The 57,671-nt window shown below is 65.1% G+C and carries 56 protein-coding genes (1 of these 56 running past the window's edge); 40 read left to right on the plus strand and 16 right to left on the minus strand.

The window, feature by feature from the left end; translation table 11 throughout:
- Positions 1 to 58: 58 nt before the first annotated feature.
- Together rsmG and mnmG are read right to left on the minus strand one after the other, a co-directional pair.
- Positions 59 to 739 (minus strand): 16S rRNA (guanine(527)-N(7))-methyltransferase RsmG, encoded by a 681-nt coding sequence (gene rsmG, locus VIG32_00005; protein HEY8296392.1) that lies wholly within the window; start codon positions 737 to 739, stop codon positions 59 to 61.
- 3 nt (positions 740 to 742) lie between these two features.
- The gene (gene mnmG, locus VIG32_00010; protein ID HEY8296393.1) at positions 743 to 2,614 is read right to left on the minus strand and encodes a tRNA uridine-5-carboxymethylaminomethyl(34) synthesis enzyme MnmG; all 1,872 of its coding nucleotides are present in this window, start codon (positions 2,612 to 2,614) and stop codon (positions 743 to 745) included.
- A 60-nt stretch (positions 2,615 to 2,674) separates the two neighbouring features.
- Between mnmG and VIG32_00015 the strand changes: the two genes are divergently transcribed.
- Complete coding sequence (locus tag VIG32_00015; GenBank protein ID HEY8296394.1) at positions 2,675 to 3,016, plus strand: carboxypeptidase regulatory-like domain-containing protein; 342 nt, start codon at positions 2,675 to 2,677, stop codon at positions 3,014 to 3,016.
- On the opposite strand, the gene VIG32_00020 is transcribed toward VIG32_00015, so the two are convergent.
- From VIG32_00020 to rpmH, 7 genes are read right to left on the minus strand one after another with little or no spacing between them, the layout of a single operon-like run.
- Positions 3,013 to 3,252, minus strand: a complete 240-nt coding sequence (locus VIG32_00020) for a hypothetical protein (protein ID HEY8296395.1) — start codon at positions 3,250 to 3,252, stop codon at positions 3,013 to 3,015. The two genes, VIG32_00015 and VIG32_00020, sit on opposite strands and share 4 nt — an antisense overlap.
- 7 nt (positions 3,253 to 3,259) lie before the next feature.
- The gene (gene mnmE / locus VIG32_00025; protein ID HEY8296396.1) at positions 3,260 to 4,606 is read right to left on the minus strand and encodes a tRNA uridine-5-carboxymethylaminomethyl(34) synthesis GTPase MnmE; all 1,347 of its coding nucleotides are present in this window, start codon (positions 4,604 to 4,606) and stop codon (positions 3,260 to 3,262) included.
- 7 nt (positions 4,607 to 4,613) lie between these two features.
- Complete coding sequence (locus tag VIG32_00030; GenBank protein HEY8296397.1) at positions 4,614 to 5,216, minus strand: R3H domain-containing nucleic acid-binding protein; 603 nt, start codon at positions 5,214 to 5,216, stop codon at positions 4,614 to 4,616.
- Between the two features lie 3 nt (positions 5,217 to 5,219).
- Positions 5,220 to 6,107 (minus strand): membrane protein insertase YidC, encoded by an 888-nt coding sequence (locus tag VIG32_00035; GenBank protein ID HEY8296398.1) that lies wholly within the window; start codon positions 6,105 to 6,107, stop codon positions 5,220 to 5,222.
- 18 nt (positions 6,108 to 6,125) lie between these two features.
- A complete protein-coding gene (gene yidD / locus VIG32_00040) occupies positions 6,126 to 6,395 on the minus strand; it encodes a membrane protein insertion efficiency factor YidD (GenBank protein ID HEY8296399.1) in 270 nt (89 codons plus the stop codon).
- Positions 6,358 to 6,678: a ribonuclease P protein component gene (gene rnpA / locus VIG32_00045; GenBank protein HEY8296400.1), complete on the minus strand. Its 321-nt coding sequence runs from the start codon at positions 6,676 to 6,678 to the stop codon at positions 6,358 to 6,360. The genes yidD and rnpA overlap by 38 nt, the downstream gene beginning before the upstream one ends.
- Complete coding sequence (gene rpmH / locus VIG32_00050; protein HEY8296401.1) at positions 6,678 to 6,812, minus strand: 50S ribosomal protein L34; 135 nt, start codon at positions 6,810 to 6,812, stop codon at positions 6,678 to 6,680. Before rpmH ends, rnpA begins: the two co-directional genes overlap by 1 nt.
- 453 nt (positions 6,813 to 7,265) lie before the next feature.
- On the opposite strand from rpmH, the gene dnaA reads away from it, so the two are divergent.
- The 27 genes from dnaA (at position 7,266) to VIG32_00185 (ending at position 39,294) form a co-directional block, all read left to right on the plus strand.
- Positions 7,266 to 8,645: a chromosomal replication initiator protein DnaA gene (gene dnaA / locus VIG32_00055; GenBank protein HEY8296402.1), complete on the plus strand. Its 1,380-nt coding sequence runs from the start codon at positions 7,266 to 7,268 to the stop codon at positions 8,643 to 8,645.
- Between the two features lie 491 nt (positions 8,646 to 9,136).
- On the plus strand, positions 9,137 to 10,252 hold the full coding sequence (gene dnaN, locus VIG32_00060) for a DNA polymerase III subunit beta (protein HEY8296403.1): 1,116 nt from the start codon (positions 9,137 to 9,139) through the stop codon (positions 10,250 to 10,252).
- 12 nt (positions 10,253 to 10,264) lie between these two features.
- Complete coding sequence (gene recF, locus VIG32_00065) at positions 10,265 to 11,380, plus strand: DNA replication/repair protein RecF (protein ID HEY8296404.1); 1,116 nt, start codon at positions 10,265 to 10,267, stop codon at positions 11,378 to 11,380.
- A complete protein-coding gene (locus VIG32_00070) occupies positions 11,377 to 12,219 on the plus strand; it encodes a DUF721 domain-containing protein (protein ID HEY8296405.1) in 843 nt (280 codons plus the stop codon). Before recF ends, VIG32_00070 begins: the two co-directional genes overlap by 4 nt.
- Positions 12,220 to 12,226: 7 nt before the next feature.
- Positions 12,227 to 14,125, plus strand: coding sequence for a DNA topoisomerase (ATP-hydrolyzing) subunit B (gyrB, locus tag VIG32_00075; protein ID HEY8296406.1), 1,899 nt, complete (start codon positions 12,227 to 12,229; stop codon positions 14,123 to 14,125).
- 105 nt (positions 14,126 to 14,230) lie between these two features.
- Positions 14,231 to 19,462, plus strand: a complete 5,232-nt coding sequence (locus VIG32_00080; protein ID HEY8296407.1) for a translocation/assembly module TamB domain-containing protein — start codon at positions 14,231 to 14,233, stop codon at positions 19,460 to 19,462.
- Positions 19,463 to 19,675: 213 nt separating this feature from the next.
- Positions 19,676 to 21,889, plus strand: coding sequence for a POTRA domain-containing protein (locus VIG32_00085; GenBank protein ID HEY8296408.1), 2,214 nt, complete (start codon positions 19,676 to 19,678; stop codon positions 21,887 to 21,889).
- A gap of 20 nt (positions 21,890 to 21,909) precedes the next feature.
- Positions 21,910 to 22,716, plus strand: a complete 807-nt coding sequence (locus tag VIG32_00090; protein ID HEY8296409.1) for an OmpH family outer membrane protein — start codon at positions 21,910 to 21,912, stop codon at positions 22,714 to 22,716.
- Positions 22,703 to 24,007 carry a hypothetical protein gene (locus tag VIG32_00095; GenBank protein HEY8296410.1) on the plus strand — a complete coding sequence of 435 codons (1,305 nt, stop codon included), beginning with the start codon at positions 22,703 to 22,705 and terminating at the stop codon, positions 24,005 to 24,007. The genes VIG32_00090 and VIG32_00095 overlap by 14 nt, the downstream gene beginning before the upstream one ends.
- Positions 24,004 to 24,408, plus strand: coding sequence for a hypothetical protein (locus tag VIG32_00100; GenBank protein ID HEY8296411.1), 405 nt, complete (start codon positions 24,004 to 24,006; stop codon positions 24,406 to 24,408). The genes VIG32_00095 and VIG32_00100 overlap by 4 nt, the downstream gene beginning before the upstream one ends.
- Positions 24,409 to 24,413: 5 nt before the next feature.
- Positions 24,414 to 25,439 carry a UDP-3-O-(3-hydroxymyristoyl)glucosamine N-acyltransferase gene (gene lpxD / locus VIG32_00105; protein HEY8296412.1) on the plus strand — a complete coding sequence of 342 codons (1,026 nt, stop codon included), beginning with the start codon at positions 24,414 to 24,416 and terminating at the stop codon, positions 25,437 to 25,439.
- 24 nt (positions 25,440 to 25,463) lie between these two features.
- The gene (gene lpxC, locus VIG32_00110) at positions 25,464 to 26,306 is read left to right on the plus strand and encodes a UDP-3-O-acyl-N-acetylglucosamine deacetylase (protein HEY8296413.1); all 843 of its coding nucleotides are present in this window, start codon (positions 25,464 to 25,466) and stop codon (positions 26,304 to 26,306) included.
- 1 nt (position 26,307) lies between these two features.
- Positions 26,308 to 26,781 (plus strand): 3-hydroxyacyl-ACP dehydratase FabZ, encoded by a 474-nt coding sequence (fabZ, locus tag VIG32_00115; protein HEY8296414.1) that lies wholly within the window; start codon positions 26,308 to 26,310, stop codon positions 26,779 to 26,781.
- Positions 26,782 to 27,003: 222 nt separating this feature from the next.
- Complete coding sequence (gene lpxA / locus VIG32_00120) at positions 27,004 to 27,771, plus strand: acyl-ACP--UDP-N-acetylglucosamine O-acyltransferase (protein HEY8296415.1); 768 nt, start codon at positions 27,004 to 27,006, stop codon at positions 27,769 to 27,771.
- A 19-nt stretch (positions 27,772 to 27,790) separates the two neighbouring features.
- On the plus strand, positions 27,791 to 28,906 hold the full coding sequence (locus tag VIG32_00125; GenBank protein ID HEY8296416.1) for a hypothetical protein: 1,116 nt from the start codon (positions 27,791 to 27,793) through the stop codon (positions 28,904 to 28,906).
- Complete coding sequence (locus VIG32_00130) at positions 28,906 to 29,631, plus strand: metallophosphoesterase (protein HEY8296417.1); 726 nt, start codon at positions 28,906 to 28,908, stop codon at positions 29,629 to 29,631. Before VIG32_00125 ends, VIG32_00130 begins: the two co-directional genes overlap by 1 nt.
- Positions 29,628 to 30,791, plus strand: coding sequence for a lipid-A-disaccharide synthase-related protein (locus VIG32_00135; GenBank protein ID HEY8296418.1), 1,164 nt, complete (start codon positions 29,628 to 29,630; stop codon positions 30,789 to 30,791). Before VIG32_00130 ends, VIG32_00135 begins: the two co-directional genes overlap by 4 nt.
- Complete coding sequence (locus VIG32_00140) at positions 30,781 to 31,992, plus strand: O-antigen ligase family protein (GenBank protein HEY8296419.1); 1,212 nt, start codon at positions 30,781 to 30,783, stop codon at positions 31,990 to 31,992. Before VIG32_00135 ends, VIG32_00140 begins: the two co-directional genes overlap by 11 nt.
- Positions 31,989 to 32,534 carry an LPS export ABC transporter periplasmic protein LptC gene (gene lptC, locus VIG32_00145; GenBank protein HEY8296420.1) on the plus strand — a complete coding sequence of 182 codons (546 nt, stop codon included), beginning with the start codon at positions 31,989 to 31,991 and terminating at the stop codon, positions 32,532 to 32,534. Before VIG32_00140 ends, lptC begins: the two co-directional genes overlap by 4 nt.
- A 3-nt stretch (positions 32,535 to 32,537) precedes the next feature.
- On the plus strand, positions 32,538 to 33,287 hold the full coding sequence (lptB, locus tag VIG32_00150; GenBank protein HEY8296421.1) for an LPS export ABC transporter ATP-binding protein: 750 nt from the start codon (positions 32,538 to 32,540) through the stop codon (positions 33,285 to 33,287).
- A 27-nt stretch (positions 33,288 to 33,314) separates the two neighbouring features.
- Positions 33,315 to 34,445 carry an LptF/LptG family permease gene (locus VIG32_00155; GenBank protein ID HEY8296422.1) on the plus strand — a complete coding sequence of 377 codons (1,131 nt, stop codon included), beginning with the start codon at positions 33,315 to 33,317 and terminating at the stop codon, positions 34,443 to 34,445.
- Complete coding sequence (locus VIG32_00160; protein HEY8296423.1) at positions 34,445 to 35,386, plus strand: DUF3084 domain-containing protein; 942 nt, start codon at positions 34,445 to 34,447, stop codon at positions 35,384 to 35,386. Before VIG32_00155 ends, VIG32_00160 begins: the two co-directional genes overlap by 1 nt.
- Positions 35,383 to 35,805 (plus strand): hypothetical protein, encoded by a 423-nt coding sequence (locus VIG32_00165; GenBank protein ID HEY8296424.1) that lies wholly within the window; start codon positions 35,383 to 35,385, stop codon positions 35,803 to 35,805. Before VIG32_00160 ends, VIG32_00165 begins: the two co-directional genes overlap by 4 nt.
- 67 nt (positions 35,806 to 35,872) lie before the next feature.
- On the plus strand, positions 35,873 to 37,141 hold the full coding sequence (locus tag VIG32_00170; GenBank protein HEY8296425.1) for a hypothetical protein: 1,269 nt from the start codon (positions 35,873 to 35,875) through the stop codon (positions 37,139 to 37,141).
- A 77-nt stretch (positions 37,142 to 37,218) separates the two neighbouring features.
- Positions 37,219 to 38,013, plus strand: coding sequence for a tetratricopeptide repeat protein (locus VIG32_00175; protein ID HEY8296426.1), 795 nt, complete (start codon positions 37,219 to 37,221; stop codon positions 38,011 to 38,013).
- Positions 38,010 to 39,053 carry a glycosyltransferase family 1 protein gene (locus VIG32_00180; protein HEY8296427.1) on the plus strand — a complete coding sequence of 348 codons (1,044 nt, stop codon included), beginning with the start codon at positions 38,010 to 38,012 and terminating at the stop codon, positions 39,051 to 39,053. The genes VIG32_00175 and VIG32_00180 overlap by 4 nt, the downstream gene beginning before the upstream one ends.
- Positions 39,046 to 39,294, plus strand: coding sequence for a SemiSWEET transporter (locus VIG32_00185; protein HEY8296428.1), 249 nt, complete (start codon positions 39,046 to 39,048; stop codon positions 39,292 to 39,294). The genes VIG32_00180 and VIG32_00185 overlap by 8 nt, the downstream gene beginning before the upstream one ends.
- Position 39,295: 1 nt before the next feature.
- Here the strand turns inward: VIG32_00185 and VIG32_00190 are convergent, their stop codons facing one another.
- Positions 39,296 to 40,897, minus strand: a complete 1,602-nt coding sequence (locus tag VIG32_00190; GenBank protein HEY8296429.1) for a pilus assembly protein N-terminal domain-containing protein — start codon at positions 40,895 to 40,897, stop codon at positions 39,296 to 39,298.
- A 57-nt stretch (positions 40,898 to 40,954) separates the two neighbouring features.
- On the minus strand, positions 40,955 to 42,613 hold the full coding sequence (locus tag VIG32_00195) for an ATP-dependent DNA helicase RecQ (protein ID HEY8296430.1): 1,659 nt from the start codon (positions 42,611 to 42,613) through the stop codon (positions 40,955 to 40,957).
- Between the two features lie 134 nt (positions 42,614 to 42,747).
- On the opposite strand from VIG32_00195, the gene dnaX reads away from it, so the two are divergent.
- Genes dnaX through recR form a run of 3 tightly spaced genes read left to right on the plus strand, consistent with a single transcriptional unit; the run spans position 42,748 to position 45,311 of the window.
- Positions 42,748 to 44,379, plus strand: a complete 1,632-nt coding sequence (gene dnaX / locus VIG32_00200) for a DNA polymerase III subunit gamma/tau (GenBank protein HEY8296431.1) — start codon at positions 42,748 to 42,750, stop codon at positions 44,377 to 44,379.
- On the plus strand, positions 44,376 to 44,693 hold the full coding sequence (locus VIG32_00205; protein HEY8296432.1) for a YbaB/EbfC family nucleoid-associated protein: 318 nt from the start codon (positions 44,376 to 44,378) through the stop codon (positions 44,691 to 44,693). Before dnaX ends, VIG32_00205 begins: the two co-directional genes overlap by 4 nt.
- 9 nt (positions 44,694 to 44,702) lie before the next feature.
- Positions 44,703 to 45,311 carry a recombination mediator RecR gene (gene recR, locus VIG32_00210; GenBank protein HEY8296433.1) on the plus strand — a complete coding sequence of 203 codons (609 nt, stop codon included), beginning with the start codon at positions 44,703 to 44,705 and terminating at the stop codon, positions 45,309 to 45,311.
- 10 nt (positions 45,312 to 45,321) lie between these two features.
- On the opposite strand, the gene VIG32_00215 is transcribed toward recR, so the two are convergent.
- Positions 45,322 to 45,951, minus strand: coding sequence for a class I SAM-dependent methyltransferase (locus VIG32_00215; protein HEY8296434.1), 630 nt, complete (start codon positions 45,949 to 45,951; stop codon positions 45,322 to 45,324).
- 77 nt (positions 45,952 to 46,028) lie between these two features.
- On the opposite strand from VIG32_00215, the gene VIG32_00220 reads away from it, so the two are divergent.
- Positions 46,029 to 46,631 (plus strand): hypothetical protein, encoded by a 603-nt coding sequence (locus tag VIG32_00220; protein HEY8296435.1) that lies wholly within the window; start codon positions 46,029 to 46,031, stop codon positions 46,629 to 46,631.
- Positions 46,624 to 46,995 carry a transcriptional regulator gene (locus tag VIG32_00225; GenBank protein HEY8296436.1) on the plus strand — a complete coding sequence of 124 codons (372 nt, stop codon included), beginning with the start codon at positions 46,624 to 46,626 and terminating at the stop codon, positions 46,993 to 46,995. The genes VIG32_00220 and VIG32_00225 overlap by 8 nt, the downstream gene beginning before the upstream one ends.
- On the opposite strand, the gene VIG32_00230 is transcribed toward VIG32_00225, so the two are convergent.
- A complete protein-coding gene (locus VIG32_00230; GenBank protein ID HEY8296437.1) occupies positions 46,893 to 47,570 on the minus strand; it encodes an MOSC domain-containing protein in 678 nt (225 codons plus the stop codon). The two genes, VIG32_00225 and VIG32_00230, sit on opposite strands and share 103 nt — an antisense overlap.
- A gap of 55 nt (positions 47,571 to 47,625) precedes the next feature.
- Between VIG32_00230 and VIG32_00235 the strand changes: the two genes are divergently transcribed.
- The 5 genes from VIG32_00235 to VIG32_00255 are packed head-to-tail and all read left to right on the plus strand — an operon-like array spanning position 47,626 to position 52,551.
- On the plus strand, positions 47,626 to 48,561 hold the full coding sequence (locus VIG32_00235) for a hypothetical protein (GenBank protein HEY8296438.1): 936 nt from the start codon (positions 47,626 to 47,628) through the stop codon (positions 48,559 to 48,561).
- Positions 48,558 to 49,199: a DUF4129 domain-containing protein gene (locus tag VIG32_00240; protein ID HEY8296439.1), complete on the plus strand. Its 642-nt coding sequence runs from the start codon at positions 48,558 to 48,560 to the stop codon at positions 49,197 to 49,199. Before VIG32_00235 ends, VIG32_00240 begins: the two co-directional genes overlap by 4 nt.
- On the plus strand, positions 49,189 to 50,268 hold the full coding sequence (locus VIG32_00245) for a DUF4350 domain-containing protein (GenBank protein HEY8296440.1): 1,080 nt from the start codon (positions 49,189 to 49,191) through the stop codon (positions 50,266 to 50,268). Before VIG32_00240 ends, VIG32_00245 begins: the two co-directional genes overlap by 11 nt.
- The gene (locus VIG32_00250; protein HEY8296441.1) at positions 50,265 to 51,227 is read left to right on the plus strand and encodes a MoxR family ATPase; all 963 of its coding nucleotides are present in this window, start codon (positions 50,265 to 50,267) and stop codon (positions 51,225 to 51,227) included. The genes VIG32_00245 and VIG32_00250 overlap by 4 nt, the downstream gene beginning before the upstream one ends.
- Positions 51,214 to 52,551, plus strand: coding sequence for a DUF58 domain-containing protein (locus tag VIG32_00255; GenBank protein HEY8296442.1), 1,338 nt, complete (start codon positions 51,214 to 51,216; stop codon positions 52,549 to 52,551). The genes VIG32_00250 and VIG32_00255 overlap by 14 nt, the downstream gene beginning before the upstream one ends.
- On the opposite strand, the gene VIG32_00260 is transcribed toward VIG32_00255, so the two are convergent.
- Positions 52,543 to 53,520, minus strand: coding sequence for a stage II sporulation protein M (locus VIG32_00260; GenBank protein HEY8296443.1), 978 nt, complete (start codon positions 53,518 to 53,520; stop codon positions 52,543 to 52,545). The genes VIG32_00255 and VIG32_00260 overlap by 9 nt on opposite strands.
- Before the next feature lie 53 nt (positions 53,521 to 53,573).
- Here VIG32_00260 and VIG32_00265 point away from each other — a divergent pair, with 53 nt between their 5' ends.
- Entirely contained in the window at positions 53,574 to 54,311 is a 738-nt protein-coding gene (locus tag VIG32_00265) for an RDD family protein (GenBank protein HEY8296444.1), read from the plus strand.
- Here VIG32_00265 and VIG32_00270 read toward each other — a convergent pair.
- Complete coding sequence (locus VIG32_00270; protein ID HEY8296445.1) at positions 54,298 to 55,281, minus strand: hypothetical protein; 984 nt, start codon at positions 55,279 to 55,281, stop codon at positions 54,298 to 54,300. The two genes, VIG32_00265 and VIG32_00270, sit on opposite strands and share 14 nt — an antisense overlap.
- 20 nt (positions 55,282 to 55,301) lie before the next feature.
- Positions 55,302 to 57,356 (minus strand): M48 family metalloprotease, encoded by a 2,055-nt coding sequence (locus VIG32_00275; protein HEY8296446.1) that lies wholly within the window; start codon positions 57,354 to 57,356, stop codon positions 55,302 to 55,304.
- A 184-nt stretch (positions 57,357 to 57,540) separates the two neighbouring features.
- Here VIG32_00275 and VIG32_00280 point away from each other — a divergent pair, with 184 nt between their 5' ends.
- Positions 57,541 to 57,671: the beginning of a septum site-determining protein MinC gene (locus tag VIG32_00280; protein HEY8296447.1), read on the plus strand. The gene runs 709 nt beyond the window's last position; only the first 131 of its 840 coding nucleotides appear in the window; the start codon lies at positions 57,541 to 57,543; its stop codon lies beyond the right edge, outside the window.

Here is a 57,671-nt window from a genome sequence, read left to right on the forward strand (position 1 = left end):
GCTCAGCATGACAGAACAGCGGGCTGGTTTTTTCGAGGGTGGTGTTTCCCGTGAAACGTTAGAGGCAGAGGGGGCGTTTTTCGGGGACGCCGATGCGGCGTGGGAAGCGATCTGGGGTCGCTTGGAGTTTTCGGACGAGGATGATTCGGCGTTCGCCGTCGAGCGGGATCTCTTGCGCGACCTCGCCGCCTAACATGGGGGCGGCATCGGCCAGCGCGTTTCGTTCGCGGTCGTTCACGGTGCCGCGCTGCAGGATCGCGACGCCGCCGGGCGCGAGAAACGGGAGCAGCAACTCGACAACGGCCGGGGCCGACGAAACGGCGCGGGCGGTGCCGGTCGTGAAGCGGCCGCGCAGTTCGTGATCGTGCCCGGCCGTTTCGGCCCGGTGCGCGACGACCCGCCCCGGCAGTCCCAGGGCCGCCAGCATCTCCGTGAGGAACGCGGCCTTCTTGGCGGTCGACTCGATCATCGTCACGGGCACGCCGGTAGCAATCGCGAGCGGGATAGCCGGTAACCCTCCGCCCGAGCCGACGTCGACGAGGCTATCGCGGACGTACGAAGCGATACTCAGGCTATCGAGCAGGTGGGGCAGGAGCTCCTCGGCACTCTCGGCGCCGGTCAGGTTCATTCGGCGGTTGGTTTCCAAGAGTGCCTGGCCATAGGCGGCCAGGGGATCGCAGAGGATCGCCGCGACCCCCGCGCCGGTAAGCCGCTGCCGAAGCTCTGAAGCGATGGACATAGGCTAGAGGGCGGTCGAGGCCGGCGCGGCCGCGCGCCGCACGAAGAGGCCGAGAATCGCCAAGTCCGCCGGCGTCACGCCCGGGATTCGGCCGGCCGCCCCGAGGGTCCGAGGCTGCTGAGCCGCCAGTTTCTCGCGCGCCTCGCGCGAGAGTGCGACGATCTCCGCGTAGGCGAATCCGCCCGGAATGGGCACGGCGTCGGTTTTGAACGCCTTTGCTATCGCCATTTCTTGCCGCCGCACGTAGCCTTCGATCTTGATTTCAATCGCCACGCGCTCGCCGATCGGCGGCTCGAGCGGCGGTTCGAACGATCCCGCTATATCCTCAAACTCTATCGCCGGACGCCGTAGGGCCTCCGCGATCGTCGTGCCCGGCGGCAATTCGGTCGCGCCGATGGTTCGTACGCCGGCGCGCGTGGACTTGGCGGCGGCGAGCCCGGCGGCAAGCGCCTCCCGGCGCTCGCGATAGGCGTCCCAGTCCGCATCCGGAACGAGCCCCAGCTCCCGGCCGCACGGGGTGAGACGCGTATCGGCGTTATCGTGGCGCAGGATCACGCGATGCTCCGCACGCGAGGTCAACATGCGGTACGGTTCGTCGACGCCCTTGCTGACCAGATCGTCGATCAGCACGCCGATATACGCGACGTCGCGTCCGAAACGGGCGGGTTCGCGGCCCTGCGCGGCGCGCGCGGCGTTGATGCCCGCAACTAATCCTTGCGCGGCCGCCTCCTCGTAGCCCGACGTACCGTTGAGTTGTCCGCAATGAAAGAGGCCCGCGATGCGCCGGGTCTCGAGCGTGTCGTGTAGTTCGGTCGGTGGCACCATGTCGTATTCCACCGCGTAACCGGCGCGCAGCATCGCGACGCCTTCCAACCCCGGCAGCGTCTGCAGCATCCGCAGCTGCACTTCCGCGGGCAGCGACGTTGAAAAGCCGCCGACGTACCACGTCGGTTCGTCCCATCCCTCGGGCTCGATGAAGAGCTGATGCGCCGGATTGTGCGCGAACTTGATAACCTTGTCTTCGATCGACGGGCAATATCGCGGGCCGATTCCCCGAATTAAATCGAGTCCGTAGAGCGGCGAGCGATGCAGGTTTTCGCGCACGAGCGCGTGCGTCGTTTCGTTCGTCTGCGTGATATAGCACGGCAATTGCGGGCCGGCAAAGCGCGGCGCGCTGCGATACGAAAACGGCAGCGGCACGGCGCTGGGAGCCTGCACTCCCATCGCGGCGAGATCGACCGTACTACGATCGATGCGCGGCGGCGTTCCCGTCTTGAGACGGCGCGTTGGAAAACCCAACTCGCGCAGCCCGTGCGCCAAACCGATCGACGGCGCTTCGCCGAAACGCCCGGCGTCTTCAACGTGATCGCCGCGAAACGTCTTGCCGCCCAGAAACGTCCCGGTTGCGAGCACGACGCGCCGCGCGTAGTAGCGCGCGCCGTCGGTGCAGCGCACGCCGCGCACGGCGCCGCCGCGCACGACGAGCGACTCCACCATTCCTCGCACGATCTGCAAGTTCGGCTGCGCGCGCAAAACGGCGAGCGCCAATCGCGCGTATGCCGGCTTATCGGCTTGCGCGCGCAGCGCGCGCACGGCCGGGCCTTTGGATTCGTTCAAAAAGCGCGCGTGCAGCGAACAGCCGTCGATCAGGCGGCCCATCTCGCCGCCCAGCGCATCGATCTCGCGAACGAGCTGGCCCTTCGCGCTTCCGCCGATCGAAGGATTGCACGGAAGCGTGCAGATGCGCTCCGGATCGCCGGTTACGAGCATCGACGGCACGCCCATGCGGGCCGCAGCCAGGGCCGCCTCGACCCCGGCGTGACCGCCGCCAACGATAATGACGCCCGCGTCGTCCGGGCGAAGAGCGCTCTCCATGACGTTCTATTCTACCAGAGCCGACAAAGCGCGCGGGCGGCGAACGTCGAAGAGCACGCCATGCACCGTGCATCCACACTCTTGGCCGTCGGCGCGATCGCGCTGTTGGCCGGACACATTACCGACAAAACGACCGGTCAACCGCTCGTCGGCGTTACCGTCGCGACGCACGCCGCCGGCAAAACGATCTCGGCCGTCACCGATCGCAACGGCCGGTTCGCCTTCACCCGCATCGCTCCGGGACGGTACACGCTCACGATGACGTCGAACGACGTCCCTCCGCAGAGCACGCACGTTACGGTGGTCCGCGGCGCGCAGTCCGTCACCGTCAAAGCGTGCAGTTCCACGCTCGACTATTTGTGCGGCGGCGACAACGCCTCGCCCGACAACGGAAGCGGCTAAGACTTTCGTTTCGAGAGCGCGATTCCCAACGCCGCAACGCCCGTTAGCGCCACGCCCGCGAGCATCAACAATCGGGACGCGAGCACGAACGGGAAGAGCATCACGCCGAGCGCGATGAGCGTCGGACCCAGAATCAGCCGATAAGCGGCCTTGCTGCCGGTCGTGCGCGCGTGCGTTCGTACGCCGCTGAGCAAGAAGAAGACGCCGGCCACCACGACGAGCAGAATCAGCGTCACGTTCCGTTCACTTTCCGATGCAGAAGCGCGCGAAGATCGCGTCGAGGAGTTCCTCGTTCGCCTCGTCGCCGGTGAGTTGTCCGAGAGCGGCAAACGCCCGCTGCAGATCGGGAACCGCCAGATCGCTCGGATCGCCCGAGCCGATCGTGCGTTGCGCCTGCGCCAGCGCAACGAGTGCCGCATTCACGGCGTCGAACTCCCGCAGCGACGCGAGATGCGGGCGTTCGAGGTCGGGAGCTTCGCCGCCCCACGCCGCCTTTGCGATCGCGGCGCGCAACGCATCGAGCGTCGCGCGATCGCGCACGCTGCCGATCACGGCCGGCGACGCGTCGAGCTGCCGCGCTCCGGCACTGCCCAGATCGGCCTTGTTCCAAAAGACGACGCGCGAGCGCTTCGCCGTCCGATCCAGCATTGCAAGCGTCTCCGCGTCGACCGCGCGCGACCCGTCGAGGACGACGAGCGCGACGCGCGCGCTCGCGAGCGCGCGTTCCGTACGCTCGATACCGGCGGCCTCGAGTCGATCCGCGTGTGCCCGGATTCCCGCCGTATCGATCAGGCGCACCGTTACGCCTTGCACGGCGATCGACTCTTCAATCGTGTCGCGCGTCGTGCCGGCAGTCTCCGATACGATCGCGCGCTCTTCGCCGAGCAACGCGTTGAGCAGCGACGATTTGCCCGCGTTCGGCGGTCCGACGATCGCGACGCTCACGCCCTCGCGCACGAGGCGCCCCACTTCGCCGTCGCGCCGCAGGCGCCGCAGCGCGTCGGCAACGTGCGCGATCGCGCCGTACAGGCGCGCGGGCTCGGGCTGCGCGATCTCATCGGGAAAGTCGATCGCGCCGGCTAATTCTTCGAGCTGCGCGCGCAGTTGCGCGCGAATCGCGCGGACCTCGTTCGCGAGCCCGCCTCCCAGATTCGCGCTCGCGGCGCGGGCCGCCGAGCGGCTCTCGGCATCGATGAGATCGGCGACGGCCTCGACCGCGTGCAGATCGAGTTTCCCGTTGAAGAACGCGCGGCGCGTGAACTCGCCAGGAGCCGCATACCGCGCGCCGCACGCGAGCAGGGCGCGCACGAGTTCGGTCGCGATCGCCGGCGATCCGTGCACGTGCAGTTCGAGCGTGTCTTCGCCCGTGTAGCTGCGCGGAGCGAGCGCGAAAAGCGCCAGACCTCGATCGATTGGGCGGCCATCTTCATCGCAGATCGCGCCGTAGCGAGCCACGCGATGCTCGAGCGGCTCCTTAGATGCGAGCAGGCGCGTTGCAAATGCACGCGCCTGCGGACCGCTCACGCGCACGATCGCGATCGCCCCTTTTCCCGGCGGCGTCGCGATCGCGACGATCGTATCGTCGTTCAAGTGCGGGTTATTTGGGATAGATGACCAAACGGCGCTCCGGCTCGACGCCCTCCGATTCCGTGCGCACGAATTCGTTGTCGGCGAGCGCGATGTGAACGATCTTGCGCTCCGACGGCAGCATCGGCTCGAGCCGCTGAGGCTTCTTCTCGCGAATCGTACGCTCGAGCATCACCTGCGCGAGGCTCTGCAGCTGCTCCGCGCGGCGAGCGCGGTACCCCTCCGCATCGATCGTATAGTATTTGCGATTGTTCTTCACGCCGACGTTGATGATGTTATTGAAGATCAGATTGAGCGCCTCGAGCGTGTTGCCGTGGCGGCCGATCAGCATAGCGAGGTCGGGGCCGTTGACTTCGAAGTACTCTCCCTCCGGGCGCGCGATGTACTCGATCTCGGCGTGCGGCACGCCCATCTTGCCCAAGATCTCCTCGAGCAGAGCGCGCGCCGGTTTGGCGGCGTCGGGCATCCCGGTTTTTCCGGCCACGGCCGGCGCGCTGCGAGCGCGGCGTGCGGCGGGTTTCGCGCGGCTCGCGCCGCCGCCCGAGCGTCCGGGAATCTGGCGGTCCGCAACGTCCGCGGGCTGCTGGTCTTCGAGTTCGAAATCGTCGTGCATGGCTTACTTCTTCGCGCCTTTCCGTTTCTTGTTCTTGTTCGCGCCGTTTACGGCGGCGCCGCTCTTGCTTCCGTTTTTCGAACCGTTGGCGTTTGCCACGAGCGCCTTCTGCATCGCTCCGTCGGTCGCAAGCTCCGTCACCGCGTGCTCGTTATCGAGCATCGAAAGCGGTTGATGGTACTTACGCAACAGATAGAACTGCTGCGCCATCGTGAACGCGTTGTAGGCAAACCAGTAGAGCACCATCGCCGACGGCCACTGATATTTAAACCCGAAGACGCCGAGCAACACCGGCGACATGATCGCCATGATCTTTTGCTGATTGGCCATCGCCGGATCCGGCGAGGCCATCGTCGCGTAGCGCGAATACAGATACATCGAGATCATGTAGAGCACGAGCAAAATCGCGTCGGGAGCCGCGAGGCTCGTCGCCAGAACGTTGACGCCGAAGAGATGCGGCGAATGAGCGGAGGCCGCGCTGCCGACCCAAAGCCACTTCTGTCCGTTGAGCACTTCGCGATGCGCGATGACGGCGTAGTAGACGCTCAAAATCACCGGATACTGAATGAGCATCGGCCAGCAGCCGGCCATCGGATTGGCGCCCGATTCTTTGTAGAGCGCCATCGTCTCTTGCTGATATTTCTGCGGATCGCTCTTGCCGTACTTCGTCTGCAGCGCCTTGAGCTTCGGGCCGATCTTCTGCATGTTCATCATGCCGTTGAACTGCATGACGTTGAGCTTCCACGCGGCGAGCTTGAAGAGCAGCGCGAAGATGACGAGGCTCCATCCCCAGTTGTGTCCCGGCAGATACGCATGGATGAAGCTGATGATCGCGTAGACGACGTTGACGACCGGAATGAGGGGATTGGAAAAACCTAGGAACAGGTGCAAGGGAGACCTTTCAGCGAGCTAATGTCGGGGCACTCGGCTATCGGGTACGGGGTCGACGCCGCCTGGGTTCAAGGGGTGGCAGCGCGCGAGTCGTTTCGCGGCCAGGATACTTCCCCGCAGCGCCCCGTGTTTCGCGATAGCCTGCGCCGCATACTCCGAGCAGGACGGATAAAACCGGCAAGCGGGCGGCAGCAAGGGCGAAAGTACGAGCTTGTAGAGACGAAGAACGGCGAGCAGCAGCGAGCGCACGTTAGCCGAGGGCCCGCCCGAGCTCGGCGGCGAGCGCATCGAAGGGCGTGGCGGCCGCGTGGGGGCGTGGAACGATCAACAGGCGCATGCGCGTGCGCCCGTCGAGGGTTTCCTGAAGAATCGCCGCGAGGCGGCGGCGCAATCGATTGCGGACGACGGCCTTGCCGACGGCTTTCGAGACCGAGATCCCCACCAGGGGGCGGTCGTCGGCCGCGGCGGCGTCGCTGCGGTAGAGCATCAAGCTGGGAGTCGCAATGCGCCGGCCGCGCTGGCGAAGGCGGGAGAAGTCCGCCTGGCGCCGGAGGCTGGCAAAGCGTCGCATCAGACCGTCAGGCGATGACGCCCTTTTTTGCGGCGCGCGGCGAGGACGCGGCGGCCATTCTTGGTGGACATCCGCTCGAGGAAGCCGTGGACGCGCTTACGGCGTCGATTGTGCGGCTGAAAGGTCCGCTTCATGGTGGTTCAAACACTCCTAGAAAACGTAGCCGCCAGATAACGGCGGCATACAGCCCCTAAGTATAGGACCCGCCCGCCACGGGCGTCAATAGCGCCCGAGCAAAGATCGCCGACGCGCTCGTAGGCCATCCCCGTTTCACCGGATGTCCACACGTGTGGACAACGCTGTGGAGAAGTTCCGCCGCTAAATCGCGGCGCGGGCCCGCAGCGGCCCTGTTTACGGGCTTTTACGCGCCTGTCAATCCCCGCAAATCCGCGGTGGGGATGCGCGCTTTAAGCCCGTAAAATCAGCTTTTTTTGCCTGTGTATAAGTGCATAACAATTTGCCTTTTTCGCGCAGGATAGCAGGCCGATTAAGCCAACTCACGTGCCTCCACGCCGGACCGCCGTGGCGACTTAAGTCGTCATCGTGTTTCCGACGTTAGCAGATACGAAGGGCGGTCTTGGTAGCGAATGGCGCTTGCGATTGGCAACACCGACATCTCGAACGACTTGTGGCAATCGGCACTTGCGGCGCTCGAGCAGAAGTTTTCCAAACCCATCTTCGAGATGTGGATCAAGCCCCTGCGCTTGGTCTCCCTCACCGGAAACGAGCTGCTCCTGGCAGTCCAGAATAACTTCGCGCGGGATTGGGTTGAGAACCGGCTTAAAGCCCAGATCTCGCAGGTCCTGACCGAAACCTTCGGTGCCGTACTCGAACTTCAATTTACCGTTATAGCGGAGAACGGCGAGCAGCAAGCGGCCGCCCTGTCGGGCGCTACCGCCTCCGCCCCGATGCCGACCCTGCGCCCGAACGACGAGTTTCGGCCCGGCAATTTGAACTCGCGATATACCTTTGAGGAGTTCGTGGTCGGCAACTCCAACCGGTTCGCCCACGCCGCCTCGCAGGCGGTGGCGGCCGCGCCGGCCCGCGCCTATAACCCGCTCTTTCTGTACGGCGGCGTCGGCCTCGGCAAGACCCATTTAATGCACGCCATCGGTCATCGCGTCATGCAGGACAACCCGACCGCAAACGTCGTCTACGTGTCGAGCGAGAAGTTCACCAACGAATTCATCATCGCCATCAAAAACAATCAAACGCTGGAGTTTCGCAATAAATACCGGCACGTCGACGTGCTCCTGATCGACGATATTCAGTTTCTCGAGGGCAAAGAGCAGACGCAAGAAGAGTTTTTCCACACGTTTAATTCGCTGCACGAATCCGGCCGCCAACTCGTCATTTCGAGCGATCGCCCTCCCAAGGAGATCCAAACGCTGGAGTCGCGACTGCGCTCGCGCTTCGAATGGGGCCTGCTCACCGACATTCAGCCGCCCGATCTCGAGACGCGTGAGGCCATCCTGCGCAAGAAGGCGGAGTCCGAGAAGATCCCGGTCCCCGACGAGGTGACCTCGTTCATCGCCAAAGTGATCCCCTCAAACATTCGCGAACTCGAAGGCGCGCTGATCCGCGTCGTCGCCTTCTCCTCGCTGACGAAGTCCCAGATCACGGTCGATCTGGCCGCCGAAGTCCTCAAGAACGCCGTCGCCAACGCTCCGCTGCGCCGCGTGACGATCGCTTCTATTAAAGAAAAGGTCGCGAAGGCGCACGGCCTCACGGTGAAGGAGATGGACAACTCGCGCCGCGATCAACGGTTGGCCGCGCCCCGGCAGATCGCCATGTTCATCTGCACCGAACTTACGGACTGCTCCCTCCCGCACATCGCCCGGGAGTTCAATAAGAAGGACCACACCACGGTCATGTACGCCCGTGACAAAGTCAAAGACCAGATGGTCCGCGACGAAGCGTACCGCAACAAGATTCGTTCGCTCGTGGCACTCTGCCAGAACGATTGAGCCGCAGGCCATGCCGTCGCCACCACCTCCGGCCCGGGGCACCACTGCGCTCCGGGTCGTTCCACACACGGCGATCGCCGCGATGAATAAAGGCGGCACCTGCGCCTTTCACCGTTCGGTGCACAGGGTGCCCCGCGCTGCGTGGATAACTGCTCGAATGCCCTGCGCCGTGGAAATGTGTATGGTCGTGCAGCGGTCATGCACATCTTGTTCGAACCGCAAACCCGCATAGCGCCGGGAGATTTGGTGCTTCTTCGCAGAATGCACCGCACTACTACGGATACGACTATCTTTCTATCTACTACCTAAGAAAAACGCCCCACCCCAAACCGGTGGACAAACCGCAAACCAACATCCACGAGCGTAGATCAGTCATCCACGGGCGCCCACGGGGAGCGCACAAGTCAGCAAAAACATTCAGGCGCCCAAGCCCTCGTCGGGGGCCCCAGCAAAGCTGGGGGGCGCGCAGCTTAGAGCGGAGCGCCTTTCCCATGAAATTCACGGCCAACACCAAGGACATCGCGAGCGCAGTGGGCGCGGCGAGCAAGGTCGTCAACGCGCACACTACGGTGCCGATTCTTTCCAACGTGCTGTTGCAAGCCGCGGACGGCAAGATCTCGGTACGGGCGACGGATCTGGAGCTGACGCTCGAACACGCGTTTCCCGCCGAAATCGCCGAAGCCGGCAGCGTAACGATTCCGGCCAAGCTCTTTTCGAGTTATCTCGGCAATCTGCCGGCCGGGCTGCTGGAGTTAACCGGCACGCCGACGCGCGCGAGCGTAAAGTGCGAGCGCAGCAATTACGACTTTCACGCGCTCCCGCCGGATGAATACCCGCCGCTCCCCTCGGCCCAAAAAGGGACGAACTTCAGCATCGCGGGCAAACGCTTTCGCGATGGCGTGAACGCCACGATCTTTGCGGCGTCGAGCGAAGAGGCGCGCGGTGCGGTGCTGATGGGGACGCTACTCGAGATCGAGGGCGATTCGCTGACGATGGTCGCGACCGATGGATACCGGCTGGCGAAGTGGCAGACGACACTGGAGAACGGTATCACGGGGAGCGAGAAGTTCATCGTGCCGTCGCGCGCGCTCGCCGAAGCGGCCCGCAACCTCGGCGGCGGTGAAACGATCACCGTAACGGCGCTCGGCGCGTCGAGCAACCAGCTGATGTTCGCTTCGGGCGACACCTCGATCATCGTGCGGTTAGTCGACGGACAGTATCCTAACTACGGGCAGGTGATTCCGGCGAAGTTCGATCGCTCGACCACGGTCAACACGGTCGCACTCATCGCCTCGCTCAAGCGCGCGGAGTTGGTCGCCGGCGATCGCGCCAGCATGGTGAAACTCGCGATGGCCAATCAAACGCTGATCGTGACGGCCAGCTCCGACGTCTCCGGCAACGCCTACGAAGAACTCGAGATCGAGCAAACGGGCGAAGATCTCACGATCGCGTTTAACGCGCGCTACCTGGTCGAGATTCTCAATCACATCGATTCACCGCAGACCGTCGTGGAGTTTCTGGGAGCGCTCTCGCCCGCCGCGATTCGTCCGCTCGAGCCAACCGACGGCGCCGCGCAACTCTACGTCCTCATGCCGCTACGGCAATGACGCCGCGGCGGCGTGCGACTCACTAACGTCACGCTCTCGAACGTTCGTAACTACGCGGCGCTGGATTTCGAACCGGCGCCGGGTCTCAACGTCTTCGTCGGAGCCAACGCGCAGGGAAAGAGCAATCTGCTCGAGGCCATCTCGCTGCTGGGAACCGGGAAGTCTTTTCGCACGAGTAAAGAGCACGACCTCATACGCAGCGGTCTGGAGCTCGCATCGATCTCCGGGCGCGCGCAGATTCGCGCCGGGTCGATCAACCTGGGATGCACGATAACGGCGAGTGCGCGCGGGACCCGAAAACTCTATACCGTTAACGGTCAGAGCGTGCGCTATGCGAAGTTTCTGGGCGCATTGCGCGTGGTCACGTTCGTGCCGGCCGATCTGCATTTAGTCGGCGGCCCGCCGAGCGAGCGGCGTGCGCTGCTCAACGTCGCGCTCGCGCAAGATCGCCCGCAGTACTATCGCGAGCTGGCGCGCTACCAAAAAGCGTTGGCCCAAAAATCGGCGGTGCTGCGCGGCGCGCAAGAACCCGACCGCGAACTGCTCGCGATCTACAATGCGACCCTCGTTGAGGCCGGCACCGAACTGATGCTCGCGCGCCGTCATTTTGTGGCCGCCGTCGGGGCCGCTGCGGCGCGCGTACACGCGCGCTGGACGAACCAGGCGGAGGCGCTGGAAGTGCGTTACGAGCCCAACGTTGCGTTTGAGGCGCCGACGCACGCCGCAGTCGCGTCCGCGTTCGCCGCACGTTTACGAGCGGTCGAAACGGCCGAGCTCGCGCGCAAGGCCTCGCTCGTCGGCCCCCATCGCGACGATCTCGCGCTCGAACTCGACGGCGCGTCGCTGGCGGCCTACGGTTCGCAGGGGCAGCAGCGCACGGCGGTACTGGCCCTCAAGGTCGGCGAATACACCGTCATGCACGAACGGTCCGGCGAGGCGCCGCTGCTCTTACTCGACGACGTTCTCTCCGAGCTCGATGCGGCGCGGGCGCGAGCCTTTCTCGAGGGCGTCGGCGGCTACGAGCAGGCGTTCATCACGGCCACGCATTTGCCGCCCGAGCTCGCCGGGGCAACGATCTTTCGCATCGCCGGCGGCGGCGTGGCACCGGCTTCGGGGAGCGCGGCATGACGCTGCGCCCACTCAAGAACGCCGTCGGAGCGTGGACGCCCGGCATAGCCGCCAGTGAAGACCCGCTCGTCGCGATTCGCACGGCCTGGCCCGCAATCGTCGGGGCCGACGTGGCCGCTCATTGCCGGCCGGCGGAACTCGAGCGCGGCGCGCTGCTGATCGTAACGCGTACCAGCGCCTGGAGCCAGCAGCTCTCGTTCCTAAGCGAGCGGATTCTCGCGGCGGTGGGCGCGCGCACGGGCTCGCGCCCGGAGCGACTGCGGTTTCGCGTCGGCCAAATTCTCGAAGACGCGCCGGCGCGCGCCGCTGCTAACGCGCGCCGCGAGCGTCTGCGGCGCGTCGAGGACGATCGCGCGCCCTCCGTCACGCTCGATGCGGCCGTGGCCCGCTTTCGCGAGGACGTGACCGCGGCCCAGCGGGCCAAAGCCGCCGCCGGGTGGAAAGAGTGTGATCAGTGCGGAGTTTGGGTTGCGCCCTCCGTCGGAGCGCTTTGCGTGCCGTGCGTTAACGCACGGGCCGAGCGGCGCACGCAGGCGGTGGCGCAGCTGCTCTACGATGCCCCGTGGCTCGGCTTCGCCGGCGTCTCGGGCTTAGTCGAGGGCTTGCAATTATCGGAGTACGAGTCGATCCGCAGGCGGCTGTTGCAACGCTGGTGGGACGTTCTTGTGCGCCTCGTCAAATCGGGCCGCCGCGCGATGACCCACCGCGAACGCATGATCGCGAGTTCCTACGTGTTGCTCAAGAGCGGGCTCGACCCCGAACGCATCGCACCTGCCGTCGTGCGCGACCTGCTCGGAGACGAGCTGCACGACATCCTATACGGTAACGAGAGAATCTAAAGAACGAATGTCAGATAATTACGGCGCGGAACAGATCGAAGTCCTCAAAGGACTCGAAGCGGTCCGCAAACGTCCGGGAATGTACATCGGCAATACCTCCGAGCGCGGGTTGCATCAACTCGTGTACGAAGCCGTCGATAACGCCGTCGACGAAGCGCTCGCCGGCCACGCCCACAACATCACGGTCACGCTCTTTAAGGACGGCGCCTGCGCCGTCGAAGACGACGGCCGCGGCATTCCCGTGGACATGCACGCCGAAGAAAAACTGCCGGCCGTCGAAGTCATCATGACGATCCTGCACGCCGGCGGAAAATTCGGCAAAGGGGGCTACAAGGTCTCGGGCGGCCTTCACGGCGTCGGCATCTCGGTCGTCAACGCGCTCTCGCAAGAGATGATCACGCGCATCAGGCGCGGCGGCCACCTGCACGAGATTCGCTTCGAGCGCGGCATCACCACGCAGAAGCTCAAGAAGGTCGGGAAGGCCGACGGTACGGGGACCTATCAATGGTTTCTCCCGGACCGCGAGATGTTCGAGACGCTGGAGTTTCATTGGGACGTGCTCGCCAAACGCTTGCGCGAACTCGCGTTCCTCAATCGCGGGCTCACGATCACGCTGCGCGACGAACGCCCGGAGACCGTGCGCGAGCGTTCCTTCAAGTTCGACGGCGGCATCGTCTCGTTCGTCGAGTGGCTCAACGAAAAGAAAGACCCGCTGCACGCCATCATCATGACGCACACCGAACGCGACGGCGTCGATGTGGAGGTCGCGATGCAGTGGACCGACACGTACACCGAATTGATCTACGCGTACGCCAACAACATCAACACGATCGAAGGCGGCATGCATCTGACCGGCTTCCGCACGGCGGTGAGCAATTCGGTCAATGGATACGCGCGCAAGCGCGGCATGCTCAAAGAGGCCGACGCGAACCTTTCAACCGACGACTGTATGGAAGGCTTGACGGCGGTCGTTTCGGTCAAGCTGCAAGATCCGCAATTCGAAGGACAGACGAAGACGAAGCTCGGAAACGCGAAAGTTCGAACGATCGTCTACGGCTTGGTCAACGAGCGCATGGATTTCTTCTTTGAGGAGAATCCCAAGTTCGCGCGAGCGATCATCGAAAAGTGCATGCAGGCGCAGCGCGCGCGCGACGCCGCCAAAAAAGCGCGCGATCTCTCGCGCCGCAAAAACGCGCTCGAAGGATCGGGCCTGCCCGGAAAACTCGTCGATTGCAAGAACACGAATCCGGCCGAGAGCGAGCTGTTCTTGGTCGAGGGCGATTCGGCCGGCGGCACGGCCAAGGGCGGCCGCGACCCGAACTCGCAAGCGATCCTTCCGCTACGCGGCAAGATTCTCAACGTCGAGAAGGCGCGGTTGGATAAAGTGCTCTCGAACGAAGAGATCCGCACCATGATCACGGCGCTCGGCACCGGATTCGGCGACGAGTTCGATGCCGGAAAACTGCGTTATCACAAGATCATCATCATGACCGACGCCGACGTCGACGGCTCGCACATCCGCACGCTCTTGCTGACGTTCTTCTACCGGCAGATGAAGCCGCTGGTCGAAGAAGGCTACGTCTATATCGCGCAACCGCCGCTCTACGGCATCCGCAAGGGCAAGAAGCAGTGGTACGCGTTTAGCGACGGCGATCTCAAATCGATCGTCGGCGATTCCGACGGCAAAGACTTTATGGTGCAGCAATACAAGGGCTTGGGCGAGATGGATGCCGAGCAGCTGGCCGTTACGACGATGGAAGTCGGAAACCGGCGCCTCAAGCAGATCACCGTTGAGGATGCCGTCGAAGCCGAGCAGATCTTTACCGATCTGATGGGCGATAAAGTCGAGGCGCGCAAGCAGTACATCTTCGAATTTGCGAAGTCCGTCAAGAATCTCGATCTCTAGGAGCCGCGTTCGCGAAACGGCCTCGTCTAACGCGAGGTGGTGACGGTGGGGCTTCGTCCGTCGTTGCGGGTATAGCCAGGGTACAACGGACGCGCGGAGGAGTGTTTGCGGAGGAACGTCTCGAGAGGTCTGGCCGCTGCGGCGGTCCTAATCGTGCTCGCCGTGGTGATCTGGCACCACGCCGTGGCTCGCTTCGTGGTGGCTACCGCCATCGGCCTCACGACCGGCTATCACGTGGACATCGGCGAGATGCGCCTGGGGCGCGATCACGGCGCGCTCATCGACACGCACGTCTCCAAGCACGGCGAACCCGTGCTCGATGCCGCGCGCATCGATCTGTATTATCATCTGCGCGACCTCTTGCCGGGAAGCAAGCACCGGTTCGGGCTGCTGGCGGTCACGATCGACCGCCCGCAGCTCACGATCGTTCACCATCGGGACCGTACCTATAACATCAGCTCGCCCGGCGGCGGCGCCCCGGGTGCGCCGGGCCGGCCCGATACCGTGCCGCTCAACTTCACGGCGCGCATCCGCGGCGGAACGGCCCAGCTCATCGACGACTACCAGTACTACAAGGACGCGCGCGCGGTACGCGTGGATAACATCGATGCGAATCTCGCCGTCAACACCGAGACGAAGACGCACTACACGGTGACGGGCACGTTCGAAGACGTACGGCCCGAACCGTTTGCGGCCGCCGGTTCGATCGACTACGGGAAGGGCTACGCGATGCACCGCGTACGCGCCGCCGCGATTCCGCTCAAAGCGATCGGCAATTACATCATCGACTCGCCTGCGGCCCACATTCTCACCGGGACGGCGCGCGACTTTCACGCAACCATCTACGCGCTCGGGATCGCGCCGAACGTTCCGATCGCCTATCACGTGATGGCCGGCGCGCAGGTCGCCGACGCGCAACTCTCTATTCACGGATTGAGCGATCCGCTCGACAACATTCGCGGGACCCTGCAGATTTTCGACGGAGGCTTAGCGGCCAAGGCGCTCCACGCGACGATCGACGGAATCCCCGTGCGCGTCGCGGGCGGCATCTTCGACTTCTCGAAACCGCAATTCCGCCTCGGCATGACCGGCGCGGGCGACCTGGACCAATTGCGCCACGTGCTGGCCTTTTCCGCGCATCAGCCGGTACGCGGACACGCGCAGATCAACGTGCTCATCGAGGGTCCGATCTCGCAGCCGCTGCTGCTCGTCGGCTTCGATTCGCAGCGCGCGTACTACGGGGCGCTGCCGTTCGATCGCGCGCACGGCGTTATCGCGCTCTACAACGGCGACGTCGCGATCGTACCGCTCAAGGCGTTTTTCGGCGGACTCGACGTGCGCGTTCGCGGGCGGCTGACGCTCGGCACGCCGCTGCAGACCGAACTCGTCGCGCACTACGAAGGTCCGTCGTCGCGCGTACCGTATCTGGGAGCGCTCGTGACGGATCAGCCGCTCGCAGGCGAGGGGATTCTCGCCGGCAGCGGTGCGGCCATCGGCGCGCGCGGCTTTCTTGCGTCGACGAACGCGCCGCTCGCGCTCAACGCCTTTTACGATATCGGCGGCGACGGCGTCGGAACGATCGGCCCGCTCTCGGTGGTCGCAGCCAACGGCGGAACGCTCGACGGCGCGTACGCGATCGATCGCTCGCGCGGCACGAGCGCCTTTTGGGCGACGGCTCAAAATCTGCCCGTGCGCCAGCCGCATCCGATCGAACTGCCGGGCGTGCGTTTGCCGCAACTGCCCGCGCTCGGTGGAACGATCGTGGACGCGAGCGTGGTCGGAAGCGGCGGATTCAAAGATTTGGTGCTGGGCGGACGCGTCGTCGCCGACGGCGCGACGGTCGGCGGCGTGAGGTTTACGTCGCTCGACGCGCTGTTTGCGGGCCCGCTCGCGAACGTCGCGATGGAACGCGTGCACGCCGACGGCTCCTTCGGCACGTTCGACGGCGCCGGGTCGTTTGCGCCCGGACGGCTCGTCGCGCGCGGAACCTACGCCGGAACGTTCCAAGATCTCGCGCAGTTTACCGGCAACATCGGCGCGCGCGGAGACGTGAGCGGACCCGTTGCGGTCGCGCTGGTCGGCAACCGCACGATCGTGCAAGCGCGCGGCGTGCGCCTACGTGCGGCCAGCATTCACGGCATTCCCGTGCAGAGCGCGTCGGGGACGATCGCGGTGACCGACGGCGTCTTGCGCGTCTATAACGCCAACGTCGCCGCGGCGGGCGGATCGCTCGTCGCCGCCGGAGCGTTCGGGACGAGCAAATCGGCGAGCGCCGGAAACGGCGCCGTCGCGCTTGCGACCACGCAGTTGGACGGCGCGCAATTGCGCGGCCTCGGCATACCGCTGCAGAGCGGCGACGTCAACGCCGTGGGAACCGTGAAACCGGGCGGCAAGGTGCCGGCCTTCGACGGCGGCGTCGTCGTACGTAACGGTCGCGCGCAGGGATACGACGTCGCCGGCAGCGCTCACATCGCCGTCGCCAACGACGCGGTGCAGGTGCGTAACGGCGTGGCCGCGCTCGGTCAAACCTACGGAATTCTCGACGGCGCAATCTCGGGGCTGACCTCGGGCGCGCCGAGGTACGCGGTGCGCGCGCAGATTCCGGCGGGCGATATTGCGACCGCCGCTCAAACGTTCCACATACCGACGCACGTCACCGACGGCAGCTTCAGCGCCGATTTGCTCGTCGGCGGCCGCGGCAGCGATCCGTCGGTGAGCGGACCGCTGCAAGTCCCGGTGGGATCGACCAACGGCCTAGGATTTCTCGATGCGAGCGCGCTCATCGGCGCGAGCCGTGCGGGCGTGCGCGCGCGCGACGGCAGCGTGCAGGTTGGAAGTACGCACGCGTTCTTTAGCGCGTCGCTCGACCGCGGCGCGACCGCAGTCCACGTGCGCTCGCGCCGCGCGAACCTCGCCGATTTCAACGACTATTTCGATACGGGCGATACGCTCGCGGGCTCGGGGTATCTGGATCTCTCGCTCGCGCAAACGGCGCGCACGGTCTCGACGAACGCCGATCTGGATATCGAAACGTTTCGCTATCGCAGCCTGCCGATCGGCAACACCGACGCGCATTGGAAAAGCACGAACAACGTCGCGCGCGGACACGTAACGGTCGGCGGCGAGCACGGGCTGCTCAAAGCCGCGGGCAGCGTCGCGCTGGTCGCGGCGCACACGCTGCCGCAGACGATCGCGCGCTCGCGTTACGATCTGCGCGGAACGCTCGCCAACCTGGATCTCTCGACGTGGTTGCCCGCACTGGGGTTCCCGCAGGTTCCGCTGACCGGACGGGTCGACGGCGAGGCGAGCGTGGCCGGACGTTATCCGCATCTCGCCGTCGGCGGTCACGCCTCCATCGCGCACGGCAACATCGGTCCGCTGCCGATCGAGAGCGGCCAGGTGACGGCCCGCGCGAACGGCGCGCGCATCAACGTGACTAGCGCGCAACTGACCCTGCCGGCTCTCGTGGCGAGCGGGGGTGGAAGTTTCGGGCTCGCGCCCCGCGATCCGATCGCGTTGACGGTCCACGCGCAGACGAGCGATCCCAAGCGGCTGCTCGTCGAGTTGACGAAAAAAACCTACCCGGTCACGGGTGCCTTTACGACGACCGTGCAGATCGCCGGCACGTTCAAAGCCCCGGTCTTCTCGGCCGGGCTCGAAGCCACCGATGCGGAGATCTACGGATTGAAAATACCGGCGGCGGTGGGAGCGCTGGCGTTGAACGGCCGCAGCCTCGTGGTTCGCAATGCGGAGGTAACCTTCGGTAAAGGCCAGGCGACGCTCGCCGGCGCGCTTCCGCTGCAGTTGCTGCCGTTCGGCATCGGTCCCAGCGGAGCGCCGATCTCGCTCGACCTGACCGCCCGCGCGGTCGAGCTCGCCGCGTTCTCGAACGCACTCGGAAACGCGACGAAGCTCGGCGGCACCGTCGACGGGCATCTCGGATTGGGCGGAACGGTCGGCGATCCGCGTATCTACGGCCAGCTCGCCGTGGCCGATGGGAGCTACGTATCGGCGCTGGAGAAGACGCCGATTCACAACACCGTCGCGCAGGTGAGTTTCGACGGCACGAGCGCGACGCTCGGCCGCTTCCACGCCTCGCTCGGCCGCGGCTCGCTCGACGGCGACGGGACCGTGGGTTTTCGCGGCGGCATCGAGCGCGGTGCGATCGCGTACGATTTTCACGCCGCGGCGCACGGCGCCCAGCTGGATTTTCCAGCCTACGGATCGGGAACGCTCGACGCCAAGCTGCACCTCGCGCACACGCCCGGAACGCTCGCGCGGCTCTCGGGGACCGCCGCCGCGGCCGACGCCGTGGTCCCGTTTTCGGCCTTCTATCACCCGGCGGCGGCGAGCGCCGCGGGCGGCGCGGCGAGCCCCACCCTTCCCTTTAATCTCGCCTTCGATTTGCAGGTGACGGCGGGCCGCAACGTGCGCGTCCGCGCGGGCGGAATCGGCGCGGGTCTGGACATCACGGGCTCGGGGAAGGCGCTGCTCGCAGGCACGCTGGCCGCGCCGACGCTCGACGGCACGTTCAATTCCTCGGGCGGCGCGCTCACGTACTTCGACCACGCCTTTAAAGTGCAATCGGGCTCGATCCGATTCGATCCGGCCAACGGCCTGATCCCAACCGTCACCGCCGTGGCGACCACGCACGTCGTGAACCCCGACCCCAACGTGGCGCGCAATCCGACCGGCGGCGTCGATATCACCTTACGCGTCGACGGTCCGCTCGATGCGCTTTCGCTCAACCAAGCCTCGAACAGCGGAATTGCGATCTCGTCGATTCCGGGCGGCTACACGCGCGACCAGTTGATCGCACTGCTCCTGCCGTTCGGCGGCTTCGTGACCAGCGTTCAATTTACCGACACGGGGCAGATCATCCCACCGGGTCAGCTCAAAGGGGCGCCCCCGCCGGGAAGCGGCGCGCTCTTACCGCAACAACTCGGTCTGCTCCGCCAAACCGGAACGCTAACGATCGGACAGGAGGCCTTCAACGTGCTCAACGCGCAGTTCGCGACCGGCATCTTCGGGCCGATCGAGCGCGTGCTGAGCAACAGCTTGGGCTTCTCCGACGTCAACTTCACGATCGATTACAGCGGAAACGTCGGCATGCAGTTACAACGGCGCCTCTCCCACGACATCAGCGCGTTTTACGGCACCACCTTCCGGACGCCGATTCGCGAGAGCATCGGCGCAGAATATTCGCCGGGCCCATTTCAGACGGCTCAGTTTACGTTCTTCGTGCAGCAGGGCGCGCTCGATCCGCGCCGTGCCAAGGCCGGCCAGGCACTGCAGGGGACCAGCGGGTTTACCTTCAGCTATCAACGGTTATTTTAAGGATGTTCACAGGTTGCGGGCGACCCGGCCCCCTTGCAAGGACCCGTCGCGCCCGCCTAGAACAGCGCACCCGGGTCGAAACGGCGCGCACTCTGGGCGCGTTACACTGCTAACTTTCACGTTGGCGAGCGTACTCTCAAGGAAAGATTTTCGATGACCTCTAGCCTCTGGCGTGCTCGCGGCGCGCTTGTCCGGTGCGCAGGCCTCGTCCTCGTGCTGGCGATTTTGACAACGCTGGTCTTCCCGACACCGGCGTCCTCGGCGACGGCGCCGACGATCGTTTCGGTCGACGTGTCCGGCAACGTCCACGTTCCGACGGACAAGATCCTAGCGGTCGTCCAGGCCAAGCCGGGCTTGCCGTACGATCCGGCCGTCGTGCAGGGCGACCTCCAGCGGATCTTCGCACTCGGCTATTTTGCCGACCAAGCGACGCCGCTGATTCGCCAACGGCCAAACGGCATCGCGATCACCTACCGCGTGATCGAAAATCCGGTCATCACGAAGATCGACTTTACCGGCAACGCGCACGTCCCCAGCGACACGCTGCTCGCCTTGATGGACACCTCCGTGGGTCAGGTGCTCAACACCGAGACGCTCAAGCAAGACTTTCTCAAGATCAACAGTTATTACAATCGCATCGGTTACGAAGGCCAGCTCGCGACGCACGTCAAGGATTTGAATATCGATCCGAAGACCGGCGCGCTCGCGATCTCGATTCAAGAAGGCCTCACGATCAGCGCGGTGACCATCAGCGGCGATCCGCTGCTGCCGCCCAACGTCATCCTACCCGCGCTCTCGGCCAAACCAGGTGCGGTCTATTCCAACGAGATGCGCGATAAGGATTTCCAAGCCGCGCAGAAGCTCTACGATAAATACGATTTGGTTCTCTCCGATGCCGAGGGCGGCATCGACCCCTCGACGATCGATCTCAAAGCCGGTACGGCGGCGGTGAAGTACGACTTCTACGTCGCGCGCGTCGGCGCGGTCCAGATCACCGGCAACACCAAGACCAAGGATCAAGTGATCCGCCGGCAGCTGCGGCTGCGTCCGGGCATGGTCATCACGACCGGCGCGCTGCGCAACGATCGCGATCGTCTCAATAATACCGGCTATTTCTCGAAGGTCGATCTCAACGTCAAGGCGGGGCCCGATCCGAAGACGCATCCGGGCTTCGTGACGATCGTATGGACCGTGACCGAACAGCGCACGGCCTCCGCATCCATCGGCGCCGGGTACTCCGGCGGCATCACCGGGCAGGGCCTCTACGGCACGCTCGGTTATCAGGACAACAACCTGCACGGCACCGGCAACGGCGCATCGGTGCAGTTCCAGCGCGGCGCGCGCTCGTACGTGACCCAAGCCTCGGTCACCATTCCCTACGTCGGCAACACGCCGAACTCGCAGAAGTACAGCTTCGGCGCGACCATCTTCGCAAACGGTTCCACGTATTTCTATCCGGTCTATGCGACCTCGGCCGCCGTGGCCAATCCGGCTCCCGGCTCCGTGCAAGCGCCGATTCCGGTCACGCTGCTTCCCAACGGAAACGCGCAGCTCATCAGCGGCGTCGTCGCCGACAGCACCGCGAAATCGAGCGGCCTCTCCGTGAACGTCGGCCGCCGCTTGACCGACTACACGACGGCGAGCGTCGGCGTGAACGCCGAGAGCGTGACCAACTCGACCTCGGTTCCCACGCCGTACTTCTTCCAGAGCGGCCAGCCGAACGTCATCGCAGGCCCAACGCCCGGTCCGCTCTCGAACCTCTCGACCAATACGAACGGAAGCTTCGGGATCAACGCGACCTCGATTGCGAACATCAACACGGGCGCGCCGTATCGCCTCAACTCGCTGGTCTTCGGGCTCGCGAGCAATCCGGCCGCAACGCTCGACGACATATTTAATCCGCGTCGCGGCGCGACGTACTCGCTGCAAGAAGAGTTCAGTTCGCCGTCGATCGGTTCGAATTTCTCGTACACGAAATCGACGCTCGAAGTCAAGCGCTTCTTCCCAGTCCTCAAGACGGCCACGTTCGGCGTGCATTTGCGCGGCGTGACGACGACCGGCGCGATTCCGCCGAGCGCGCTCGACACGTTCTCCGATCAGCAATTGCGCGGCTATCAGAGCGTGTTCTACGGAACCGACACGATTCTCGGACAAGCCGAGATTCGCGTTCCGCTCACCGCCGACGGGAAATTCGGCGTGGCCGCGTTCGTCGACGAGGGCGGGTTCCGCGTTCGCGGCGCGCAGCCGCTGCTCGATCCGTACACCAACCGGATCATCAACTACCCGGGTAACTGGTCGTACCGCGGCGACTACGGCGTCGGTCTGCGCTTCGACGTTCCGCAGCTCGGCCTCCACACGATCCGCATCGATATCGCCCACGGCGCGAACGGCACCCACACCAGCTTCGGCATCGGCCAAAGCTTTTGATACTAAGGAATACTCATAACGTGAGATTGACGACAATTCGTACGCTCTTTGCGGCCGGCGTTGTGGCGGCGCTCGTGGCGCTCGCGCCGGGAGCGATCGCCGCGGATCTTTCCGACGTCGGATACATCGATCAGGCGGCGATCGGCGCGCTGCCGGCGTTCGCGCGCGCGAACGCGCAGATGGCGCAGTATCAAGCGCAGCTGCAAGCGCAGGCCGCATCGGCGATGAAGAAAGCCAAAACCGACGCGCAGCGCCAGCAGCTCTACGGACAATTTCAGCAAAAATTCGCCGACCGCCAGCGCGAGATTCTCGGCCCGCTCTTCGGGCGCGCGCAGGCCGCGATCGCGCAGGTTAGCTCGAGCAAGAATCTCTCGGTCGTCGTCGACAAACGCATCGTGATCTACGGCGGTCAAAACATCACCGGCGCCGTGCTCAACCTGGTAAAGGGAACGGGCGCGGTCGTGCCGCCCACGGCGACGCCGCCGCCGTCGGAGATCGGGTTCGTCGACCAGTCGCAGATCGACCAGCTCCCCAAAGTCAAGACGGCCAACGACGACTACTTGAAGTTCGCGAACGATCAAAAGCAGCAGGCCGAGAAGCAGATGGCTTCGGCGAAGACCGATGCGGATCGTCAAGCGATCGCGAAAACTTTCCAGAAGACGCTCGGCGACGAGCAAGACAAAGTGCTCAAGCCGCTCGTCGATCAGACGAAGTCCGCAATGGCCGACGTTGCGAAGAAAAAGAATTTGATTCTGGTCGTCGATAAGACCGACATCGTTTACGGGGGCACGGACATCACCTCGGATGTCCAAAATGAACTTAAATAGAAGCGGGGGACTCGCGTTGGTTCTCGCCGCGGCGCTTTTGGCCGGATGTTCGCATCCGGTCGATGTGAACGCGCCCGACGTTCGCGGCATCGGCTACGTGCGCCTCGACGAGGTCGTCAAGGCCCATCCGCTCTACGGTCAGCTCGCGCAACTCGATAACGCGATGAGCGCGCTCTCGCTCGCGAGCCTCGGCCCGGCGGTTCCGAAGACCGGCGCGCAGATCGCGGCCGAGACCACACAGCTCAACGCCGAGCTCAAGGCGGCGCAGGACCGCGCCAACTCGATCCTGCAGAAAAAACAGGTCGACTACGGCCGCCGCGAACAGGCCGCGATTCGCGCGGCGCTGGTGGCTGCCGGAGAGGCCGGAGCCGGGTCGCAAGCGGGCGCGCAGATGCAACAAACTTCGAACGTTCAAGCCGCGCAAGTGACGGCGCAGGCGAATGCGGATTTCGCGGCCTATCAGCAGAGCGTGCTCGCGCAGGATCGGGCCGCCGTCGCCGCGATCGACAAGCAGTTATCGACGCGCGCCGATCGCCAATATCGCCAGAAGGCGACGCAGTTGCAAGAGCGCGAGTCGCAGCTCTCGCTGCAGCTTTCGCAGCAAGACGCGAACCGGCGGCTCGAGCTGCGGACGAAGCTTTCGAATTTGGCGCTCGACGATGCGACGCGCAAGACGTATCGCGATCAGCTCGACGCGCTCGACCGGCACGAGGCATCGGCGTTGGGCGCGCAGCGAAGCGCCGACGCGCGCGAACTGGCGGCATACCAGGCGCAGCTGCGCAAACAAACCGGCGCCGAGATCGCGCAGCAGGCGGCCAAGATTCACGCGCAGACGCGCACGCTGCTGGCTAGCCGGCGCAACCAAGTGGGTTCGCAGATCACCACGCAGTTGAAGGGTCTCGCGCCGCAGGCCGCCGTTCCGGCCAACGTTTCGCCGCAGACGCGGACGAAGCTCGCCGCCATCGACAAACAGTTCAAAGCGCAGTTCCAGGCCGACGCGCAGCAAACGGTTGCGCGATACCAGCAGACCAAAGCGGATCTCGACGCACGCTATGCGGCGCTGCACGGCGTCGATGCAAGCGCGGCGACCGAAGCCGGCTCGCAGATGAGCGCGCTGCGCAAGCAACGCGACGATCTGTATGGAAAGATCGTGGACCAGATCAAGCATGAGGCTGCGGCAATCGCGGTCAAGCGCGGGCTGCGCGTCGTGTTCGTGAGCCCGAGCGCGGCGAGCGGAGGGCTCGACCTAACCGACGACGTTACAAAGGACATCGAGAGTTTACACCAGTGAATAAACGAAACGCTTTTCTGATCCTCGCCGCCGTCGCGGCGCTCGCAGGCTGCACCACCCAGCAAAGCCCGGTCGGTCTCGTCGACGTGAGCCGGCTCACGGCAAACTGGCCAAAGTACCTCGACGCGCAGAATCAGCTCAACGCCGACGAGCAAGGCATTCTCGCAAGCAAAGGCTCGCGCTCGCAGAAGCAGCGGCAAGTCATTCAGCTGCAGCAGAAGTACGCCGGGATCGAGAACGACCTCGTCAAACAGGTGCGCGACGCCGCCACCAAAGTCGCGGGCGACAAGCAGCTCAAGCTCGTGCTGACGCGCCAATTCGTCGGCTACGGCGGCACCGATATCACCCCCGATGTCGAGAAGATCTTGGGTATTACGGAGAAGGCGACTCCGTCGCCGTAATCGCGATGCTTGGGACGCTTGCGGAGCTTGCCGCGCGAGTCGGCGGCCGGGTTTCCGGCGAGGGCACGATCGCCATCGAACGCATCTCGTCGATCGATGAGGCGGGTCCGGAATCGCTGACGTTTGCGACCACGGAGCCGTACGCCAACGCGGCGCTGGCCTCGCGCGCGGGCGCGGTGCTCATCGACGAAGCGTTGGTGCCGGTCCAAACCGCCGCCAAACCGTTACTCGTGGTACCCAGCGCGCGCGCGGCGCTGGCGATCCTGTTGCGCGCGTTCGACCGGCCGCGTCCGCAGGGGCCGTTTCGCCATCCTTCGGCCGTCGTTGAAGCGAGCGCCGTCGTCGCGCCCACCGCCTATCTTTCGGCGAACGTGTACGTTGGTGCCAACGCGCACGTCGGCGAGCGCAGCGTACTCGAAGCCGGCGTTCATCTCGGAGCCGGCGCGCGCGTCGGCGAGGATTGTCTGCTCTACCCGCGCGCGACGGTCATGGACGGGTGCCTGCTCGGCAATCGCGTCGTCCTGCATCCGGGGTGCGTGATCGGCAGCGAGGGCTTCGGCTACGTTTTCGTCGACGGACATTTCGAACGCATTCCGCAGGTCGGCAACGTCGTGCTCGATGACGACGTCGAGATCGGTGCGAACGCCTGCGTCGATCGCGCTCAAACGGGAAGCACGCGCATCGGGTGCGGGACCAAGGTCGACAACCTGTGTCAGATCGGCCACAATTGCCAGATCGGCCGGCATTCCGCGTTCGCGGCGCTGGTTGGCCTTGCGGGCTCGACTATCGTGGGCGATTACGTGCAAGTCGGCGGCCAAGCGGGCTTTCGCGGGCACATCACCATCGGTTCGCGCGTGAAGGTGGCCGGTCAGAGCGGCGTCTGGCGCGATGTGGCCGACGACGAGTTCGTGAGCGGCCGTCCGGCGCGCCCCCACCGCGACGATCTGCGGCGAGAGGCATTGGTTCGAAACCTGCCTAAGCTCGTCGCTCGTGTGGATGCTCTCGAAGGCGAAACCAAGCGCGGCCAGTAGGCCCCCGATGCACGAGTCTCGATGATGGATTTCCAGACGACCCTACGCGAGGCGATTGCCTTCCAAGGAGTGGGCCTGCACAGCGGCCTGCCGTGCTCCGTTCGCGTATCTCCCGCACGCCCGAACACGGGCCTAACGTTCACGCTCGACGGGGACGTCAGCTTTCCGGCGCACGCGGAGTACGTCATCGAAACGGCGCGCGCCACCGTGCTCGGCAAAGACGGCAAAACGGTGTCGACGGTCGAGCACTTGCTGGCCGCGCTCTTCGGTATGGGCGTGAGCAACGCGCGCATCGACGTTACGGGGCCCGAGATTCCGGTGGCCGACGGCAGCGCGCGACAATTTGCCGAGCGCATCGCACAGGTCGGCATCGCGCCGCAGAGCGAACCGCGCGCGCGCTACGTGTTAAGCGCCCCGTTCTTCGTGCGCGACGGTGAGAAAACGCTCATCGCGCTTCCCGCATCGAGCTTCCGCGTGAAGTTTGCGGTCGATTATCCGCCGCCGGTCGGCGCGCACTATTTCGATTCCGAGATCGTGCCCGACGTATTTAAGGAAGAGATCTCCGGCGCGCGAACCTTCGGGTACCTGCACGAGGTCGAAGCGCTGCTCAAACGCGGGCTCGCGCAGGGCGGCACGCTCGAGAACGCGATCGTTTTCTCACCCGAGGGTCCGATGCAGCCGCTGCGTTGGCCCAACGAGGTCGTGCGGCACAAAGTGCTCGATCTGCTCGGCGATTTCGCGCTGCTCGGCGCGTGGCCTCAGTTCGAGGTGATCGCCATCAAGAGCGGCCACAAGCTGCACTGCATCGCCACGGGCGCCTTGCGCAAGCAGTTCGCCGGAACGCTCCCTTCCGTGAAAGTACACTAGGTTGGCCGAACTCGATATCCGGCAGATCATGGAGATCTTGCCGCACCGTTATCCGCTCTTGCTGGTCGATCGCATTCTCGAACTGGAGCCGGGCGTTCGAGCGCTCGGCTTCAAGAACGTCACCAACAACGAGCCCGTCTTCACCGGACACTTTCCCGGCAATCCGCTGCTGCCCGGCGTCTATATGATCGAAGCGCTCGCGCAGCTCGGCGGCTGCGTCGTGCTCGAGCCCGGCGAGTTTTCGCGCAAGACCCCGTATCTTGCCGGCATTACGGCGGCGAAGTTTCGACGGCCCGTCGTGCCGGGCGATCGCTTTATGATGGAAGTAAAGCTGCTCAAGCACAAGCGTAATATCGGGTGGGTGCATGCGGAGGGCCGCGTGGACGATCAACTGGTTTGCACGACGGATTTGATGTTTTCGATCGCTTCGGATCCGCGGTTGTTTGGGTATGATGCGACGGTCTTGCATGCTTGAGGTTCTTGCCGGTCGTTGGTTGGCGGGTGCGGGGGGTCGGGCTGACGGGACGCCCGCTTTTTCGCGTCGTGCGAAAAAGCTGCTCGCTGAGTCGTTCGCTCTCGCCATCCTGGCTTCGCTCCGACCTCAGACGCCCGTCAGCCCTACCCCTCCGGCCAGCCAAAAAAAGACGGTTCGTACAGGGTTGATTGGTTTGGGTTTTGGTTTTGGAGTGGGTGGGTTTTGATTCATCCTACGGCTATCGTGCATCCGAATGCGAATATCGAGCGCGGGGTGGAGATCGGGCCTTATTGTATTGTGGGCGAGCACGTTTCGGTTGGGACGGGCACGGTGCTGCAGGCGCACGTCGTCGTTAATGGGTGGACGACGATTGGTGAAGGGTGTGCGATCTTTCCGTTTGCGACCATCGGGGCTTCTTCGCAGGATCGAAAGTATCAGGGCGAGATTGCGTTTACGAAGATTGGGAATCGGACGGTTATTCGCGAGTACGTGAGCATTCAGCGCGCGACGGGCGAAGGCGCGGTGACCGCCGTCGGCGACGATTGTTTGCTGCTGGCGTACGTGCATATCGCGCATAATTGCTTGGTCGGCAACGGCGTGACGATGAGCAATCTCGCGCAGGTGGCCGGACATTGCGAAGTCGGCGATAACGCGACGATCGGCGGAATGGCGGGGCTGCACCAGTTCTCGCGCGTCGGACGTTACGCGATGGTGGGCGGTGCGAGTAAAGTCAATCGCGACGTTCCGCCGTTCTTTTTGGTCGACGGGAATCCGATCGAGCCGCACGGACTCAACAGCGTCGGTCTGCGGCGCGCCGGTTTTTCGATCGAAGAGCGCGGCGAGATCAAGAAGTTTTACAAGACGCTTTACAGCCCGAAATTGAACGTTTCGCAAGCGCTCGAAGCGATGCGCGGTGAGGTGACGACCGAACCGGGCCGCCAGATCATTGCGTTTCTCGAGGGTCAATCGCAACTCGGCGTGCTGAAGTAATAGCCGTGCCGCGCTAACGATGCGATACTTTTTCTCCAGCGGCGAAGCCTCGGGGGAGCTGAGCGCGACGCTGCTCGCGCGGGCGGTTCGCGCGCTCGATCCGGGAGCGGAGTTCGAAGGCATCGGCGCCGCGCGCATGCGCGACGCCGGTTTTACGCTCTGGCGCGATCACTCGGGCTGGGCGAGCATGGGTCCGCTCGCGGCGATACCGCGAATTCCGAAATTGCTCGCCACGATGTACGTGACGGCGCTGCATATCGCGAAGAGCAAACCCGACCTCGTCGTGCTGGTAGATTTTGGCGCGTTTAACGTGCGCCTTGCCAAGACGCTGCGGCTGTTGGGCTATCGCGGAACGATTCTGGACGTCTTTCCGCCCGCGACGTGGCTCGACAAGGCAAAAGCCGCACGCGACGTGGCGCGCGTGATGCTGCCGCTCACCGCCTTCGCGCACCAGCAGCGCTTCTACGAATCGCTGGGTCTGCCCATCGCGTACTTCGGCCATCCGTTGGTCGGACAATATACGATGCGGACCTCGCGGCCCGCGCCGCCCGCCGATGCGGGTTGCGTCGCGCTCTTGCCGGGAAGCCGCGGCGGAGAGTTGCGCTTCCATCTGCCCGCGCTCTTCGAGGCGCTGGAGCTGCTGCGCGAGACGCGGCCGAAGGCACGCGCCGTCGTCGGCGCCGCCGACGAGCGCGCGGAGCGAATCGTCGCCGCCGCGATCGCGCGGCACGGCGTGCGCGATGTGACGATCGAACGCGGAACGATTCGGGCGATCGCCCAGGCCGACGCGGCGTGGGTCTCGTCGGGGACGGCGGTGCTCGAGACGGCGCTGTGCGGGGTTCCGTCCGTCGCGCTCTACATCATTACGCCGCTGCTCGTGCGGCACGCGCGCCGCGTCTATTCCGGCCGTTTCATCGCGCTGCCGAATTTGGTGCTCGAGCGCGAAGTGATTCCCGAACTCTTGCAGCAGGACGCGACGCCTGAACGGCTGGCCGCGGCGATGGACGCGATTCTGCGCGCCCCGGCGCGGCAGTATCGCGAACTCGAGGCGCTGCGCTCGGCGCTGGGACCGCCCGACGCGCTCGAACGCTGCGCGGCTTTTGCCGTCGCGCTGGCGAAGGACGCTCGCAGCTGATGCGCATCTATCATACGTCGGATCTGCACGATCACCGCGGCTTCGTCCCGCGTTTGCAGGAGTTGCGCGCGCGAGAGCCCGGATTGCTCTTCGATTGCGGCGACTCGCTGCGCGGAAGCCAAACGGTTTATCGTCGCGACGAGCCCATCGTCGCGGAGATCGACGCCGCCGGATACGACGCTCAAGCGATCGGCAACCGCGAGTTTCACTATATCTTCGGGCTGCTGCGCGCGCGCGCGCGTTCGATGCGCCATCCCTTGCTCTGTACGAATCTTCTCGATACCAAGGGCCGCGAGCTTCCGTTCGATCGAACGCTGGTGCTCGAGTACGACGGCGTACGCGTGCATCTGCTCGGGCTGCTGATCATGCAGTACCCGGTAGGCAGTCCGTGGGAGCGCCTCTTCGGGTGGCGTTTCTTGCTCCCCGAAGAGGCGGTCGGCGCGTATGCCGACGCGATGCCCGAAGGCGACCTGCTCGTCGTGCTTTCGCACGTGGGGCTCGCGCTCGATCGCAAGCTCGCCGCGGCCGTGCCGCGCATCGATCTCGTTCTCGGCGGACACAGTCACGATACGTTGCGCGAACCGGCCTACGTGGGCGACGTGCCGATCGTGCACGCCGGCCCGTACGGTGCGTACGTTTCACAGACCGAACTCGCCTACGACGCGGCCGCGCGCCGTTTTCGCATCGCGCGATTCGCGCTCGTTCCGCTGCTGCACGCCGAATGACGCGCGCGCTTTTCGTCAGCAACGGACACGGCGAGGAAGCGATCGCGACTCGTTTGGCGAGCGAACTGCAAAACCTCGCGCCGATCGAATGCGATCACCTCGCGCTGGTCGGCGATTTCGGACACCCGTCGGTTATGCGGGATGTCGGCCCGCGGCGCGTTATGCCGAGCGGCGGACTGATCGCGATGGGCAATCTTCCGAACATCGCGCGGGATTTGGCATCCGGCCTCGTCGGACACACGCTCGCGCAATGGCGCTTTTTGCGCTCGGCGCGCGGTGCCTACGACGTGACCGTTGCGGTCGGCGACGTCTTCGCGTTGATGATGGCCCTGCAGGCGCGCGCGCCGGCCATCTACGTCGGTACCGCCAAGAGCGTGTACGTCGCACCGTACGGGCCGTTCGAAGCGCGCGTGCTGCGCCGCGCGCGCGCGGTCTTCGTGCGGGACGCGGCCACCGCACAAAGCCTGCAGGACGCGGGCGTAGCGGCGCAAGCGCCGGGAAACGTGATCGTGGATCTCAACGCCGCAGACGACGAGCGGATCGAACCGCTCGCGAGCGGTTTCGCGCCGCTGCTGGGGCTTTTCCCGGGCAGTCGAGCGCCCGCCGCCTATGCCGACGCGCGCTTCCTCTGCGGCGTCGTTCGCGGCTTGGCTCGCACGCAGCCCCACGTCGGCGGCATCCTTTCGATCGCTCCGGGGCTGGAAGTCGCGCGCTTCGCGGAGGCGCTCGCCGCCGACGGTTGGGATATCTCCCACGCGTCGGATCCGGTGGCGCCGTTCGTCTTGCGCGCCGGTGCGCGGGAGGTCGTGCGCGCGTGGCGCGGCGGCGTCGGCCCGATCGTCGCCCGCGCGACGGTCGTGCTGGGTCAAGCTGGAACGGCCAATGAGGTCGCGGCGGCCGGCGGCGTTCCGGTCGTCGCGTTCGAACTCGCCGGCGAGAAAAAAACGGCGTGGTATCGCAAGCGCCAAGCCGGCCTGCTTGGCGACGCCCTCCAACTCGGTCCCGGCGGCGAAGTGGAAGCGGCCGCGTGCGTGCGCGGCTTGCTCGACGACGCGCCGCGGCGCGTGCGTATGGGCAGCGTCGGACGCCAACGGATGGGACCGCCCGGCGGCGCGCGCGCGATCGCGCAGTGCATAGCGGAGATCGCTCGTGCGACGTAGGCTCGCCGCCATGCCGGCGGCGCTCGCTTTCACCTATTTCGTGGTGCCGCTTTTCCCATCGTTCATTACGTTGACGGCGGTAACGATTCCGGGCGTTTCGCTCGTTCCGACGAGCGTTTCGATCGCGCTGCTCGTCCTCGTCGGGCTGGTAGCGATCTACGCGATCGCGATGCTCGCGACGCCGCCGCGCGAGACGCCGCCGACGTTGACTCCGCTGCTGCTTTGGGTTGGCGCGGCGCTGCTTGCGGCGGTACTCGGGTTCGATCCGCGCGGCGGCGCGCTCTTCATCGGCATCTTCGGGCTTTCGGTGATCTGGCATCTCGCGCTCGTGCGCTACTATCGCGCGCCGGGCGTGGCGCGCGCGATCTTCTGGAGCTACCTGCTTTCGGGTGCGATCGCATCGCTAACCGCCATCGTGATGGTCGTAACGCGAATTCCGGCCGATCAATACACGATCGGCCACGGGCGCGCGATCGGAACGTTCATTCTGCCGGGCGAACTCGCGGGCTATCTCATCATCTTCCTGCCGATCGCCTACGGCGTCACGCAAGTCTCGCGCGACGCGCGGCTGCGCGCGTTGGCTTGGGGGGCGCTCGTGTTGGGTGCCGCAGCGTTCATCCTTACGTTCTCGCGTGCCGGCTGGATGGGCTTCGCGGCGGCGCTCGCGTTCTTCGTCTTTTTCACGCAGCGCGTGCGCCGCCGCTACGCCGTCGGCGTGCTGCTCGCGGGCGTCGCGGCGATTCTCGTTGCGTTCAACGTCCATCACAACCCGTCGGAGAACTACACGCGGCTTTCGATTTGGCAGGCCGCGCTCGAGATCATGCGCCGCTTTCCGCTCACGGGAGTGGGTCCGTTTGACTTCGCGCGAATCTATCCGTTGGTGCGCTTGGCCGACGGCGATGCGACGGCGTTCCACGCGCATAGCTTCCTGCTCACGATCTTCGCCGAGACCGGCATCGTCGGCGTGCTCGCCGTGCTCTACGCGTGGTGGCGCTTCGTGCTCGCCCTGCGCGACCGCCTGCGCTCGGCGCCCCGCGCCCACCAGCTGCTCGCCTACGCGGTGGCGGCGGGACTTGTTGGAACGTGGGTGCAAGGCCTCATCGACACGGTGAGCGTTGTAATTTTTGGGCTGTGGTTACCTTCCATGGCCCTCGCCTTAGCCTGCGCGAGCGACGGACTCGGCGAAGGGGCGCCGCAATGAAGCGCGTCTGGCTTCTGGCCGCGCTCGCGCTCGCCGGGTGCAACCCGCAGCCGCAGCACGCGCTACAGGCCGCGCCGACCACCACGCCGAGCGCCGCCGCGACGACCTTGCCCATCCGCATCGTCGGCAAGGGAACCGCGAAGCGGCAGATCGTCATCGGCGAGCAGCAGGGCAATCGCAAGCTCTACGAACTGCATGCGAAATCGTACGTCAGCAAATCGACGCAAACGACTGCCGAGGCCCGCTTCTCGCAGACCCACGTGACGTTTTTCGGCAAAGACGGTTCGACGCTGCTCGCCGCGGCGCCGGTGGCAACGGTGGACGAGCGGCGCCGTGAGGTCGTGATGACCGGCGGCGTGCGGGCCACGAGCAGCACGGGGATGACCCTGACCTGCGACCAACTCACGTACTACAGCAAGAGCGGGATGCTCCACGGCGAGGGGAACGTGCGCATAACCAAACTCGCGGGCGGCACGCTGACCTCGGCGACCGGCAACAGCTTCGACTCGGACGTCAAACTTACGCGAATGGTGATGCAATAACCGATGCAAACAGCGACCAAGCGCCAAATCAAGCTTCGTAATCTCGTCAAGCGCTACGGCGAGCGGGCGGTCGTCAACGGCGTGAGCGCCGAGGTGGAGACCGGCGAGGTGGTGGGGTTATTGGGACCCAACGGTGCGGGCAAGACCACGACTTTTTATATGGTCGTCGGTCTGGTCAAGCCCGATGCGGGCACGGTCGTACTGGACAACGGTCAAGGGGACGCCGATCTGACCGCCGCCCCGATGTACCAGCGGGCGCGCAACGGGATCGGCTATCTCGCTCAGGAGAATTCGATCTTTCGCAAGCTCTCGGTCGGCGACAATATCCGCCTGATTTGGCAGATGAACAACGTCCCCAAAGACGAGCAGGAAGAGCGCCTTCCGGCGCTGCTCGAGGAGTTCGGCTTGCGCCGGTTCATCGACGCGCGCGGCGATAGTCTCTCGGGCGGCGAGCGCCGACGCGTCGAAATCGCGCGAGCCATCGCTACCGAACCCGCGTTCCTGTTGCTCGACGAGCCGTTCACGGGGATCGATCCGATCGCCGTTGCCGACATTCAAACGATGATCCGCCAACTGCGCGATCGCGGTCTGGGGGTACTCATCACCGACCACCAAGTGCGCGAGACGCTCGCCATCGTAGACCGCGCCTACATCTTGAACAACGGAAAGATCGAAGTCTCGGGAACCGCCCAAGAAGTGCTCGACAGTCCGATCGCCCGCCAATTCTATCTGGGCGAAGGGTTCCGTCTCTAACATGAGCGCTTACGAGGCGGGCCGGTAGTGCGGCGTCCGGGCGGCTCGGCGCTGCGCTTTACGATTCTGGACCGCTACATGCTCGCGGAGCTCGCGGGGCCGTTTCTCTTCGGGCTCTCGGCGTTCGTGTTGATCTTCGCCGCGGCGCAGATTCTGGCGATCGGGCGGCTCGTCTCCGACGCGCACGCCCCGCTCTTCGCCGCGATCGAAGTCTTCTTGTGGCAGTTGCCCTATATCGTCGTCGAAGTATTTCCGATGGCGATGCTTTTGGGCACGCTGCTCGCCATGCAGCGTCTCTCCGGCGAGAGCGAGATCACGGCCATGAAGGCCGGCGGGATTACGTTTCTGCGCATCATCGCGCCGCTGCTTGCGGCGGGTTTCGTTCTATCGCTCGTGACGCTGGTGCTGCAAGAAGGCGTCGTGCCGTTCGCCAACGATCGCGTGACGGCGATCCAGGACACGGTGATCAACCATATCAGCGCGTTCGGACGCGATCTCACGGTGCGCGCTCCCTTGCCGAACAACGCGGGGTTCCAAGAGACGATCGCGCAGGGTTTCGAGCAGCATTCGCAGGCCCTCTTGCACGTTACGATCGTGCAGTACGACGAGCGAAGCCACCCGACGCGCGTACTCTTTGCCGACCGCGCGCAGTTTACCGCCGATCGCTGGACGCTCGATAACGTGAGCGCGTACGCGTTCGCACCCGACGGCAGCGTCACCGTCGAGCCAAACACGCCGCAGCTGCAGGTCGATATCGGCGAAAAGCCAACCGATCTTCTCAAACGCGTGGCGGGGAACAACCCCGACAACATGAGTCGCTCGACCATCGCGGATATCATTCGGTCGGGACAACTCACGCCGTCGGAATATAAAAAGTACGTCACGACGTACTGGCAGAAACTGGCGCAGCCGTTTGCGTGCTTCGTCTTCGTGCTCATCGCCGTTCCGTTCGGCATCCGATCGGTTCGCGGCGGCGGCAACACGTCGATCGGCTTCGGTCTCGCGGTGCTCATCGTGTTCATCTATTACGTGGTGCTGACGATCTTTTCGTACGTTGGGGAGGCGCTCGTGCCGATTGCCGCGCTCGTCGCGTGGATGCCGAACATCATCTTTACCGCAATCGGCCTGCGCCGGCTACAAATGGCGGCATCGGTCTGATGAGCGTCGCCGATTTCTTCCGCGGCGCGGGACTCGTGCTGTTCATCGTGGCGCTCGCCGGAGCTATCGCGTACGCCGGCGATCGCGTCGGCCACCAAGTCGGCCGCAAGCGGCTCACGCTCTTCAATATTCGCCCGCGCTACACGTCGACCATCATCGCGATCGGTACGGGCATGGTCATCGCGCTCGTCGTCACGCTGGCCGCGATCCTTGCCAGTCAAGAAGTGAAGCTGGCGTTCTTTCACTTAAACGCCATCAATCAGCAAATCCAGTCGCTGCAAGCGCGCGCGCGCGAACTCGAAAACAAAGTCAACAACAGCCGGGTCGTCGCCACGACCGACACGCTCATGTGGCCGGCGATCGCAAACATTCCGCAGAAGAGCACGCCCGCGCAGCGGCGACAGATCGTGCAGCAGTACTACACCGATACCGTGCGCGCCGTGGATCAGACGTGGACGAAATTCGGACTCAAGCCCTACAAGCCGCCGAGCGATATCGAGGCGAAACTGCAAGAGCTCGCCAACGGCTCGAAAACGGAGGCCGCGCTCTCGCAAAGCGACGTGCTGCTGCTGACCACGGCCGGCCAGAACCTCTACGAAAAAGACCGCATCTCGTTTACGATCAACGGCGTGCTCAACAAGCTCGTCTATCGCTCGGGCGAAGGCATCGCGCAATTGACGATTCCGGCCAACAAGAATTTCAATATCAGCGCGGCCTACCAGCAACTCTTCCTCGACGTCCGGCGCGCCGCGAATACGCGCGGCCTGCCGCAGTACTTCGAAACGATTACCTCGGTGCGTTCGCTGCAGGATGCGGCCGCGATGCAGCGGACCGTGAGTCAAGGAACCGGCTCCTACGTGCTCACCGCCTTCGCCGCCTCCGACATCTATCCGAGCACGGGCATCTCGATCGTCGTGACGCTCAGTAAGGTGCAGGCTTGATTGGCGAACTGGTTCTCGGCATCGACCCGGGAACGCGCAAGGCCGGATACGCGGTAACCGACCCCTCCGGGCGCGCTCTCGAACTGGGCATCGAGCCGGTCGGCTCCCTGCTGGCGCGCCTCGAGCTGCTGGTCGGCAGCCATCGCATCGCCGCGGTCGCGCTCGGCCGCGGGACCAATGCCCTCCCAGTTCGCGACCAAATCAGCGCGCTCGGAATCCCCGTCCATCTCATCGACGAGACCGAGACCACGCTGCGGGCGCGGGTGCTCTACTTTGCCGACCACCCGCCGCGCGGGTGGCGGCGCTTGATCCCCCTGGGCCTCCAGCTTCCACCCCGGCCGATCGACGATTACGCCGCCCTGCTGATCGCCCGGCGGTACATCGAACGGGGAGCCGGGGACCCGGCGTCGTACCTATAGGGTCCACCTTTTACGTCCGATACTAAGGAGTGAAGGGCACCCGCGTTTTGCGGGTAGGGAGAGGAACATGATTCGCTTCGCTCGCTTGGCCTTAGCGGCAGCGCTCGTTGTAGCGCTCGGCTTCGGTATGGCAGCGGCGTCGCCGATGGATCAAGTGCATCTCTCCTACGCGCGCGTCTTCGATCGCACGAACGCGAGTTTCTTACGCGGCGACGCCGCCCCGCTGGCCTCCAACGATCTGGTGAGCGACTCCGTCTTCGGCATCGACGTGCAATTACCGATCTTCATGCCGACCTCCATGCGCGCGCTCTATGCGGGCACGGCGGGCGCTCGTTTGGACGAGCGCTTACCGCGTCTGCAATTGCGAACCGTCGCCGCCACACCGTGGGTGACCGGCGTGACCTTCCGGCTGCACGGCGCGAAGATTCAAATGCAGTATCAGACGTTCGATACCTCGAGCGGGAGCATCGATGCGGCCGCGCCGCGCGAAGAACCGACCGTCGGGCCGCTCGATCCACAGGCGTTCGGCCGTTTTTCGCCGACTGACGTTGCGGGTTCGATCGCGCCGACGTTTGCGTACGCTTCGCCGTCGCCCTTCGAGCTCGCGCCGGCCGATAGCGGGGTCGCACCGCTCTTTACACCGCAGGCGCCGGTCGCGCAACGGTTAACGCTTCCGGTTCGCGTCGGCCCCGTACGTTTTGCAAGCAGCGTCGAAGAATCGGCACTCTCGTCGGGAACGCCCAGTTCCTTCGACACGATGAGCCGGTGCGGAACGGCCGATCCAAACGGCGCGTGCGCGGCGTTGCGCCAGCAAGACAGCCGCGTCGCGGCCGGCACGTCGTTCGACGTGCGTGCCGGGCAACACCATCTCAACGTGAACCTCGGCGGATCGCTCGAGCATCAATCGCTGCCCGACGAGACGTCGTTCCCGTACATCCCGCTCGATCCGCAATCGCCGCAGGCGAGCACGCAGGCGGCGCCGCTGCGCGGCGGGAGTGCGATCTCCTATCCGAACTTGGTCGACGTAACCAAACACGGGCTCAATGCCAACGTCGCGCTGCCCGTGACCACCCACGTCACCGTCGACGTCGGCTACGACACGCAGCACCTTCAGGGCGGGTACACCGCGACGAACTCGACGGTCAACGCGTCGACGCTGGTGCCGGGGATCGATGCGCGCAAGGAGACGTACCTCGGAAACATCACGTATCAACTGCCGCACACCAATAGCGCCATCACGTTCTCGGCCCGCCAATACCGCTATCAGGACAACTTTATTCCGAATCTCAATCTCACGCAGACGCGCGCCGACGTGAACTTTACGGTGAAATTCTGACCCAGAGCCGCCGCGTCAGCATCGTTTACGGCATCCTCACCATCATCGTTCTCGCGCTGATTCTCGTCCTAGGCACCGTGCAGGCCGCCTCCGACGCGATTTTCGCAAGCGCCGGGTCGGCCATCTCGTTGCCGGCGCATCTGCCGGCGGCCGCGGGGATCGGTATCTATCGCGCGATCGAGCGCATCGCTCCCGCACAATACGTCGAAGGCATGCTGGCCCGCGCCGAACTCGCGCGCGGCAACCTGGATGCCGCGCAGCAGCACGCGTTGCGCCTCCCGTCGGCGGGTCTGCGCGACGAGTATCTCGGGCGCATCGCGCAAGCTCGCGGTGACGAGTCCGCGGCGCAGGCCTACTTTCTCGCCGGGGCCGACTTTTTCGCGATTCAAGACGACGTCGATCGCCTCGCCAAGAGCGATCCGGCGGCAGCCTACGACCTCGAACGAACGTTGAAGAACCGGCTGCAGGCGCTCACCACGCATCCCGACGCGGTTGCGGAGTCGTATTGGCATTTGGGACAGATCGCGACGATGCGTTCCTGGCCGTACGCGGTGGGCTCGACCGCGCGTCGCCATTGGACGCAGGTCGGAATGCGCGACTATCGGCGGGCCGTCGCACTCTCGCCCTTAGCCGAACGCTATCTCTTGGCGGCCGGAACGCAAGCGCTTGCGTTGGGCGACCTGGCCGGAGCGCGCGGCTTTTACGCGCGGGCCGTCGACGTTAATCCCGCGAGCGCCGATGCGTTCGCCGGGCTCGGCGTGGTTGCGCTGCGCGCGGGCGATCGTGCGAGCGCGCAGCGTTACGCGGCGCGGAGCCGCACGATCGATCCGAACTCCGCGATGCTGCGCGCGCTCCAAGCCGACCTGCGATGATCGTTGCGGTGGATGCCCAACTCGCCGTCGGCACCGCGACGGGGATCGGCGAATACGCGCGCGGGCTCATCGATGCGCTGCGCGCGCAGGGCCGCGAGATACGCGAACTCGCCGAGCCGGCGCTCGACCCGTGGCGATTCGATCGGCGCGTACTCTGGGATCAGGTGCTGCTGCCGCAGCGCGCGCGCCGCAGCGGCGCCGACCTCTTGCATTGCGCGTCGGGAACGATGCCGTTGCTGCTGCCGCTGCCGGCGGTCGTCACCGTGCACGACGTCGCCTGGCTGCGCGTTCAGGCGCACGCGAAAGCGTACGCGCGCGGCTATTTCGGGGCATTTTCGGTGCGCCAGTACCGGCGCGCCCGAGCCGTCATCGTGGACTCGCAATTTTCGCGCGCGGAATTGCTCGACGCGCTCGATCTGCCCGCCGAACGCGTGCACGTCGTGTATCCCGGCGTGGCCGCGGACTTTTGCGCCGTGCGGCGCGAGAGCGCCAACGGCGAACCGCTGATTCTCGTGCCCGGAACCGTCGAGCGGCGCAAAAACCTCGAAGTACTCGTTCGCGCGCTCGTCGCAATCCCGGGCGCGCGCCTGGTTTCGGTGGGGCCGCCCACGCCGTACCGCGATGAATGTCTCGCGCTCGCGCGGCGCGTCGGCGTCGCCGATCGCTTCGAGGCGCGCGGCTACGTCGCACGGGCCGAATTACTCGCTCTCTACGCCCGCTGCAGCGTCGTCGCGGTGCCTTCGCGCTACGAAGGCTTCGGGTACGCCGCCGCCCAAGCGCTCTGCGCGGGCGCGCCGGTCGTTCTCTCCGATCGAAGTTCGCTGCCGGAGATCGCCGGCGGCGACGCGCGCGTCGTTCCCGTCGACGACGTCGCCGCATGGTCGCGCGCCCTCACCGAGACGATCGCCGATCCGTCTTCGCAGGCCTCTGCCGACCGCGCGCGCCTGCGCGCTCGGGAGCGCTTTGCGTGGCCCGCGAGCGCGCGGGCGATGGGCCGCATCTACGATGGCGTAACGGGGGCGCTGAACCGCCGTGGTTGAGAATCTCGGTCTGCTGGCGGCGCTCCTGACGACCGCCTCGTTCATTCCGCAGGTCTATAAAGTCGTGATGACGCGCGATACGACGAGCATTTCGCGCAGTATGTACGTCGTGCTCACGTGCGGCGTTGCGTGCTGGCTAGCCTACGGCGTTCTCACGCGCAACCTGCCGATCACCTTGGCAAACGGTGCGACGCTGTTCTTAGCCGGCACCGTGCTGCTCTACAAAATGCGCTACCGGTAACTTAGTAGATCGGCGAACCCGGCGCGCCGGGCGGAACGCTGCCGTCATCGGGCGCAAAAATCAATTGGAGCGGCAGCGTCGAGCCGCTATCGGGAATCGTCTCGATGGTCACGCGCACGAATCCCCTGGCGGGTACGACGTATTGGCGAACCTTGTAGCGTGAAAACGGCGGCGTTTGGTGCGATTGAATGAGCACGCCGTCGATCAAATAGGTTCCGGTCGCGCGGCCGCCGCGTGGACTCTCGTAGATGGCGATCGGCTGGGGGCGACCCGTCGGGTTCTGCACCTTAACGACGAAGCTTTGCAGAACGCCGTAGTCGCCCGCAAGCGCCTGCCCGTAGAGCAGATTTGGGAGCGGAATCTTCCCGACGGTCAACGTTAAATAGGGATCGGTCGTGTTCCACAGCGCGCTTTGATGAAACTCCGGAATCGTGTAGACGCCGCGCGCGTGCGGATGGGTGCCCATAAGCAGCAGCATCGTCGCTAGCGGCGCGTCGGCCGATTGCGTCGCATTCTGCGCGAAAAGCGTCAGGTGAACCGTGCCGCCGTTGAGCACGCGCAACTGCAGCACGTTCGTGTCGATGGACTTGGCCGGTAAGTCCTGCGTGAAAAGATTGAGCGATCCGTTGGCCGGAATCGTGATGATGCGGCCTTCGTTTTGAACGTAGCGCACGAGAAAACGCTTGGTCGAGGTGTGACCGACCTCCATCTCGTTGGGGCCGGGACCGCCGTCGCCGCTGATAAACTGCACGTCGGCGGGCTCGTGCGAGAGATTCTCCGCGCGCAAGACGATGCGGCGATCGGGTTCGCCGGGCGGATTGTAGTGAAAGTAGAGGAACCGCGAGGGCTGTTCGGCCTTGAGATCCGCGGTAAAGAGCACGCCGTCTTCGGTCAGCGTCTCGGGATAATCGCTCACCAGCAGGAGATCCGGCTGAATCTTCGGCGCCGCCACGTTCTCGACGCGCACGTGCGTCGTCCCGTCGATCGGGAGATAGTCGTTGCCTTGAATCAGGACCGGAACGTCGAGGGTCGCGACGTCGTCCTGCGCGAGTTGCGCGTTGTAGGCGACCTGATCGGTCGAAACCACGATCTGCGCGTCCGGCCGGGCGCGCGCGACCGAACGCGCGACTTCGATCGCGATTTCGCGCACGTAATCGGGGCTCGCGGGATCGCCGGTGATTCGCACGCTCGCGTTCTGCGCGATCGAGCCGGCGTTATAGGCGACGCGGACGGGAACGCTCGCGCTGATGCCGCGCGCATCGGCGATGGTTACGACTGTCGAGCCGGGCGCGAGCCCGGTGAGCACGACGCTTTGCCCCGACGGGTCGACGCGCGCCGCGACCACCTTGGGGTTGCCCACCGTAGCCGTGACCGCTCCGAGCGTCGAGCCGACGCGCAGCGTTGCGTCGAAGCCGACCGCTACCACCGCGGATTGGGGCGCGACGACGATCGGCGGCTGGGTGGGCGACGGCGTCGGCAGCGGCGTCGCGGTGGGCGCACCGGGCAGGAGCGCCGGCGGTCCGGCCGGCGTCGGCACGACGGGCGCGTTCGTCGCCGCCGGTGCCGGCGGATTGACCTGCGCGCCTAGTGGCGGCGCAGACACAAACAGGCAACCGGCCGCGGTAATGACGGTCAGTATCGACGCTCGGTGCACGCTGCTCTAGGCGATCTTGGCTTCTTCGCGGGAGACCGCGGAAGCGAGCAACGTTTTGTAGCCAACGGTCGGAAATAGCACGGTGACTAAATCTTTCTCAGCCCGCTCGACGGTGCCTTGTCCCCACTTCGGATGGTAGACGACGTCGGCGATCCGGTAGCCGCCGGTGGGCTCCGGCACGGGCGCCAGCAGGCGCTCCGCGGGTGAGAGCGATTCCGACGGAGCGCGCAGGCAGTTATCGCACGCCCCGCAGCGCGGCCGTTCGTAATCTTCGCCGAAATAATTCAAGATAAACTTGCGCCGGCAGGACGTCGTTTCGGCGTACTGCAGCATCATCGCGAGTTTACTCTGATCGTAGGATTTCTTGGTATCGTAGTTCGCGAGGTTGAGCACCAGCTCGCGATTCATGCGCGCGCCCTCGGTCAGCGCGTACTTCGAGCGGCTCGGCGTCTCGATGAATCCGCCTTTTTTGAGAAGCGCGAGAATGACTTTGAGTTTGGTTAGCGGCAACTGCAGGATCTTGCGCAGGTCGGTCATCGAGACGCCGCCCTCTTGCGTGCCGAAGATCTCGAGCGTGCCGAATACTTTTTGCACTTCCTCGATATCCGGATACTTGCCGGTGAGAAAGTAATTCTGCACGCGCGTGTCGCTCATGCGATAGATCAGCATGCACTTCGAACTCAATCCGTCGCGCCCCGCGCGGCCGGCTTCCTGCGTGTAGGCCTCGACCGAGCCCGGCAAGTCGTAATGCACGACGAACCGGATGTTCGGTTTGTCGATGCCCAAGCCGAACGCGTTGGTCGCCACGACCGCGCGAATATGCTCTTCCATGAAAAGCTCGTGAACCGACGTCCGATCGTGTTTCTGCAGCTTCGAATGATAGACGGCGGCCGGGACGTCGAGCTGATCGTGCAGGTATTTCTGCACCTCGAGCGCGTTCTTGATGGTCGCCGTATAGATGATGCCGGTGCCTTCGAGTTCGCCGCGCACGAAGAGCGCTTTGAGGATCTTGAGTTTGTCGGCCTCTTTCTCCGCGCGGCGTACGTCGTAGACCAGGTTGGGCCGATCGAATCCCTTGACGATCGGTTTGACGCTCGGAATGCCGAGTTGATGGAGGATGTCTTCGCGTACCGCCGGCGTCGCGGTGGCGGTGAGCGCGAGGACGGTCGGATGCCCGAGGCGCTCGATCACGCTGCCCAGCGCGAGATACGCCGGGCGGAAGTCGTGCCCCCATTGGCTGATGCAATGGGCTTCGTCGACGACGAAGAGCGGCACGTGCAGCGTTTGCACGATGCGCAGGAACGCGTCGTCCTCGAGTTTTTCCGGCGTCACGAAAACGATCTTGATGTTGCCGCCGCGCATACGCGCGACCGCCGCGAGTTCCTGTTCCTCCGAGAGGGTAGAATTGAGCGCCACGACCTCGGTAACGTCGAGATCGCGCAGCATATCCAACTGGTCTTTCATCAGGGCGATGAGCGGCGAGACGACGACCGTCGTCCCCTCGAGCAGCAACGCGGGCAGCTGGTAGGTGAGGCTCTTGCCCGCTCCGGTCGCGAGAATTGCAAGCGTGTCTTCGCCCGCCATGATACGGGAGACGACCTCTTCTTGGCCCGGCTGGAACGATTCGAAACCGAACTTCTCTCGAAGCGCAGCCCGGAAATCCACGATTACTCCTACCTTATCGCCGCTGCCAAACGACGAAGCATGTAGCGCGCCTCCTTTATAACGTTAAAGGGGCGCCCGTGGTTCAAGTATACCCGACGGCAGGCGCCCCGAAACGTGCTAAAGTACCAATGAGGGTGTCCCTTTACCGAACCTGGCGACCCAAGACGTTTGCCGATCTCGTCGGCCAAGACGCCGTCGTACGTACCCTTACGAGCGCGATCGAGAGCGGCAAACTCGCGCACGCGTACCTTTTTTCGGGCCCGCGCGGCTCGGGCAAGACCTCGGCGGCGAAGATCCTCGCGCGCTGCATTAACTGCGCCGCCGGACCGACGGCCACGCCGGATAACAGCTGCGAATTCTGCCTGGCCATGCTCTCCGGCACGGCGCTCGACGTGCTCGAGATCGACGCGGCCAGCAATCGCGGCATCGACGAGATTCGCGCGCTGCGCGACGCGGTGAAGTTCGCGCCCTCGGCGATGCGGATGAAAGTCTACATAATCGACGAGGCGCACATGCTCACCAAGGAAGGCGCGAACGCGTTTCTCAAAACGCTGGAAGAGCCGCCCGCGCACGCGGTGTTTCTGCTCGCTACGACCGAACCCGAGAAGCTTCCGGTGACGATCCTTTCGCGATGCCAGCGGTATGCATTCCGGCGCATTTCGATCCCGGTGATGATCGAACGGATGCGCGAGATCGCCGCGGCCGAGGGTATCGCCATCGACGATACGGCACTCTCGGCGATCGCGTATCGTGCCGACGGCGGATTGCGCGACGCACTCACGATGCTCGAACAAGCGGCATCGTTTGCCGACGGCGCCATCGACAGCGCAACGATCGATCTCGCGTTCGGGGCGACCGGACGTAACTCGGCGCGCGCCCTGCTCGAGCGGGCTCTCGCGCGCGACGCCGCCGGAATGCTCGCGGCGATCGACGACGCGAGCGACGCCGGCACCGACATGCAGGTGCTCATCCGCAGTTTGATCGCGGAGTTTCGCAATCTGCTCGTCGGGCGTATCGATCCCGCGCTGCTCGCGCGCGATCTCGCACCCGAAGACGCGCAGCTCGCGGCCGAACGTGCGCGCGGGGTCGCACAGGTGCAATTGGTGCGGGCGCTGCGTTTGCTCACCGAAGCCCTAGCGACGGCGCGCACCTCGGGTCATCCGCGTCTGGAGTTGGAGAGCGCGCTGCTGCGCTTCGTTCTGGCGTCGGAAGATCCAACGCTCGACGCGCTCTCGGCCCGCGTAGCGACGCTCGAAATGGGCTCACCGCTCTCCGCCCTCACCGTCGCGCCACCGCCTTCGCCGCCCGTCGCGCAGCCCAAGCCCGTGCCGAAACCCGAACGCGAACCCGAACCCGAGATCGAGCCCGAACGCGTGCCCGAATCGCCCGCGGCCGCCCCCGCGCGCGGCGGCGAGATCACGATTCAAAAGGTACGCGCCGCCTGGCAATCGATACGCACCAAAGTCGAAAGCGAGAAACAATCGCTCAAGGGTGCGCTCTCGCGCGTCGTCGTCGACTCGATCGAGGGCAACGCCGTCATTCTCAAGCCGATCAACTCGATCTCCGCCGACATCCTAAAAGACAGCGCGAAACTCATCGAAACGGCCATCGCCGACGTCGTAGGCGCACCGCTGCGCGTCACGCTGCGCGTCGACGCAGCCGTCACCCGCGCCAAAAGTGCCGCCCCGCCGCCGCCGACACCCCCGCAATCCGAAGACGATCCCGACCAACTCTTCACCTACCTCAACGAAAGAATAAAAGAATGACCCCACTAAACCAGGCGCAACTGATGCAGCAGATGAAAAAAATGCAGCAAGACATGGCGGCGGCGCAGGAAGAACTTGCGAGTACCGTCGTGTCGGGCAGCGCGGCCGGCGGCAGCGTAACCGTCGAGATGACCTGCGACCATCGCGTTAAAAGCGTGAAGATCGCCAAGGAAGCGATCGATCCCGAAGATGCCGAGACGCTCGAAGATCTCGTCGCCGTGGCACTCAACGACGCGTTAAAAAAGGTCGAGGAAACGGCCGCGACGCGTATGGGGCGTTTGACCGGCGGCATGCGTATTCCCGGGCTCACGTAGCGCAGTTCGGTGGCCAATTCCGGGGCGATTGCGGGGCCGGTCGCGGCGCTGATCAACGAGTTTAGCAAACTGCCGACCGTCGGACCGAAGACGGCCGCGCGGCTCGTTTTTTACTTGCTCAATCGTCCGCGCAACGAGGCGCAGGCGCTCGCCGAGGCGATCCTCGCCGTCAAAGACAAGGTCCGGCTCTGCTCGATCTGCTTCTCGATCACCGAAGAGGATCCGTGTCCGATCTGCACCGACGAACGGCGCGATCCCAAGGCGATTTGCGTCGTCGCCGAAGCGAAAGATATCTTCTCGCTCGAACGGACCTCGGCGTACAAGGGCAAGTACCACGTACTCGGCGGATTGATCTCGCCGATGGACGGTATCGGTCCGGGGCAGCTGCGCGTCAAGGAACTGATCGAGCGAATCAACGATGAGTCGCCGACCGAGATCATCATCGCGACCAATCCAAACGCCGAGGGCGAAGCGACCGCGCTCTATCTCTCGCGGCTGATCGCGCCGATCGGCGTGAACGTGACGCGGCTGGCGTACGGGCTTCCGATCGGCGGCGATCTCGACTACGCCGACGAAATGACGCTAGCCAAAGCGCTCGAAGGCCGCCGCACGCTGTAGCAAGTCGATGCTACAGGATCGCGAGCGCGCCTGCGTACCGGAGGCCCAGCGCGGCGATCTCGCCGCGTGCGATCGCGGCGCGTTCGAGCGGCTCGGTCGCGGGGTCGCCGAGCTCGAAGCTTACGTAAGGCCCCCACTCGAAGACGCCTTCGTCGAAACGCGCGGTCAACGCATCGTGCATCGCGCGACCGGTGTGACATTCGCGTTTGCTCGTCCGCCATTCGTCGAGAAACTGCTCGAAGCTCGCCGGGGGCGGTCCTTTGCGCGTCACGCCGAGCGTCTTCCAGCGTTCCCAGAACCAGCGCGCCGTCGTTTCGTCCATCTTTTCGATCGCAAAATCGTCGATAAAGATCTTGCCGTCGGAACGTAAGAGTTCGGCGATACGATCGAGCGCCGCGTCGAGGTCGGGCAGATGATGCAGGACGCGCTGCATGACCGCGCAGTCGAACGAACGCTGCGGTGCGTCGAACGCCTCAAACGCAATCCGCGAGAGTCCGGGCTCGTCGGGCGCGCGGGGATCGATGCCCAGAACGTCGTGGACGGCCCCCAGCTGCCGCGTCAGTTCGCCCGATCCGGCGCCGATCTCGAGGATACGCGAGGGGCGGCGAACGCGCGAGAGCACGAAATCGCAAAAACTCATCTGGCTGTGTGACTCGCCGCAGGCGAATCCCGGTTGCGGCGCTTGCGAGGCGCGTTACTTTGTGTTACAAAGTGATTATGACCGACCTCGAGCGCGCGTTGGCCGATATCGCGGAGGTTCGCGACCGTCTCGGTCACGCGCAGCGCTTCAAAGGCTACTCGGGCGTCGCCGCCATGGTCTCGGGCGTCTTCGCGCTGGCGGCCGGCGTCGTGCAATTTGCGCTCGTGCCGCATCCGCGCGGCGCGCACGCCGAGCACCTCTATTTCGCGATTTGGTTTGCGTGCTGCGCCGCGGCGGCCGTCGTAAACTACGGCGCGATCGCGCACTGGTACGTGAACGACGCCACCGCGCGCGAACGCTGGCAGACGGCAACCGCCGGATACTCGATGCTGCCGGCGCTCGTGCTCGGCGCCGCACTCTCCGCCGCGTTTCTGCTGGCAAACTCGTTTGCGTATCTGCCCGGCATCTGGTACGGCTGCTACGGCGTCGGACTCTTCGCTTCGCGCATGATGGTCCCGCGAGCGGTCGCGCCGATCGCAGCGGCGTTCATGCTCTTGGGGATGGGGCTGTTTTTCGTACCGCCCGCGATCGGTCTCGCATGGTGGGTTCTGCCGTTCGGCTTCGGGTTGGGGCAGATCCTTATCGGTTTCTTCGTCGTGCGCGAGGGACGTCATGAGTGATGCGCCGTTTGCCTTCCCGGGACTCGATCGCGTCTTTCACGAGCGCGGACGTTTGGCGATCTGCAGCGCGCTTATCGGCAGCGCCGACGGCGCGACGTTCACGCAATTGCAAGAGGCTTGCGATCTGACCGACGGCAATCTCAATCGGCATTTGCACGCACTGGCCGAGATGGGTATCGTCGAGATGACGCGCGTCACCGGTAACGGCCGCCCGCAAACGGTCGTACGTATCACCGCCGGCGGCCGCGAGCGATTTCTCGCCTACATCGACGAACTCGAAGCGATCGTGCGCGACGTCGGGCGCGCGCGCAAGCGTAAGGCGTCGCCGACGCGCACCGTGCCGGCCAACTCCACTTCGCAGTAGGCGCCCATAACGTTCCCGCGGTGGCGCGCGACGTACCGCAGCACCTCGTCCTCGTGCGCGCCCGTTTCGACGTCGTACGTCGTCGTGACGCAACGGCCGATCGTCGAGCTCACGCGCAACCGCACCTCGCCGAGCTCGAGGATCGCGCCGAGCAGCTCGGGCTCGCTCCAAGCAAAGCCCTTCGCCGCACGCACGTAAAAGTTTGGCCGCCAGCGGCGCGGATCGAGCGCGCTGCCGACGTGCGCGCTGACCTCGTCGATCCAGCGATCGACGATCAGCGAGACCGGCGCGTCATCGAAGACGTGACCGTTGGGTTCGCCGCGATATTCGACGCGCACGTTCGCTTCGGCGGCGTAGCGGGCAGCCTGGGCCACGTCGCTCGTAAGATGGAGGCGGTCGCTCTCTTTCCCGCGATAGGGCTTCCCCGTGCGTGCGTGTTCCGAGGTGACGTACAGCGCCCCCGCGCGATCGCCCGGTAATCCGTCGATGTCAACCCGCGTCGAATCCAGCGGCACCGCGGCCAAGCTCTTCACCGGGTAGCGCCAGATTGAGGCGAGCGTGCCCAATATCTCCATGCTCCCTACGTGTACCATAGGAAGGCGTCGGAATCCTCAAGAAAGCGCCGCCACCATGAGCGCCACGGTCGATCCCGTGCAGCTTCGCCCGTTGGGCCTCGGCGAGATCTTCGATCGCGCCGTGACGCTGTACGTCCGCAACTTCGCCGGCTTTTCCATTATCGCGCTCTTTCTGCTCGTGCCGATCAGCATCGCGAACTACTTCGTGCTGGCCGATCAGTCCACGATCTCGACGATCTTCATGCAGCAGATCGCGCACCCGCATCCGGGTGCCGCGCCGCCCGCACTGCCCTTCTCGCCGGCACTCGTGTGGCTGCTCGTAGCCGCACTTCTGCTAACGCCCTTCGCAAACGTCGCGACCGCGATCGGCGTCGCGCGGCTCTACGCCCGCGAGCCGGTCGATTGGCAGAGCTGTTACCGGCGCGCGCTCGCGCGGTGGCCGCAGATTCTGCTCGTGCTCTTGGTCGAGTTAGCGATCGTGACCGGCGCCATCTTCGCAGGCGCGCTCGGCATCGGCATTTTCACCGGGCTCGCGATCGTGCTCTTTCGAGCGAGCGCCGTCGCCGGCGTGGTTGCCGGCGTCGCGGCGTTCCTGGTGCTGCTCGCCTGGCTCGTTTCGCTGATGCTGCTCTATCTCGCGGCCATGTTCATGTTCGATGCGGTCGGCATCGAAGGCGTGCCGGTCGGCGCGGCGATCGGATCGGGGTTCGCGCGCATTTTCAATCGTTCGGAGTTTTGGCGCGCGGTGCTCGCCGGTCTTGCGATCTTTGCGATTCAATTCGGCTTGATTCTCGTCGCCACGATCGCGGTCGGAATCGTTGAGGCGGTTCTCAAATCGCATCTGGTCGACACGATCGCGCAAGGCTTGGTCTCGCTGCTCTCGACGGCGTTTTTGGCGGTGCTCATCGCCGTCTACTATTACGACGTGCGCGTACGGCGCGAAGGACTCGATCTGCAGGCGAGCGTCGAGCGGCTCACCGCGGGGACGTGATTCCCGCGCACGATCCCTCGGCGCTGGCGCGAGCGATCGTCGCCGGCGCGCGTTTCCATTTGGGCGTGCAGCACGTGCGGCCGCGGCCGAAGTCGTGGCTCGCGATCGCCTGGGACTGGGTGCGCGACCGGTACTCCGCGCTGATCGACGCATTCAACGCGCACGTACACGTTTCGCACGCGGCCGGGATCGTGACCGGCGACCTGGCGTTGGCCGCAATCGCGGCGCTGCTCGTCGTCGTCGCGGTCCGTTTGCTGCGCGAACTCGTGCCCGGCAATCGGGCCGGATCGCACGGCGTTGCGATCGATAAGTTACCGGATGCGTTCGCCGTCTACGACCGCAGCGTTCGCGCGGCCGCCGCCGGCGAGTACGCACGCGCGATCGCGCTGCTTTTTAACGCGACGGTTGCGGCCTTGGGCCTGCGCGGCGTCGTGAGCGGCGATGCGAGTGCGACGGTCGGCGAATTCGAGCGAACGTTGAGCGCGCGCGGTCCGGCGCTAGCCGCGCCCTTCGAAACGATCGCGCGTGCGTTTACCGCCGCGGCCTACGCGCAGACGCCGATCGGCGAAGCGGAGTGGACGCGCGCCCGCGACGCGTTTGCGCGGCTGCTTCGGGAGAGCGCCCCGCATGTTCCCTAAACGCAGCCGGGATATCGTCGCGGGGTGTATCGGGCTCGCGATGCTGTTGGGGTTTGCCGTCCTGCAGAGCCAAGAACGGACGCCTCCGCCGCCCAGTGTGTTTTCCACCTACGACTTCGGGCGCAACGGCTATGCGGCACTCGCCGAGCTGCTCGACCGCGAAGGCATCCGAACCGCCGCGTTCGCGCGCCCGCTCGCGCTCTTGAGTTCGGAGGTTCGCACGCTCGTGATTAGCGCGGATGCGACGAACCAGCCCGAGGGCGAGTTTACTCGCGGCGACGCGGATGCGCTCTTGGCCTGGGTAAGACGCGGCGGCCGGCTCGTCGCGCTCGGCGACCCGGCGGTAACCCGCGACCCTCGCTTCAAGGTTCCCTTCTCCCAACCGCAGCGGCGGGCGTCGGCGTACGCAACGGCGGTCGCGCGATTCGCGCCCGTTGCGGTGCGCCGCGTCGACGGCGCGTTCGCGCGCGCTTATCCGGCGCGCGTCGCGCGTCGCGTTGCCGTGGAGTTGAAGGCGCGCGGAAAGATCGTTGGGATCGCCTACCCCTTGGGGCGCGGACGGGTGATTGCGATAACCGACGCATCGATCTTCAGCAATCGCACGCTCGCGCGCGCCGGGAACGCCGGCTATGCGTACGATCTGCTCGCCGTGGGCTTCGTCGCGTTCGACGAACGCGTGCACGGATACGCGGAAGATCGCAGTTTTTGGGCGGCGCTGCCAACGCCCGTACACGTGGCGATCTTCATCGCGCTCGCGATCGTCGCACTCGTCCTCGTCGGCGCCAACCTGCGGTTTGCGCCGGCGCTGCCGGCGGATTCGGCCGGCGATCGCGATTCCGCGGCGTACATCGATTCGATGGCGCGACTCTTGGCGCGCGGCGGCGCGGCGCGGCGGGCGCTCGCCGATTGCGTGGACTCGGTGGCCCGCGCCGCCGCGCGGATCGATCGCGACGGATGGCGCGAAACCCTTCGCGAACTGGAAGCTCTGCGACGGGTGGAGCGGCCCTCTGCGGCCGATCTCGTGCGCGCGGGACAGTTAAGCACGCGGCTGCGAAAGGACCTCGAATGACCACATCGGCTCACGGGCTGGCGACGCGCCTTCAGGCGGCGATGGGCGAGATCATCGCCGGCGGCGAGGCGACGACGTTCGGATTGCTCGTCGGTCTGTTAGGACGCGGGCACGTGCTCGTCGAGGGCGTGCCCGGTACGGGCAAAACGCTCGCCGTTCGCGCTCTCGCGCTGCTGCTCGGGCTCGAGTTCAAGCGCGTGCAATTTACGCCCGACCTTATGCCGGCCGACGTCGTTGGAACGACCGTCTTCAATCCGCAGACGCTGCAGTTTTCAACTCGGCCGGGCCCCATCGTCGCAAACATCGTCCTGGCCGACGAGATCAACCGCACTCCGCCGAAAACGCAGTCGGCGCTGCTCGAAGCGATGGAAGAAGGGCGCGTGACGATCGACGGCGCGGCGATCGTGCTGCCGCGCCCGTTCATGGTCTGTGCGACGCAGAATCCGATCGAGTACGAGGGCACCTATCCGTTGCCCGAAGCGCAGCTCGACCGCTTTATGATCAAGGTCGAAGCCGATTACCCGTTGCCTGCGCAAGAGCTTGCGCTGATCGCCCGCGCGGCAGCCGGCTTCGACGCGCGCGATCTCGAGACGGCCGGCGTGCGGGCGGTGACTTCGGCGGACGAAGTGATTGCGGCGCAGGAAGAGTTGCGCCGTACGCACGTTTCGCCGAGCGTCCAGAAATACGTCTACGACACCGTCGCCGCGACGCGTTCGCACCCGCACGCAGCGTTGGGCGCGAGCCCGCGCGCCGCGCTCGCGCTGTTGGTCGCATCGCAGGCCGCCGCGCTGATCGACGGACGCGACTTCGTTACCCCCGACGATGTAAAAGCGGTCGCGCAACCGGTACTAGCGCATCGCTTGATCGTTCGGCCGCATGCGGAGATCGAGGGCGTGAGCGCGCGCGACGTGCTGACCGACGTTCTCGCCGCCACGCCGGTCCCGCGTGAAGCGGCCTAAGCCATCCCTGCGGCTCTGGTTCACCCCGCGCGCGTATTGGCTCGCGAGCGGTGTGGCCGCGCTCTTCGCCATTGCGGGCGTGTTTCCAAACGCATTCGCACTCGCGCTGCTCGCGGCGATTGCGCTCGCGGCCTGCGTCGCGATCGACGCATCGATCGGACCCGCCCGTTCGCGGATCGCACTCGAGCGCACCGAACTCGAGCACCTGGCGCTGCGAACCGCGGCGCGGCTCGGGTACGTGCTGACGAACGCGTCGGCGCGCGCGATCCGTTTCGGGGTCGTCGACACGCCGGTCGAAGCGATCGCCTACGATGTCGACGAGGTCGAAGCGATCGCGCCGCCCGGCAGCCGTACGACGCTCGAGCGGCCGGTGACGCCGCGCACGCGAGGAACCGTCGTCTTCGGCGCGCTCTATCTCTGGTTCGAAAATAGCCTTGGGCTGCTGCGCCGGCGAATGCGGGTGGAGGCGCCGGCGCGCGGGCGGGTCTATCCGGATCTCTCGGCGGTCGAACGGTACGGCGCGTTGCGTGCGCGCAACCGGCTCATCGACGCCGGCTTGCGCAAAATGCGTCAGCGCGGCGCGGGCGCCGAGTTCGAGAGCCTGCGCGATTGGAGCGCGGGCGACGCGTTTCGCGGCATCGACTGGAAGGCGACGGCGCGCCGCGGCCGCCTAACGGTCGCCGACTACGAGGTCGAACGCAGTCAGAACGTCATGCTCGTTCTCGATGCCGGCCGATTGATGACGCCGCGATGCAACGACCAGCGAAAGTTCGATTTCGCGATCACCGCGGCGCTCTCGGTCGCCTCGATCGCGGGACTCGCGAGCGACCGGGTCGGTATCGTTGCGTTCGCGCGCGAGATTCTCTTAGCGCAGGCGCCGCGAGCGAGTTCGGCAGGCTTGGGGCGGCTCGCCGCCTCCGTGCACGATCTCGAACCGCGCTTCGAAGAGTCGGACTATGTTGCCGCGTTTGCCTATCTGCGCGCGCACCTTCACAAGCGAAGTCTGATCGTCTTCTTTACCGACATGGTCGATCCGGTGGCGCAGAGTACGGTGCTCGCGGAGATCGGTACGCTCGCGCGACGCCATCTAATCGTGATCGCGTTCATGAACGACGCCGCCATCGACCGGGCGATCGCGACGCCGCCGGAACGGCCGCTCGACGTCTACGCGACGAGCGTCGCACTCGGACTTCGGCAGGAACGGCGTGCGGCGGCGGCCGTGCTCGAACGTTTGGGCGCGCACGTCATCGACGTTCCGGCGCAACGGTTGAACACCGCGCTCATCGATGAATACCTGCGGATAAAACAGCGCGGACTACTCTAGCGAATCGCGCGCGCGCCCCGCGAAGCCGTAGTAGAGTACGAGCGCGATTGCCGTGAGTAGCCCGACGCTCGCGCGCACGCCGGCGGAGAACCGCAGCGGCGAGAAAAATCCCTCGATGGTGCCGGCAACGAGCAGCATGGCGACGACGCCGCCGAAGAGCACGCCCGCCCGGCGCGCGTTGCGCGCGAGGGCGTCTTTACGCCGCAACCGGCCGGGATAGATCACGCCGGCGGCGAGCAGCAGACCCGCGCCGCCGGCGATTTGGATGGCCGTCAGTTCGATAACGCCGTGCGGCGCGATCGTCGCCCAAAAATCGTAGCCAAAGCCGGCGCGCGCGAAGAGCGCTGCCAGCGCGCCGAGCATCAACGCGTTGAAGACGATCTCGTACACCGTGCCGATGCCGAGCGTCACGATGCCGCCCGCGAAAGCCAGAATACAGACGCGAACGTTGTTCTGGATGATCAGACTCGCCATCGCCGGCGAGTTTTGCGGCGCGAAGGCGAAGTTGGAATCGTGCAAGCTCTTCGCGATGTGTCCGGGAACGATCGAGGCCGGCAGCAGCGCGTAGGCGTCGGCCGGACGCTGCGCGACGACGGCGTAGGCGATCGCGCTCCACAGCACGGTCAGTGCGATGCAGATGAAGATGAAGCCGAACGATCGGCGAAACTCGTTCGGAAGCGTTCGGGTGAAATACCGCAGCGCGCGCGCGCGGCCGCTCTCGAGCGTACCGGCGTAGACGCGGGCGTGCGCGCGAGCGGTCAAACGATTGAGGTAGTGTTCGAGCCGCGCGCTGTATCCGCGGCCTTGCGCGTACGCGAGATCGGAGGTCACCCAGCGATAGAGCCGCCCGAGTTCGATCAGTTCGTCCGCGCCGAGGCGCCGCAGGCCGCGGCGCGCGGCGCGCGTCAACAACCCCTCGAGGCGTTCCCACGAGGCCTGGCGTCGAGCGACGAAGGCGGATTCTTGCACGCAGGTCGTGCGTTCGAGCGGGTCCCGGCGGGGCCTGTCGAATGTCGCGCGCGGTGGATCGCAGCATCAGCGTACGAACTCCGGAATCGATTCGATTCTCCTACGATCTGGCTGGATTGGGGAGCCGCTTTCTTGCCGTCGCGCTCGATTTAGCGATTCAGCTGGCGGTGATCGGCGCGATCTTTTGGGCGCTCGCGTTGCTCGCCGCGCACGTACCGCACGCCAAGAGCGCGGCCGCCGGCGGCCGGCTCGCCGGCTCGATCGGCGTGGCGATCGTCGTCGGCATCGTGTTCCTCGTTTTTTTCGGGTATTTCATCGTCCTCGAGACGTTTTGGGACGGTCAGACGCCCGGCAAGAAGGCGCTTGGAATCCGCGTCGTGCGCGACGGCGGCTATCCGCTGGATTTCGGCAGTTCGCTGATTCGCAATCTGGTTCGAGTCGGCGAAGCCGCAGCCGGTTTTTACGCGATTAGCGCGATCGCCACGCTGCTCTCGGCGGAGAATAAACGCCTCGGTGATTTTGCCGCGGGGACGATCGTGGTGCGCGACGCGCGCGTGGAACGCGCCGCCGATTTATCGCCGGCGGTCCCGCACTCGACTGCCGGCTTCTCGATGCTCGACGAGGACGAGCGTGCGTTGATCGCGCGCTTCTGCGCGCGGCGCGATGCGATGGCACCGCAGTACCGGGCGCGGATGGCCGCCCAGCTCGCAAACCTGCTGCGCCCGCGGCTCTCTCGCGACCTTCAAGTGCTCGACGACGACGATCTGCTGGGGCGGCTTAACGCTTCGTGATACGCGTCACCAGGTCGCGTGCGAAGTTAAGCGCTTCGGTCTTCGTGCTCTCGTAGATCGAGCTGGCCTCACCCGGGGTCATGTGTTTGCCGTGTTCGAGAAAGAACGCAACGCCTTCGCCAACGACGATCGTGCCCGCATAGGCGATCGCGCCTTTGATCGCAATTCCGGCGACCGGAATGAATCCGGAAAGCTCGCGCGCGAGCATGCGCCAGCCAAACCCGCCGCCGACGACCGGCAGCAGCGCCCACATGCGCCCCACATCGGGATCGCGGCCGTAGGTCGCCTCGATATGCAGTAAGAGCATCATCTGAATGCCGGTGATCGCCACCATGTCGCCGGCCGAAGCAAAGGCTCCGAGCACGAACCCCGCGATGGGAATGTGATCGACGACGGCGCTCGCGAGCGCGACCTTTAGCGCGTTATTGGCGGCGTCGCGCGTGAGCTTGGCCGCGACGCTCTCGCGCAACACGGGCAAGCGCCGCCCGACGGCGATCTCCACGCGTTTGCACGCATCGACCACGTGCGGGAAAACGCGGCCGCGCAGCGCGTCGCGCGATATCGCCGGAACGGCGTACTCCGCGACGGTGCCCGCATCCGGCGCGTTCGGCGGCCCGGCCGGCGAGGCGCTCTCGTCGACGGTAATGGCGAAGATCGGCAGTCGCATGGCGCGCAGCGACGCCAAATCGGCGCCGGCGAGATCGCCCGCTCTGGCCAAAAACAGCACCAGGGTTCCCGCCCGCGTATCGGTCGCGACCGGCCGCCCCGGTACGAGCGTTTCGAGACACGCGCCCGCGTCGAGCGGCACCGAATCGTCGTGGCCCGAGAGCAAGAGCGTCCGCATCGCCGCCACCAGCGCCGGATCGCCCGCGAGATAAAAGCGAAATGGTTTGCGCACGTTCGCACTCACGGCATTGACGTCGATGCCTTTTCGAACCATGCGCAAGATGTCGCCCGCAGCAGCTGCCATGAACGCCCCTTACCCAGAAATCAGACGTCGCCGTAGGTGCCGCCGGTTGAGGTTAGGCGCGACTCTTTGAGCGGATCGTCGGTGTAGTCGAGGTAGACCAGCCCCATGAAGATTTCGAGCGAGAGCGATTCCATGCCGCGCGCGTTGGCGACGTCGACGATCGAACGGTGCGTACGTTCGGCTTCGCGTACGATCGCTTCCGGAGTCGTCTTCGTATCGGCGGCGACGATCGTGGCTTCGGCAACGTCACCCGGCGTGAGGTTGCGATGGAGCATGTCCGCGTAACTCATCGCTTCGACGCCGTCGGCGGCGAAGCGCACGTCGAGGGCTTTTTGCAGCGTGGCGTACCGCGGTTGCGAGGTTCCGACGCCGAGCATCGTAACGCGCGCGCCGAGTTGCCGGGCTTTGGCCATGTTGAAGAGCTGGTCGGCCTCCGACGCGGAGGTCGCCGCCTGGCCGAGCGAGGTCGAGGCTTTCTGCATGAGCGGAACGAGCTCGTTGTAATCCTGTTGGCTGATGTCGCCGAAGTAGTTGAGCTGTACTTGCTGCAGGCGCTTGAGGAAGATATCGAGATCGCCGAGACCCGAATCGATCTGCAGCGCCGAGCCCCGTCCGGCATCGACCGCGCGAACCATATCGCCGTCGGCCGCCGAGAGTTCGGAGAGCATGTGCGGGTAGGACGGAAAGACCGCGATCGATTGCGATGGAATGGGAGAATCGCGCAGCGGCGCGTTCATCTCGGTGAGGATATCCGCGTTCTCTTGGAGCAGTCCGCTGAGTTTGCCGGTCTTCGGGTCGGTGGTTCCGACGCCGCTAATCGTGCTGTTCGCGTCGTCGAGCGCGCTGTTGATCGCGCGCGACATCGTCGAGAGATTCTTGACGACCGCTTCGAGCCGCGATCCGCGTTTGATCTCGATGCGGCTGAAGTCGGGAATCTCGTACGAGATGCTGTCGAGCCGGTTACGCAGCGATTTGAGCTGGTCGCGACCCTGGTCGTGGCGCGCGCCGATCTGGGCGACCGCTTGCGATTGCGTCGAATGCGCCGCGACGAGTTTGGCGCGCAAGTCGCCGAGATTGGGCTGCGTTAAGTTGACGCGTTTATCTTCCACCTGGCGCAGCGCCGCGATGCGCTCTTTGGCCGCGACTTGCACCTCCGGCGTGCCGTTTTGGGCGACTTCCCCGAGCGTTTGCTCGCTCTTGTTGAATTGACCGAGTGCGAGTTGGCTCTGGCCGAGCGCGAACATGGCCTGCTGGTTCTTGGGGTCTTCCTTGACGATCGTCTGCAGGTCCATCATGGCGATGTTGTATCGTGCGGTATCGAGATCGTGCAGCGCACGCACCGTGCGCTGCTGCTCGGTCACGACTTTGGGATCGAGTTCGGTGTAGCCGAGCATGTGCGAGAGGCGCGCGGGTGCGCCCGGATGGTCCTCGAGATAGTGCGTGACCAAATCCGAGTGCGCGTTTTCGAGCGCGCCGAGATGCTGCATCATCGTCATCATGGCCGCGGGATCGTAACCGGCGCGCGACATGAGGAGCAATCCGTATTGGTCGGCCTGCAACTCGTCGGCGCGCGACATTTTCGCCATGATGCCCGCCTGCATCAGATTTCCGAAGTGGTAGATAATCGGCGAAAAGAGCGACGCGATGCCGAAGAGCAGATTGAGGATTTGCGCCTTGGCTTGCATCGTGACGGCATGGCGGCGCTCGATGTGTCCGGTTTCGTGTCCCAGGACGCCCGCGAGTTCGTCGTCGGATTGAACGAAGTCCAAAAGGCCGGTCTGCGTGTACAGATAGCCGCCGAGCGTTGAGAACGCGTTAATCCCGGAGTCGTGGATGATCTTGATGTTGTAGGGAACGTCTTTACGCGCCGTCTGTTTCCAGAGACTCTCGCTCACGCGCTGCACCCACTCGTTGAGGAGCGGATCGGTATCGATGGCGCTCTGCGCGGTGATTTGTTCGTCGGTCTGCTTGCCGAGTTGAATCTCGGCGGCGGTCGAAAGTGCAAGCGCCGGTGCCGGGCATATGGCACTCAGAAGTGCGACGATCAACGCGATGGGGACGATGCGGCGGTACATAGGGTTTCATCCTTTACCCGCGGCCGGGCGCGATGTTGCGGAGGGTGCTCTCCCAGAACGTCGGAGCGGGTTCCTGCGTTACGCCGGGCATTGTGGATTGGATGTGGATAATTCTAACGAACTTGTGGGGCGGGTGTGGAGGGCGCAGGGCGTTGCCGGTACTCCCTAGGAACCGCAGCACACGATGACCTTGTTGCGCGGAAAGGGGCTCGGCCTCGAAGTGGTGTTTGCCGAGCGCGACCTCGACGAAGCTCTGACCGAGTTGGAGAGCCGCTTAGGCGAGCGGCCCGGCTTCTATCGGGGCAGCTCGGCGAC

This window comes from Candidatus Baltobacteraceae bacterium, from assembly GCA_036559195.1.
Lineage (GTDB): Bacteria > Vulcanimicrobiota > Vulcanimicrobiia > Vulcanimicrobiales > Vulcanimicrobiaceae > JALYTZ01.

Bases quoted from the DNA above. Each gene is read 5' to 3' on its own strand.
- VIG32_00180 (HEY8296427.1), top strand. From the start codon at position 38,010: ATGATCGTTGCGGTGGATGCCCAACTCGCCGTCGGCACCGCGACGGGG.
- lptB (HEY8296421.1), top strand. From the start codon at position 32,538: ATGCAAACAGCGACCAAGCGCCAAATCAAGCTTCGTAATCTCGTCAAG.
- VIG32_00015 (HEY8296394.1), top strand. From the start codon at position 2,675: ATGCACCGTGCATCCACACTCTTGGCCGTCGGCGCGATCGCGCTGTTG.
- VIG32_00130 (HEY8296417.1), top strand. From the start codon at position 28,906: ATGCGCATCTATCATACGTCGGATCTGCACGATCACCGCGGCTTCGTC.
- rsmG (HEY8296392.1), bottom strand. From the start codon at position 739: ATGTCCATCGCTTCAGAGCTTCGGCAGCGGCTTACCGGCGCGGGGGTC.
- VIG32_00170 (HEY8296425.1), top strand. From the start codon at position 35,873: ATGATTCGCTTCGCTCGCTTGGCCTTAGCGGCAGCGCTCGTTGTAGCG.
- lpxD (HEY8296412.1), top strand. From the start codon at position 24,414: ATGCTTGGGACGCTTGCGGAGCTTGCCGCGCGAGTCGGCGGCCGGGTT.
- VIG32_00125 (HEY8296416.1), top strand. From the start codon at position 27,791: ATGCGATACTTTTTCTCCAGCGGCGAAGCCTCGGGGGAGCTGAGCGCG.
- VIG32_00230 (HEY8296437.1), bottom strand. From the start codon at position 47,570: ATGGAGATATTGGGCACGCTCGCCTCAATCTGGCGCTACCCGGTGAAG.
- VIG32_00160 (HEY8296423.1), top strand. From the start codon at position 34,445: ATGAGCGTCGCCGATTTCTTCCGCGGCGCGGGACTCGTGCTGTTCATC.
- lptC (HEY8296420.1), top strand. From the start codon at position 31,989: ATGAAGCGCGTCTGGCTTCTGGCCGCGCTCGCGCTCGCCGGGTGCAAC.
- VIG32_00270 (HEY8296445.1), bottom strand. From the start codon at position 55,281: ATGGCAGCTGCTGCGGGCGACATCTTGCGCATGGTTCGAAAAGGCATC.
- VIG32_00215 (HEY8296434.1), bottom strand. From the start codon at position 45,951: ATGAGTTTTTGCGATTTCGTGCTCTCGCGCGTTCGCCGCCCCTCGCGT.
- VIG32_00235 (HEY8296438.1), top strand. From the start codon at position 47,626: ATGAGCGCCACGGTCGATCCCGTGCAGCTTCGCCCGTTGGGCCTCGGC.
- yidD (HEY8296399.1), bottom strand. From the start codon at position 6,395: ATGCGCTCGCCGCCGAGCTCGGGCGGGCCCTCGGCTAACGTGCGCTCG.
- VIG32_00275 (HEY8296446.1), bottom strand. From the start codon at position 57,356: ATGTACCGCCGCATCGTCCCCATCGCGTTGATCGTCGCACTTCTGAGT.
- VIG32_00030 (HEY8296397.1), bottom strand. From the start codon at position 5,216: ATGCACGACGATTTCGAACTCGAAGACCAGCAGCCCGCGGACGTTGCG.
- VIG32_00220 (HEY8296435.1), top strand. From the start codon at position 46,029: ATGACCGACCTCGAGCGCGCGTTGGCCGATATCGCGGAGGTTCGCGAC.
- VIG32_00135 (HEY8296418.1), top strand. From the start codon at position 29,628: ATGACGCGCGCGCTTTTCGTCAGCAACGGACACGGCGAGGAAGCGATC.
- gyrB (HEY8296406.1), top strand. From the start codon at position 12,227: ATGTCAGATAATTACGGCGCGGAACAGATCGAAGTCCTCAAAGGACTC.
- VIG32_00245 (HEY8296440.1), top strand. From the start codon at position 49,189: ATGTTCCCTAAACGCAGCCGGGATATCGTCGCGGGGTGTATCGGGCTC.
- lpxC (HEY8296413.1), top strand. From the start codon at position 25,464: ATGGATTTCCAGACGACCCTACGCGAGGCGATTGCCTTCCAAGGAGTG.
- VIG32_00205 (HEY8296432.1), top strand. From the start codon at position 44,376: ATGACCCCACTAAACCAGGCGCAACTGATGCAGCAGATGAAAAAAATG.
- VIG32_00070 (HEY8296405.1), top strand. From the start codon at position 11,377: ATGACGCTGCGCCCACTCAAGAACGCCGTCGGAGCGTGGACGCCCGGC.
- VIG32_00250 (HEY8296441.1), top strand. From the start codon at position 50,265: ATGACCACATCGGCTCACGGGCTGGCGACGCGCCTTCAGGCGGCGATG.
- rpmH (HEY8296401.1), bottom strand. From the start codon at position 6,812: ATGAAGCGGACCTTTCAGCCGCACAATCGACGCCGTAAGCGCGTCCAC.
- dnaA (HEY8296402.1), top strand. From the start codon at position 7,266: ATGGCGCTTGCGATTGGCAACACCGACATCTCGAACGACTTGTGGCAA.
- VIG32_00095 (HEY8296410.1), top strand. From the start codon at position 22,703: ATGAACTTAAATAGAAGCGGGGGACTCGCGTTGGTTCTCGCCGCGGCG.
- mnmG (HEY8296393.1), bottom strand. From the start codon at position 2,614: ATGGAGAGCGCTCTTCGCCCGGACGACGCGGGCGTCATTATCGTTGGC.
- rnpA (HEY8296400.1), bottom strand. From the start codon at position 6,678: ATGCGACGCTTTGCCAGCCTCCGGCGCCAGGCGGACTTCTCCCGCCTT.
- dnaN (HEY8296403.1), top strand. From the start codon at position 9,137: ATGAAATTCACGGCCAACACCAAGGACATCGCGAGCGCAGTGGGCGCG.
- VIG32_00225 (HEY8296436.1), top strand. From the start codon at position 46,624: ATGAGTGATGCGCCGTTTGCCTTCCCGGGACTCGATCGCGTCTTTCAC.